Here is a 41415-nt window from a genome sequence, read left to right as displayed (position 1 = left end):
TTCAAGTTAATCCTCATTTACTTCTCTTTCTCTGCTCTTTGTGCAAAAAATCTTTAATTGAATTATTCACAAAGAGGTTAAGAGACGCTGCGCTTTAGAGGAATATAAGCAAATACTGTGCTAATCATGTAAGGATTATTGCGTAGCGCTCCTTATATGTATTTGCCGTAAGCGACCTGCTTAACTGCCTCCTGCTACCCGATTAGCATTCTAGTTGAATGTGACAAAACGAAATTTTTCTTCTGATGTTGTTGAAAAGCCAACATCTTTACGCATTGCTACTACTACATTTTCATATAATTGCTTTGCTGTAACTTGATCTACTTCGCCTGTTTTCTTTGCTAGCAATATTTGTGCATCTAAAAACTTATTTAGCGCTACTAATACTGGATCTGGCGCCCAAAGCCATGCTTTAGAGCAAGCAGCATGAAAGTCATTTTTGTGCTCTTCTGTTGCAGCGTGACCAGAAATAAATATCTTTAGAGATGAAACAATTTCTTCGTAAACTTCACGCCTTTTTTCAAGAACTTTATCTTCATTTGAAATTTGAGATTTGAGATTTGATTTTTTCAATTTCAATAGAGTTAGATTTTTTTACCGATTCTACTAGTGAAGTTATTTCTTTAATATCTTCTTTCGTAGCCTTATTTTTAGATTTTTCTTTTAGGTAATTTGGAAAATAAGACTTACCAAACCAACCTAAAATGGCTAATGTCATAAAACTAAAAATACTTGAAGCAATTGAAAGCCACTCCATGAGGTATACTCCTTTGAATTACTAATTCCTCAATCAGCCGGCGCTTTAGAGGTCGGCTGCATTGGCTTGTTATGGCTTTCTAGCAGTTTCTCTACGTTATACTCAAAACCATTCCTGATGTATTCTTTGGCCTTTACTTCAGAACCCCACATATTGTTCACGTATGCCTTTATTTCACCGAATACAAAATGAGTGTTCTCGAAAACCTTTTGATTGGAGTTAGATGAGCTAGCTATTACAGAAAACAACAAGCTTCCTATTAGAGCTACTGGAAATTGCATTTTCCCATCATGCATCCCAATGTGGTTTTCATTTATAAAAGTTACTTTCTCGGGCATTTCGCCTTCGTGAAGTAGTGAGCATCTCAGCACACTATAGACGATGTCTTCGAAGCTCGTATATCCACTAGGTTTACCTTTTCCTGAGAACTCAAACTTGAAGTCCTTGCATGTTGATGGAGTTCCATTGGTAAGTGACCACATTACAAAGGGCAGATTTTCTTTCAAGAATTTCTTACACCTAAAAGACGTTTTCTTACCCGGATATTCCTTTTTTGCTGTACCATCAATAGCAATAGAAAGCTGAATGAATGCATTGACTGGATCCTTCGATTCAAGCTTATTTATGCACTCTTGTACTCTTTCACCTACAGACAATGTTCATTCACTCCCTTGCCATAACGCCGCAAATAAACGGCTAAAATTAGTTGGCTAAACTTGTGAGGAACGAACAAAGCCAACTGATTTTTGTCCGCACTTTTAATTTGTTTTGTTATATTGCGATTACTCTATACCTATTAAATCTAGGTCTTTTTTAAGTTTCAACGCTTCCCGTTCGTTAACGTCGCTATTCTGAGACAATAGCTCGACTGCTCTTAGAAGCATATTTAGCAATAACTTTTTGCTCTCTTTAGATGATGCGGCAGTGAACTCAGCAAAATCGATTACTAAACGGAAATCCATGTCTCTATCTTCTTTAGAGTAAGATTGTAGCTCTTCCAACTCATTGTCATTTCTTATTATTGCTATGCAATCTAATGAGTCTAACTCTAGCTCATATGACATTGTTTCTAGTCGGTGAGATAAATGGTTTTCTAATTGACTGCGAGCTGCTCTATACTTATCTTCAATAGTTGACTCTATTTCACCGCCTATCCAAATATCCATAATTCCCCATAGTTTGAATTAGCAATATAACGCCCCAAGCAGGGGATTTTATGAGCGTTGTACAGCGAGTAAAATTCCCGCTGACTTGGCTTGTTAGGTTGCTGACTTACAACAAACACTATTGAGCCTCGACTCTGTGATAATCAGCTGATGTTTCATAACAATTGACACACACAACCGACATTTTATTAAAGGCTCGAAACTTTTCAGTCATACCATCTTCTTCATCAAACAAGGCTTCACATTTGTAACACCACGCTTGAAGGTCATTAGGCTCGCTAGAATTTTCAATAAAGCCTACAGGCACACCTTCTGGTTTCAACAAATGGCAACAGACGACAGCTGCAACTCGCTTACCATGTTCACCACAATCAACATACATTGGTTCAATCTCAGTGCTCATATGCAACCTAACAGCTTATTCAAAGGATTTAAACCCGCGAGTTGCAGACAGAAAATCCTTTGAATTTTTCAATTTTTTCAGTCTACCTCTGTATCTAAATGTAAATCAAGGGATTTGTATTTGTCATTTTTTTGTTATTGCAAAATACAAGAAATAACCCCGCGAGTTGTTGAAAAAAACTCAAACACAATTACTTTTATCTATGGCTATGTCGTAGTTAAGTGTGGGTAGGCGAGAATTCATTTTATAACGCTTTTTTAACCATGTTTGATCTGAACATTCCTTGTTATCTTCTATTTTTGCTATAACAACCTATTTGTAGCGCAAGGCTGGCTTGCGCTACAAATGGATATTACTTTACCGAGTGCTCAAATGCGCCCACATCACCAGGGAATACAACCGGTGAATCAATGCCGTCTTTATTCACTGCGGCGACACCAAAGTAATAGTTGTCGATCACAACATTTTTAAGAGTGGCTTGCGTTACATTACCCACATAACGGCTAAACTGCCATTGTGGCTCACTGGTATAACGCCAGTAAATTCTGTAACCAACCGTTGTTTTGTCGCTGTTCTTTTGCCATTTTAAGGTGGTGCTCGGTTGCACTGCACCTGATATTTCAACCCCTGTTGGTGGCGCGGGTGCCCACGCCATAGCTGCAAGGCTCACTGCATTAAGTGAAGTGAGTTTTGCCGTGTAATCAAAATCAACGCCATCTATAGTGTCACCGTAAACAATGCCATCTTCGGTGCGTAAATCTTGGTGCTGATGATTGTAGTTTTCGTTAGTTTCCATCACTCGCACAGCCGCATAGCCCATGTCATTAAATGGGCGATGATGCCCACCTCGGCCAAAACGATCGAGTCGATACACGAGCATAGTATCTAAATTTGGAATGTAGCGATCGGCAATGGTATCAATATAACGGGCTAAATTACGACTGGCAGAATCAACCTCACCACCGGTAAAACGGCGTTTATGGGCTTGCTCTTTGGTTTCAATGACACGTGTGCCCTCTGAGAATATACGTGCGGTGGTGTTATCGGTTACACCATTGATGCCGGTGATATTTCCGATCATGTCATTATTGAGCACACCATGAACTTGCCAGCCTTGCTGCTTTGCATAATCCGCTAAAATCTTACCACCAAACAGGCCTTGCTCTTCACCTGAAAGCGCCGCATAGACAATCGAGCCGTTAAACTGATACTTTGACAAGACGCGGGCTGATTCAATAACGCCAGCCACTCCCGATGCATTATCATTCGCGCCAGGTGAGTCACTGGTAAAATCCATCACATCACTGACCCGAGAATCAATATCGCCCGACATCATTACCATACGATTAGGTTCATCAGTACCACGTTGGATCGCAATGATATTGACCACTTCAACAGGATTTGGAATACGTTTTTCACCTGAAATTGTGTCTTTAACTTCTAAAACCTCTAAACAGCCACCGCACTCGGCAGATATTTTTTCAAATTCTGCTTTGATCCAACGCCGCGCCGCGCCAATTCCCCGCGTTGTTGATTTAGTATCGGATAAAGTATGCCGGGTGCCAAAATCAACTAAAGCTTGAATGTCATTTTCAATCCGCTTAGCCGATACCGACGCGGCAATATCATGAAGTTTGGTTTGATCTTGATGATCTGGTTCGACCGCCAGCGTGCTCGTGGCAATAAACAGTGTACTGATAAGTATTGCAGGTTTACAGGATGCAAGAAGGTGGCTTTGTTGCTCAAACATGGTTGATGCTCTTTTATTGTTGATGAATGAATACCCAAACCACAATACGTGAGTGATTAAATGCTGCAAATAATTTTGAGACTAACAACTGATTAACTCGTTTAATCACCGATTAGTGAAATAATCAGTATAATAATTAGTGCAAGCCCACTGTGATAGTGGGCTAACTGAACTAAGCTTTACGTAAATAATTACACAACGCCCTGCTCTATCATTGCATCGGCAACTCGGCGAAACGCCGCAATATTAGCGCCTAACACTAAATTGCCTGGCTCACCAAACTCAGCAGCGGTATTGCTTGCGGTATCAAAAATATTTTTCATGATCTGTTGCAGCTTAGTATCCACTTCTGCAAACGTCCACGTTTGCATACTGGCATTTTGCGCCATTTCTAATTGGCTTGTTGCAACACCACCGGCATTGGCGGCTTTACCTGGCCCGTAAGCAATATTAGCATCGAGAAACACATCAATAGCCGCTTTTGTGCTTGGCATATTTGCACCTTCACTTACCAAAATACAGCCATTATTAATTAGCGCCTGTGCATCGGACTCGGTCAACTCGTTTTGTGTCGCACAGGGAAAAGCCGCATCAGCGACAAAACGCCACACCGCATGGCCATCATCGGGATAATCTGCAGCAGGAATATATTGCGCATCGCTGTGTTTATCTACATAACGGGCTAAACTTGCCCGCTCACCTTCTTTGAGCTGTTTAACATGTGCCAGATCAATACCCGCTTCATGATAAAGCGTGCCCGTTGAATCGCTACAAGTGATCGGGGTTGCCCCTAACTGATAGAGTTTTTCCATCGCATAAATTGCGACATTGCCAGCGCCAGACACTAAGCAGCGCTTACCTTGCAAACTGCCATCGCGTGCTTGCAGCATATAATTAGCAAAATATACCGCACCATAGCCAGTGGCTTCTTTGCGTACTAGTGAGCCACCCCACAATAAACTTTTACCCGTAAAGGCGCCGTCGTAACGACCGGTTAAACGTTTATACTGACCAAACATATAGCCTATTTCACGCGCCCCCACGCCAATATCACCCGCGGGTACGTCAGTCGTTGGGCCGATATGGCGATACAATTCGTTCATAAATGATTGGCAAAAGCGCATTATTTCAGCATCGGAACGACCTTTAGGATCAAAATTAGCGCCGCCTTTACCGCCACCAATGGCTAAACCCGTTAATGCATTTTTAAAAATTTGTTCAAACCCTAAAAATTTTATGATGCTGGCATTTACACTGGGGTGAAAACGTAAACCGCCTTTGTACGGCCCTAAGCTTGAGTTAAATTCAATCCGATAACCTTTATTAACCTGAATGTTGCCGTTATCATCAAGCCAAGGCACTCTAAACATAATTTGTCGTTCAGGCTCGACTAAGCGTTGAATAATGGCATTTTTTTGGTATTTACTAACGTTTTCGAGTATAGGTTCAAGAGACTCAAGCACTTCTTCAACGGCTTGATAAAATTCGCATTGTGCGGGGCTGGTGTGTTTTAACTGTGCAATAGTATTGTGGATATAATTCATAATTATGCTTCCGTGTTAATTGTTATTGTTTTATCAAATATTGAAATAGACATGATCAAGTTTATGTTTCATACAGTAAGAACCTTAAAGTAATGGCAATTTTCACCACTGTAGCATGCTATTGCAGTCTATTTAACGCCCAACAACGTGAATTATTTTTGAGTTAGCATAAAGCCCACTAAATTATTACCCACTGTAAGTGAATATAAATCTATAAAAAGTAATTAAATTTAGTATTGTGGAGAAAAGTAGCACAGCGCAAAATGAGTCTTGGCGTATTTTAAAAGAGGTTTTATTAAAGGGGATTGATCATATCCGCGCTAAACTCCTGCGAATATGATCTGCTAGATTATTCGCCGCTAATTGTTGGGCGGTTTTGCAACTGAATACCGGTTAAAAAGTTACGTAAGATTTGATCATTACAGACACGGTAATGTTTATTCTCCGCTTTACGTGAGAAAGCACTTAGCTCATGTTTGCTTAAATTAAAATCGGTTAAGGCAAGCACCTCAATCACATCTTCTGTTTTCATATTCAATGCGATACGCAATTTCATTAAAATAATATTATTATTTAGTTTGCTCTCTGGAAGCGGCTGTTCACCCTCGCGTCTACCACGTTTTGTATTGATAAAGCCATTTAGAAAAGTCGCAAATTCAGTATCGCTTGGCTCTACATGCCCTGCTTCACTTTCTTTGGTAAGCCAACCTGTCACTTGCAGTGGTGTGACGACATGATCGGCCGCTGCAAAAATTTCAATCATATTAGTATCAGTTAAATTAAAGGTATAACGCAGACGACGTAAAATATCATTATTAGTCAAAGTAAATTCCAGAGTAAGATAAGACAACCAAGCAAGTATTGCTGGCTTATTAAGAAGCCGCACAGTTTAACAGAGTTAATGAGGCGCCCCTATTGATATTTTACTCAATCCCCAATCCAATCTGCCAGTACCGACATGACACCACTGATGCTTGATTTAACCCAGCTCCCCCATAGCAGTCTATTAGCCAATATACGCAGCCCGTATGGATTATTACGCATCGTGGAAAACGGCCAATATCGCTGGTTTACCCTTGGCGATGATCACGTTATACAAGGCGTTATGGATAAAACCCAGCCAGATTTACTCTGTGCGCCTGTTAATCAGGCAATGTTTATCTGCCTATTGCCTATCACAGCAAACACTCAGTTACTCAATTTAGGTGCTGGCAGTGGTTGCTTTGAACGCGCCTTAAAGGAGTCCGCAATTAAGCTCACCTCAGTTGAAATCAGCGCTGATATTATTGCAGCAGCGCAGAAGTATTTTTTACTCGACGAAACTACGCCAATTATTAATGATTGCGCTGAGCATTTTATTGCCCAGTGCCAGCAGCGTTTTGATGTGATTTTAATCGATATTTTTAGCGCCCAGTCACAACAAGCACTGTTACAAAAGCACGCGTTTTGGCATGCCTGTTTTACTCACCTTACGCCACGTGGGAAAATAGCCATCAATCTCGCCCCAAGCAACGAGCAACAGGTGATCAACTTACTGTTATTACTGCGCTCATTGTTTAACGAGTTTATTGTGATTGAATTTAAGCAGTTTAAAAATATTGTCGTGATCGCCAGTAATGCCAGTTTAGCTGGCATTACAATAGAGAATATAAAACTGTGCGACAATATTAATACGGCAAATCTAGCGGAAAACATCAAACAGTTATTGTATACGAAGAATTAAAAACGCGAGCCGGGTTGGCTTAAAAAAGCGAGCTCAGCAGCCGTTGAAGGTCGCCCTAAAATCTCATTGCGGTGCGGGTAACGGGCAAATTGATCAATAATCTTTTTATGGGCAAGTTCATAGTCTTCGTTTGCTAAACCTTTAAATAAAGCTAGTGCAAGGCTATGAATATATTTTGATTCGCTGTGCATAAACGGCATATAAAAAAACACCCGTTGCGACTCGGGCAGCGATTTATCAAAGCCTTTTTCGATTGCAAACTGGGCAAGGGTAAGTGCTTGCGGATCTTGGCTAAATGCGTGTGGTGTATCGCGGTAAATATTACGTGAGAATTGATCAAGCACTATGATCTCCGCTAATGAACCAAGTGCAGTGGTGCGCCAGCCGGCACACTCACCTTGTATTATTGCCATTAACAGCTCTGCAAATTTTGCCCGTATCGTCGCATCCGTTGCTGCTGATTTTTTATACCAGCCTGATGGACCTAGCTCATCAAACCAATAATCAAGAACTTGCTGATATGCGTACATAGTGCCTCCTTTTATAATATTTACGCTTAGCTATTAAACCAAAAAATGACGGCAAAGATCGTAATAACACGACAAAAACACGCCATTGCATAATTAAAATAATTTATTTGCGTAGCTACGCTTAGTTACCAAGCACCTTAGCAGGATCAACACGGGTTGCTTGCCATGCGGGGTAAATGGTTGCCAGTACCGCAAGCATAAAAGTAACTATCACGGTGATCACAATGTCTTGCCAAACCAGCTTGCTGGGTAAAAACTCAATAAAATAAACCCCTTCGAGCGGATTAGCACCGAGTAATTGACTCACTAAAGTAAATAGCTCACTTATATTCAGCGCTAGCATCACACCAATAAAGCTGCCAAGCACTACACCAATAAAGGCTTGGCTAAGCCCTTGTAAAATGAACGTTGCTAAGATTGTACTGTCTTTTGCGCCCATGGTTTTTAAAATGGCAATGTTGGCCTGTTTTTCTCGCACTTCCATCACCAACGATGAAACAATATTAAAACTCGCCACTGCAATAATTAAAAATACCACAATATAAACAATGGTTCTGACCATTTGTATATCTTGGTACAAGCTGCCTTGGGTTCTAAACCAGCTAGAAATATACACATAGTCATCGATTGTTTGGCCAACCCGTAGCGCAATTTGGTGCGCTTGAAAAACATCGGTTACCGCTAAACGAAGTCCGGTTACTTGCAGCTGTTCATAGCCAAGCACTGATTGCGCTTTACTTAGATGAATAAATGCCGCCGTACTATCGATTGGCCCACCCATCTCAATAATGCCGGCTAAGGTTAAGGTCACTCTTTTTGGCGCTAATATCTCCGTGCTAGTTTGATTTACTTGGGGGATCAATAAGGTAATTAACTCCCCTTGCTCAACCCCTAACTGTTTTACAATTTGTTGGCCTAAAATAATTTCGTCTTCGCTGATCTGGCTGACCAACTTGCCATGGGTAAACTGGTTAACCGCAGAGACCTCACTTTCAAAAGCAGGATCTACACCGCGTACTTCAACCGCTTTCAGTTCACTTTTATACTGCGCCATACCATTTACGCTTATAAACGGTGCAGCACCGGTGACACCGGGCTGTTGTTTGAGCTTTGCCACTTTTTCAGGCCAATTATCAATCGCGCGATTTGGCGCAACATACTCAACTTGTGGCACAACGCTTAATAAACGATGTACTAGTTGCTGTTCAAAACCATTGATCACTGACAACGCCACGATCAGCACGGCAACACCGAGTAAAATACCAATGGTTGACGCTTTGGCAATAAAGCTAACAAAACCATTTTTCTCATCGCTGCTGCCAGAGCTTGCCCTAAAACGTTTACTTAAATAGGCACTAAGCAACATAGCTGGCCTCTTTGACTGCCAACTTACCATCGTCAAGATACGCAATTTTGCCCAGTTTGTCGGCTAATTCTAAATCATGGGTTACTACCACAAAACTGGTATTTAAACTGCTATTAAGCTCTTTGATCAAATCGTAAATTTTAATTGCATTTTGTTTATCTAAATTGCCTGTCGGCTCATCAGCCAATACCAGATCAGGCTCTGTTACTAATGCGCGCGCAATCGCCACCCGTTGCCGTTCGCCACCTGATAACATCGATGGTTTATGACTACTACGATGAGATAAGCCAACTTTTTCAAGCATTGCTAAGGCTTTAACATTGGCCTGTTTAGCGCTGAGACCTTTGATCAATAGAGGCATCGCAACATTTTCTACCGCATTGAATTCCATCAACAAATGATGAAACTGGTAAATAAAGCCTAAATGATCGTTACGAAATTTTGCTTGCTCAGCACGAGATAATTTAGCAACTTGCTGGCCTTTAATTTTTGCCACACCGGCAGTTTGTGAATCCAAGGTGCCTAAAATATGCAACAAGGTGCTTTTGCCAGAGCCAGAACTACCAACAATTGCCAGCATTTCACCTTGTTGTAAGGTTAGATCTATGCCTTTTAATACCTCTACTTGACTAGCACCATCTTGATAAACTTTGCTTAACTGTTCACATTGGATAACTAAATCATTCATAACGCAATACCTCTGCGGGGCTAACATTGGCAGCTTTACGCGCCGGATATAAAGTAGCTAAAAAGCTCATGGTGATGCTACCAACGGCAATGACAAATAAGCTCATTACGTCAAATTTAACTGGTAGAGCAATCCCTGTTAACAGGTTTAAACCTATCCCAGCCAACACTTCGTTAATATATGCACTGAGTAACAGGCCAAGTGCTGCGCCAATACTGGTGCCAATCAAACCATTGTATAAACCTTGGATCATAAATACTTGCTGCACTTGCGCGGGGGTTAAACCAAGGGTTTGTAAGATAGCCACTTCACTTTGTTTTTCACTCACCATCATGGTCAACGCAGAGACAATATTAAATACCGCCACTAACACAATAAGCGCGAGCAACATTGACATAATGCGTTTTTCCATCGCCACCGCGGCAAATAAAGTGCCTTGCGATTGACGCCAATCGGTCACAGAATGCTGACTTAAAATATTATTCGCTGATGCGCTAAAGGTATCTAATTCAAAAGGGTCGTTGAGTGAAATGCTTAAATTAGGCGCGCTAGTTGCTGGTAGCTTTAACACGCGTTGCAACGATTCGCCACTAGTAAAAGCCAAACTCATATCGATTTCGGAGCCGGTTTCATAAATGGCAGCAACCGTGAATAAACGTTGGCTAGGAACTCGACCAAGTGGTGTATAAGTGGATGCATTAGGCATAATCACTCGCACTTTATCGCCTAAACCAATACCAAGTTTTCTGGTTAAGTAACGGCTAACGGCAATGTTATAGCGCGATGCCATAACGGTTTGCCAGTTACCTTGAACAACTTTATCACTAATTTTATACAAAGACGCGTTATCATCGTACAAGCCTTGCAATAACACGCCATGAAGATCACGGTTGGTTTGCAAAATAGCCTCACCATGACGATACAAACTCGCATGTTTGACAAACTTTGACGCCAGGATATCATTTTGCAGTTGCGTCATTTGTGCTTGTGTTTGCCCCTCAGCTGCAATTTCAACATGGGGAATAAGGCCCAGCATGTTAGTTTTAAGGTTATTTTCAAACCCATTCATCACTGAGCTGACAGTAAATAATGCCATTAAACCTATAGCGATACCGGCAATGGAGAAAAACGAAATAAACGAGATAAATGCGTTCCCTTTCGAGGAGCGGCTGTATCTCAGCCCGATAAACAGGCTAACAGGTTGAAACATAATTATTTATGGTTACATTTAATGCCAATTCTGGGCTCATACTAGCATAGATAAAGTGCGATTGGGTATGCGCAAAAATGTAAAAATTAATGACAAATCCACTGCTGTATTAAAATTGAGCCACTTTAATTAAACTTTAGTTTAGAGATTTAATAAGATGATCAAGTAATGCGCGCACGTTGGTTGCCACAAACTGCCGCGGTGGATACACACCCCACACGCCTTCTGGTTTTGGCTGGTTATTGGTTAAAATCGGCACTAAATCTCCCGCAGCTAAGTCTCTTTCAATGTAATAATTCGGCAATTGAATAATACCCAACCCTTTTTTAGCCGCGTCAGCTAACGCCCAGCCACTGTTACACCGCAATCGCCCTGCTATTTTAATATGTTTGTCACGTCCTTGTTCACAAACACGCCAATAACTACTGTTACCGACTAAACATTGATGATATTGCAATTCAGCTAAGGTATGAGGCTCACCATAACGGGCTAAATACGCTGTTGAGCAGCAAATTACAAAGTGACGCTCACTTAAACGCCGTGCTTTTAAGCTAGAGTCTTTTAAATGACCCAGACGAATAGCCAAGTCAAAGCCCCCTTCCAGTAGGTTTTCTTGCTCGTTACTCAATGCCATTTCGACTTCAACATCGCTGTGCTGTTGCATAAAGGTGTGCACCGCAGGCATCACAAAACTCTCACCATACATGACTGGCGCGGTGAGTTTGATTTTACCTTTTGGTGTACTTTGTTGTTGTGCTAGTAACCCAGTAGCGTCGTCTAAAGCATGCTGTAACTGCTTAGTCTGGTGTAAAAATACTTCGCCTTCTTTGGTAAGTACAACTTTACGAGTAGTCCGCGTTAATAATTGAGTATTTAAGCGCTGCTCTAATTGTGTTACGTGGCGGCTAATATGCGCCACCGATACCTCTAGTATGCTTGCTGCGCGGGTAAAACTGCCTTCTTCGCCCACAGCAATAAACTCATCTATACCTAACCAACGGCTCATTATTACTATACTGTAAAAGTGTTTTATAGAAATGAAGATTATCATTGTTTGAGAAACAAATAAAATAACGCTATTGTTTTAACCATCCATGTAATTAATAAAAAGAGAGAGCCCATGTCAGAATTCATAAAATCAAAAGCTGCAATAGCTTGGGGACCTAATCAACCACTATCTGTTGAAGAAGTGGATGTGATGATGCCGAAAAAAGGCGAAGTCATGGTTAAAATCACGGCAACGGGCGTGTGCCATACCGATGCGTTTACTCTATCAGGCGCTGATCCTGAAGGTATCTTCCCTGCTATTTTAGGCCATGAAGGTGCAGGTGTAGTGTATGCTGTTGGTGAAGGTGTAACGAGTGTGGCTGTGGGCGATCATGTGATCCCTTTATACACCGCTGAATGTGGCGTGTGTAAAATGTGTACCTCAGGCAAAACAAACCTATGTTCAGCGGTACGCGAAACCCAAGGTAAAGGTTTAATGCCAGATGGCACCACTCGTTTTTTCAAAGATGGTCAACCAATCTATCACTACATGGGCACTTCAACGTTTTCTGAGTACACAGTCCTGCCAGAGATCTCTTTAGCCAAAGTAAATAAAGCAGCCTCTTTAGAAGAAATTTGCTTACTGGGTTGTGGTGTAACAACCGGTATGGGTGCAGTAACCAATACTGCAAAAGTGCAAGCTGGTGATACGGTAGCTATTTTTGGTTTAGGTGGCATCGGGTTATCAGCCATTATTGGCGCGAAAATGGCCGGAGCGTCACGCATTATCGGCATCGACATTAATACCTCTAAATTCGATCTTGCTACTAAGTTAGGTGCTACCGATTTGATCAACCCAAAAGATTTCGACAAGCCAATCCAAGAAGTGATTGTTGAGATGACCGATGGCGGCGTTGATTTCTCCTTTGAATGTATCGGGAATGTTGATGTTATGCGCTCCGCCCTTGAGTGTTGCCACAAAGGTTGGGGTGAGTCGGTGATCATTGGTGTTGCCGGTGCAGGGCAAGAAATTTCAACTCGCCCGTTCCAGTTAGTCACAGGTCGCGTGTGGCGTGGTAGCGCCTTTGGTGGTGTTAAAGGTCGCTCACAACTACCTGAGATTGTTGAGCGCTACATGGCAGGCGAATTTGCATTAAATGACTTTATTACGCATACCATGGGTCTTGAAGACATTAATGACGCATTTGATCTGATGCATGAAGGTAAAAGTATTCGTACTGTTATCCACTATTAATCAAGGTAGCCACACTGAGTGTGTGGCTAGTTAGCGAGGATACTATGTTAGATAATTTAAGTGCTGCAAAAGTCAGCGGTGGTTGGCACAAACAATATAGCCATACTGCAAGCAGTACTCATTGTTTAATGCGATTTGCGATATTTTTGCCTCCAGGCGCAAGCCAAACCAATAAAGTACCTGTGCTGTATTGGTTATCAGGCTTAACCTGCACGGATGAAAACTTTATGCAAAAAGCCGGTGCTTTCAAAAAAGCAGCTGAATTAGGCATTGCCATTGTTGCCCCAGATACCAGCCCTCGTGGTGACAATGTACCCGATGAAGACAGTTATGACTTTGGCCAAGGTGCGGGGTTTTATGTTAATGCCACGCAAGCGCCCTACAACACCCACTACAATATGTATGAGTATGTGGTAAACGAACTACCCACTTTAATTGAGCAACACTTCCCAGTGACCGACAAAAAGGCAATTAGTGGGCATTCTATGGGGGGCCATGGCGCGTTGATGATTGCCCTGCGCAATCCACAAAATTACACCAGTGCGTCGGCATTTAGTCCTATTGTGAACCCAATAAACTGTCCGTGGGGGCAAAAAGCGTTTAGCCACTATTTAGGCGACGATAAATCGACGTGGGCACACTATGATACCTGCGAGTTAATGAGTCAGGCCTATGAAACTGATCACCTACCAATGCGTATTGATCAAGGTGAAGCTGATAACTTTTTAGTTGAACAACTAAAAACTGAAAACTTATTTAAGCAAGTAAATGACAAAGGCTACCCTGCAGAAATTAATATGCATGCAGGTTATGACCATAGTTACTTTTTCATCAGTAGCTTTATTGACGAACACCTATTATTTCATCAATCGTATTTGCAGGCTCAGTAGTCTGCTTCTGTGTGAGGTTGTCAGGCGTTACTTCCTCACACTCTTTTAGAGTTTTAGTCACTCTTTTACAGATCACCTGCGGCTCTGCTTGCTGTTGTACTAAGCCAACCAAAAACCTATCTACCTCAATACCCAAATCAGTAAATGATAAAGTCTGTTGTTCAGCAACTGGCACAGCTTTTTGCGGCGTAACATGTGCAGGGGAAAGCGCTAAATCTGCATCAGCATTTTCATCTGCTTTTGTATAAATAGTGCTATCAACAAGCACCCCCGCAACCGTGCATGCTGTGAGTAACTGACTTGCTAATAACGTTAAAATTACCTGCTTATACATAATCTAAAATTCCCTGTCGGTTGTTGCTGTATCCCTGATAGTTACTATAACTAAGAAAATAAAAAACACTGTAAAAAACTGTAATAACATGGCAATTAATTCAACATGAAAAACTATGACAAACTAAATAACGCCGAGCTTACTCTTGCAGCTCACTGATAAATTCTTTCACAAAACCAATTAGCTGCAAAATAAAAATAAACAAAAATGGCACTGCACCAATGACCGCCAAACTGCGGTTTAGCAGTTCATTATTTTGTAGTAACAATACCCAGCCACTCAAAGCAAGTACAAAAGACCAAGTGTATAAGCTTAGCCTATGACTGCTTTTTGCTCCCGCTAAGTTGCGGATCACTAATATGGCAGAGTCAACTGAGGTGGCGACAAAAATCAGCAATAACAGCAAGCTTGCCCAAATAAGTACGCCACCTTGCCACCCGAGCTGTTTGAAAAATACAAATAAACCTTGGGTATAATCAATTTTAATGGCGGCCATAATGCCGCTACTATGACCACTGTCCCAGCCAATTGCAGATCCAGAAAAAACACTGAACCATAAGATAGTCACACACGTTGGCACAACGACCACGCCGACTATGTATTGCCATACCGGTCGTCCTTGGCTTATTTTAGCTAAAAATACGCCAACAAATGGTCCCCACGCTAACCACCAAAAATAATAATTATAGGTCCAGCTATTCGCCCAGGCAGGCTCGTTTAATTGACTAGAAAACTGCCAAGTTCCAGTTACTAATAACTGGATATAATACGTACTGCCACTTATAGCAACATCGATGATCGGTTGCAGTGGCACCATCGTCAGCAGCCAAACAAGGACAAAAAATGCTAAAAACACATTGAATTGGCTCAGTGTCTGCACGCCTTTTTTTAACCCTAAACGCGCAGACAAACTATATAGCAGCGCCAGTAACACGATAATAATTAAACTAATCAACCACGGCGAATGAACATTCAGCTTTAATTCAATTCCTTTGCGTAGCAATAAGGTAGAGTTTGCAATCGTGCCAACCACACCAAAAAATATAGCTAAAATGGCTAATAATTGGATCACAAATTTGAGCTTTAATTGAGCTATTCTGCTTAAAAATACCCGTGTTAAGCTCAGTACTGGTGCGCTGATATCCCCAGCTTTACCGCTATTGTGACTTAAACCACCGAGCACTAAACCAAACACCGCATACAAGGCCCATGCATGTGCCCCCCAATTCACTAACGTGATAGCCAAAGCTGCAGCTTGGCGATCAGGATATAAACTTTGCTTTAAAGGCGGTTGTAATACATGCATCGCAGGCTCTGCCACGCCCCAAAACACTAAACCCGATCCCATTCCTGCGGCAAACAACATCGATAACCAACCAAAGGTTGAAAATTCAACCGTTGCTTGCTCACCGCCTATTTTTCGTTGCCCAAGCGGGCTCATTGCCAACACAATGACGCTGATCAATAAAAAATTGACTAATAGAAAAAACGGCCCACCCAATACCGCTAACACATTAATGATCAGTGGCTGGATATTTGCTGTAAGCATGTCAGGGAATAAGAATGCCCACCCTACTGATATAAGGCACAGTATAAGTGCAAATTTTTCAAGATTAGCGGTGAGTTTAAAAAAATGAGGTCGAATTGCCACACTGATACCTTAAAAATTATCAATGCTAAGAGTACGGCGCTTTTAGATTGATATCAAATTAGCATTTATGGAATACCAATTTTATGAAAAACAAGCTGATTTTAACAAGCTAAACAAGCAACTTATTTAATCCACTGAGTACAGTAGACACAAAAAAACCGACCTAAGTCGGTTTTCTCAGCGTGCTAAGTTACTTGGCAGCCAACAGCTTCGCTTGCTCTTGTTGGCTTGCCATAAATTCGTTAAAGGTGCCGTGGAAATTAACCACTTCTTTGTCACGAATATCAATAATACGGGTTGCCAGTGATGACACAAATTCACGATCATGACTAACAAAAATCAATGTTCCTTCAAAGCCTTTTAACGCATTATTAAGCGCTTCAATCGCTTCCATATCCATGTGGTTTGTCGGCTCATCCATTACCAACACATTGACATCTTGCATCATCAACTTGCCAAACAATAGGCGGTTTTTCTCACCACCTGAGCAGTTTTTAGCTTTTTTATTCGCATCATCCGCGGTAAACAATAAACGGCCAAGCATGCCACGTACCATTAAATCGTTATGTTTAGCTGTACGCCACTGTGACATCCAATCAAATAACGTTAAGTCGTTATCAAAATCTTTACTGCTATCTTGTGGGCAATAACCAATAGAAGCATTCTCTGACCACTTAACAACGCCGTGGTTCGCTTCAAGTTCACCCACTAAACAACGAATAAAGGTTGATTTACCAACCCCATTTTCACCAATAATCGCTAGTTTTGAACCGGCTTCTAAAATCAGCTCGCCGCCTTCAAACAATACTTCGCCATCAAAACCATGACCAAAGTTTTCTAAGATCAATGCTTGGCGGTGCATCTTTTTACCTTCATCAAAATACAATGATGGCGCCATACGGCTTGATGATTTCACTTCATCTAAGCTGATTTTATCCATACGTTTAGCACGTGAACTGGCTTGTTTTGCTTTTGATGCATTGGCACCAAAACGGTTAACGAAATCTTGTAACTCTTCTATTTCAGATTGCTTTTTCGCATTACCGGCAAGTAATTGCTCACGAATAAGTGTTGATGCTTCGATGAATTTTTCATAATTACCTGGGTAAATACGTAGCTCACCGTAATCAATATCAGCCATATGAGTGCACACAGCATTAAGGAAATAGCGATCATGAGAAATAATAATCATCGTACATTTACGTTGGTTAAGCTCCTGCTCTAACCAGCTAATAGTGTGAATATCCAAGTTATTGGTCGGCTCATCCAGTAATAAAATATCTGGATTTGCAAACAAGGCTTGGGCAAGCAGCACCCGTAATTTCCAACCTGGCGCCACTTGCGACATTAAGCCAAAATGAAACTCTTCTTCAATACCTGCTTTTAATAAGATATCGCCAGCACGACTTTCTGCACTGTAGCCGTCCATTTCAGCAAACACACTTTCCAGCTCAGCCACTTTCATGCCATCTTCTTCACTCATTTCAGGGAGTGAATAAATGCGTTCACGTTCTTGCTTTATTTTCCATAATTCAACATCGCCCATGATCACCGTATCAACTACCGTGTATTGCTCAAAGGCAAATTGATCTTGGCTCAAGTTACCTACTTTTAAGCCCGGTGCAATAGAGACATTGCCCGAGGTAGGCGCCAGCGAACCATTGAGGATTTTCATAAAGGTTGACTTACCGCAGCCATTGGCGCCAATTAAGCCATAACGATTACCGTTACTAAATTTAGCTGAAATATTTTCGAATAAAGGTTCGGCACCAAACTGCATGGTAATGTTAGCGGTAGATATCAAGATGAGTTTCCTAAGCAAATACTGGCAAGTAAACTGTTCGATGGATAAGGAAAAGTTAATACAGGCAATAACACGGTATAAAGAGGACGCGAATTATACAGGCAGTGCCGCCACTAGTCGAGCTTAGTCTCACGAAATGACGGCCTATATGAGTTCGCCACCGATAAACTCACACAAGCAAGCAATGAATACACAAAAGCGAAGGCACTGCCTTCGCTTTACACTCAAAAAAACAGCTTAAGCAAGCTTGTCTGAGGCGACTTTATAAGTAGGATCTTCAATCACGTTCACTTCAACTAAATCACGGGCTTTATAAAGTAACTGGGTGCAGTCTTGGCTTAGGTGACGAAGATGCAACTGTTTACCTGCTTTAGTGTATTTATCAGCTAATGCGTCAATGGCTTCTATGGCGCTGTGATCAGCCACTCGGCTGTATTTGAATTCGATGATAACGTCTTTAGGGTCGTTTTTAACATCGAATAACTCTGCAAAATTTTTCACTGAACCGAAAAACAATGGTCCGTGTAATTCATAGACTTTAGAGTCTTGTTCATCAATATAGTTTGTTGTAAAAATATGTTTCGCATGTTGCCACGCAAAAACTAACGCAGAGACAATCACACCCACGCATACAGCAATAGCTAAATCAGTGATCACAGTGACTGCTGACACTAGCACAATAACAAAAGCATCTGACTTTGGTACCCGCTTCATCATTTTGAAACTTGCCCATTCAAATGTGCCTAACACCACCATAAACATCACACCAACCAGTGCTGCAAGTGGGATCATCTCAATTAAGCCTGCGGCAAACAAAATAAACGCCAGCAACATCACTGCCGCTGTTATGCCTGATAAACGCGAACGGCCACCTGAGTTAATATTGATCATCGATTGACCAATCATTGCACAGCCCCCCATTGCACCAAAGAAACCACAGGTTACATTTGCTGCACCTTGACCAATACACTCTTTATTACTTTGACCACGGGTTTCTGTAATTTCGTCAATTAGGCTCAAGGTTAATAAAGATTCAATTAAACCAATCGCCGCTAAAATAAGTGCATAAGGGAAAATGATTTTCAGTGTTTCAAAGGTAAATGGCACCATAGGAATATGAAATTCTGGTAAACCACCAGCAATAGTCGCGGCGCTGTCGCCGGTCATGTCTTTTAAGAAATCAAGTACTGTGCGCGCTTCTAAATCAAAGCCCATAACAATCGCAGTTACTGTAACAATGGCCACTAAGGTCGATGGCACCGCCGTAGTTAATTTTGGTAGGAAATGAATAATAGCCATGGTTAATGCCACAAGTGCGAGCATGATCATCATCGGTGTGCCAGTCATCCATTGCAAAGCGCCTTCACTATCAGACACTTTAAATTGGCCAAGTTGAGCAAGGAAGATGACAATCGCGAGTCCATTGACAAAGCCCAGCATGACAGGATGCGGTACCATGCGAATAAACTTACCCAGCTTAAACACCCCAGCCAGTATTTGCAGTAGCCCCATCAGTAGTACAGTCGCAAATAAATATTCAACGCCATGATCTAACACTAAACTTACCATCACAACAGCAAGTGCACCGGTTGCACCAGAGATCATACCTGGGCGGCCGCCAAAAATAGCGGTGATCAAGCCAACAATAAATGCTGCATATAAACCAACTAAAGGCTCTACATTTGCAACAAACGCAAAGGCAACAGCTTCAGGTACGAGCGCAAGTGCAACCGTTATACCTGATAAAATATCGTTTTTAGCAGAGCTTGGCGCCTTGCTTAATAAGTTAAACATTGAATTCCTCTTCGGGGGTGGGATCAAAAAAGCGCTGAATTCTAACAAATTAAGCTAAGGTTAACAATTACAGTAAGAGGAGCAGGCTAAAGTCTATAATTACTCTAACCTGATTAAAGCGATATTAAAGTGGCAACGAGGTACTGCGTTTTACACACGTCATGGTAACATTTGAATGAACTTCTTGGACAAATTCAAGATTCAATAAATTATCACGCACAAACTGCTCATAGCCTTCGATGCCTTTAGAAATAATCCGTAGCATAAAATCCATAGTACCAGCCATGCTGTAACATTCCGTTACTTCGTCATAACTTAAGATCAGTCGTTCAAACTCAGCAAGATTAGTACGGCCATGATTCGATAAGCGAACATGCGCATACACTAACATATCAAAACCGAGCTTTTTCTCATCTAATAAAGCAACTTTACCTTTGATGTAACCATCTTGCTCAAGCTTAGCAATACGACGCCAACAAGGTGACTGAGATAAACCTACTTTATCAGCAATATCTGCGGTCGAAAGACTCGCATCTTGCTGTAACAGTGCCAAAATTTGGCGATCTACGTGATTTAGAGACATTTTATTTCTTAATTATTTTACTAAATTGATTAAATTATACATTGCTTTATTCGTTGAGTCTTGTGTTTTTATGCATTTTTTATGCGTAACTAACCAAATTTACCCCTAACAAATGGATTCGATATGCGCTCTGCAACGACTTTAGTGTCAGGTCCATGTCCTGAGAGTATTCTGGTTTCGTCGGGCAAAGTGAGAATTTGCTGCTTAATTGAGGCGAGTAATTGCTGCGCATCCCCTTTAGGGAAATCAGTACGCCCTATTGAGCCTTTAAAAATAACATCGCCGACAATTACTAACTGCTGCTTGGCTTCATAAAAAACAATATGCCCTGGAGTGTGACCTGGACAATGACGGATCTCAAAGCGCAGTTCACCTAATGGGAAAATATCACCATCATTGAGCCAATGTTGTGGATAAAAAGGCGTAACTGGCGCAAAGCCAAACATTTGTGCTTGCATTGGGAGTGCATCAAACCAAAACAACTCATCTTGTTGTGGCCCAACTATATCAACTGCAAAATGCTCAGCGAGTATTTTTGCCGCGCCAACATGATCAAGATGACCATGGGTGAGCAAAATACATTGCAAATTCAGCGTGTGCTTAGCCAGTTCAGCAATAATTTTTTCAGCGTCACCACCGGGGTCGATCACGGCGGCTTGGCGTGTTTGTTTACAAATAACAATTCGACAGTTTTGTGCAAAAGCAGTTACCGGAATAGTAATGATTTCCATGCGTTAATTCTTCCTTGGCGGTTTAGCTGCAAATGTCATCAACACCGGATACTTTAAATAGGCTTGATCGTAAAAGGGGGTATGTTCATAGAGCCAGTTTAAGCGTGCTTGTGGATCTTTTGCAAAAGCGGCATCCTCACGAATTTTTTTATCAAATTCTAATGCTAACGCGGGTTTATCTTTTAACATATTACGAGCATACGGCGCTAACGCATAGTTTTCCATATACTCAGTGCGTTGAAAAATCGTGTTGAACTCACCCCAAGCAAAAAATGAATCCGGTGCCTTTGGGTGTAAAAGATGCGTTGCTAATTCACCTAAAGGTTGCGCTGTTGCCACTTTAGACCAACCAGTCAAATTGTTATCGGTTACATCAACGAAATCAAAATCAGCACTCACTCTAAAGCGTCCTTCAAACGGCGCTTTATCAAATTCATGCTCTGTCACTAGTGCCACTTTTAAATTAGTTACCAGCTCATCACTGCTCACATTTTCTACAGTAATACCATGCAATTTAAGCTTTTCGACAATCTGTGGATACGCAGGTGGAATATAAAACGCACTGGGTACAGTGAGCACGGTTTTTACGTCTTTTTGCCAATAAATAGGCAACGCATCATAATGCTGTTTTTCACCTAAGTATTTCACTTCCATCTGACCACTTAGCGCACTTTGACTGCGCGCATACTTAATGCCTTCAAATACCACAGTATTTGGCTCTTTAGCATAACCACGTTCCACTATAAGTTGGCTTGGTACAAATGCATGTTCTTTATTAACCGCATCCGCTAATTGTTGATGATGTTGTGCTAATGCTGAAATCGCCCCATCTAAAAACACATAGGTGCCAAGCACTCGTTGCTTATAGGGTTTAAGTGAATGGTTTTCAACTAGAATAGTAGGTAATGAGCGTAAATCGCCCCAGCCATTTGAATAACGAGGTGTGGCAACCCAACCTGCTAAGCCTTTTTTAAATTCACGTTTATCCATGACAAATACCAGCGGCCCAGGAAGGTGTCCTTGTGCGCGTAATTTTTCGTCGATTACCGGTTTAAAATACTGATCCAAGGCATCTGACACACTGGGTGATTCACTAGCAAACACGGGGTTGTAGCCATAGGTAACATCATACTGATAGTCTGCGCCGTCAGTTACATGCACATCAATATATAAGTCAGGGTTAAACTGTTTGATAACGCTTAATACACCGCGCACTTCTGGGGTGTCTAGTTTAGTGTAATCACGATTCAAATTAAGATTATTGGCATTGGTTCGAAAACCCATTTCTACTGGGCCGCGTTGATTAATACGATTGAATTGGCTGCTGCGTTCATGGCCATCAACATTCAAAATTGGAATAAATAAGATATTTACTTGGCTTAAAATATCACGGCGTTTACCGGTTGCGATATCGCGCAGCAACATAAACATGGCATCTTTGCCGTCAATTTCACCCGCGTGGATCCCTGCTTGAATAAAAATAGTCGGCTTGGTATTTTGCATTAACTGCGAAGGTGTAAAGGCACCTTCTTCGCTAGCTACCATCATGTTGATCGCACGGCCGCTGGCGCTATGGGCAATCGTTTGCACTTGGAACTGAGTCGGGTTGGCCGCGACAAGACGATCAACAAAGGCCATAGTTTGTTGATAATTTGGTGATTCGAGGCCTTCGCTTAGTTCGAAATCAGTGGTTAATGGGCCTTTTTGTTGTATCAGTGCCAAGCTTTGACCTTGCCAAGGCAGTAATGGTGGCAAATGGCTATCTAATGTGGCACTAGCACTTAACAATAATAAACTGGCGATCATAGGACTCTCAAACGTTGGCCTCTTTAATAGGGTGAAATTATAACAAGGAAAAGTGACAGATCGCGTAAACTGCGGTGATTCAACAAAAAAATGCAGCCAATGACAATTTGAAAACTTTATAGGACTAATATTCACGCATTAAAAAAGGCGCTATAAAAGCGCCTTGCCAGTCAAGAATAATGTGCTTAAAACATATCTTGATAAGGATTCGTTTTAGTAAATGCAATCGCTTTATCAAAGCCAGGGATCTGCATGTCGGTTTCAGAAATTACAATATCATTTTCATCAATCATGCCATCACCAAAGCGATAAATAAGCTCATACTGACCTAAGTCGGCTTGCTGTTGGTAAGTGGCCTGTGCAGCAGTTACAGTTTGATTAGTTAATGCGTATGCATTCATCACATCGCTGCCATGGCGTTTTGCTAACATTTGCATGGTTACCTTAGGGGATAACACTGTGGCTGTTGCATTATTACCACCAAAACCTTTTGAGTTGATAAAGGCTATATCCATCTCAGCACATTGATAATGTTCAGTACGAATATCTAAGTGTTGGTTATACACATCATCAGCCACTTTATCTATGGTGGTAATTCCCGGCATAATATTGTGAGTAAATACACCCAGAGCCATTGCGAGCTGATCGCCACTAGCAGGGGCAATGGTATGCCCTACATACGCTTTAGGTGCAGCGACTTTCCAGTTATCAATCGCGAAGGTTTCGGCTACGCGATGATAAATGAGCGATTCAGTAACACGGTTTTGTGGCGTACTTGAGCCATGCGCTAAAATAAAACTGCGTTGTTGCACAGCCTCTGCGCCTAAGATATTAGCCGCTAACGCCACAGATTTTGCCATGGTGATGTAGTTACCAGGTCCTGGTGCTGTAATCGATTTTTTCACGCCATCAGCATTAACAAACACATCAGCGACTGAGCCCATAATATCGGCTCCAAGTGTTAATGCGAGTGCATCATCCATTAGAATAACTACTTGTGCGCCTTCACCTATGGTAAAACCACAGTTTTCACCAAATGGACGACTAGTACGACGATGATCAACGGTCTCAGTGCCATCTAAACGCTTTAAGCCTTCTTCGTTAGCAAGCGCTCCCATGTTGCCAAAACCTTCGATAATTTCAGGTGTAATCGCACATTCAGAAGACGCTACGACGGCTACCCGTGTACGTCCCGCTTGAATATCATTCACAGCCGCACGTAAGTTGTATAAAAACGTGGCACATGCACCTGACGTAGTAAATGTAGTACCCACATTACCGGTTACATAAGCATTAATAAAATCAGTAGACATGGTATTTAAACCAAGTGCTAACTGTTTAGTGCTTACCCGTTCGCCTTGTTGGCGCGAACGAATTAAGCCGCCAAACCCTTCATCATTCACCTGCCCCGCCACGGATGCTGAATAAGTACCAATTTGATCTGGCTCAACACTGTTCATAATCTGTTGCCAGTCTAGGCCTGTCGAACGTATAGCATCCGTTGCCGCAAAAATAGTGGCTTGTAAACCGCGCGGTTGATAACGACTATTATACATAGTGGCAGGATCAAAACCGGTAGGTAATTGTCCTGCGGCTTTTACCGGGTTATCTCGGGTGCTGTCGTGCTTTATATCAAGCTCGGCACTAATGGTGACCTTTACTTTTTTGTCGGCTAAATCTTCAATTACCCAACTTGACGGTATTGGCTGTGGTAAATCACGACGACGGGCTTCAAATACAATCGCTTGCTCATCACTGAGTGTTAGCGTCATTTTTTGCTGCCATGGCGTTGCATCGACATCAAAATGATTTTTTTCAATTTTACGGATCAAAGTACCAGCAATAATTTGTTCGCCAAATTGTGCTTCTACATCGCTTTGCTTTACTAAATTACCGTGTTGGTCTTTTAATTCGCCCTCTTGTAATGAAACAAGATTCATTAAAGTCGCTAAACCTAAAAATGTTTCTTGGCGTGCCTCGGCTGCCAAATTGTCTAACACGATACGACGATAACCTTGATGAAATGAGGTACGGCCTGCGGCGTTAATTCCGCCCATGCCGACAATAACGGGTAATGCTGTCATAATTTACCTTGAGAAAACGTGTTATAGGAGAAGTAGCTAGTTTAGATGGATTTTACCGCCAAGATTGTGCTTAAATAGCCAAATAACAAGCCTAACAGGCCAAAACCAACTGGTCGGAGCAATTAAATGGACAACAATCTCGAAGATAGCCCGTTACAGATCAGTATTTTGGTCTATCAGCATTTATTGATCACCAGTGTAACGCTGCCCATCGAAATGCTCAGAGCCGGTGAAGCCTATGCAAAAGGCCATGCAAAAGGCGATGAAATAACCACGCAGTTTCGGCCATTGCTGATCAATTTAATTGCAGAAGATAAGGAGCCAATCCACAACCGCAGCGGCTTGGCGATTTTACCTGAATACAGCTATGCCAACGCTCCGCATAGTGATTTGATCATTGTTCCTGGTATCTGGCGTAACCCTCGTCCGGTTGTTAGAGCAAATCAAGGGTTAGTGCAGTGGCTTACTGATAGTTGGCAACAAGGTAGCTCAATAATTGGCGTGGGTACTGGTAATTGCCTTGTGGCCGAGGCAAAACTTTTAAATGGTCACCCTGCGACTACCCATTGGCATTATGCCGAACAATTTAAGCGTGATTACCCACAAGTGCTACTCAAACCTGACTTTTTCATCACCCAATCAGAACGTTTATACAGCGTAGCAAGTTTGAATGCGTTAGCAGATGTGATCGTGCATATTATTAGCCAATATTACGGACAAGCAGCCGCTCAACACGTTGAGCGTAACTTTTCACACGAAATACGCAAACCTTATGAAGATCAGCGTTACCTTGAAGGTGCCGTGGATAGACACCCTGACGAACTGATCGCGCAAATTCAATTTTGGCTAAAAAATAATTTAACTGCTGAGCAAAGCCTAACTGACGTTGCCCAATTGTTTGGCTTAAGCTATCGCTCATTCACACGGCGATTCAGAGTTGCCACCAACCAAAGCCCGATTGAATATTGGCAGCAACTACGGGTGCAAACAGCGAAGGAATTATTAGCTTCATCGAATTTATCGATTCAAGAAGTCGCGCTAGAGGTGGGCTATAACGATCAAGGGCACTTAACCCGTGTGTTTAAAAAATTGCTATCACAAACCCCTAGTGATTATCGTAACGTGGTTAGGAGAAAGTTATTTGGTTAACGTGATCGATTGTTATTGTTTATCTAACGCGTTGATGGATATGATAAACCGCCACTTAATCGTGGCGCTCGGCTTCTTTTTTATTGCCTCTATAGTAACGTTTTGAGTAAATTTTCACATGCCGATGCACTCCTTTACTCAAGCTTTTAAATTTAGCTTCAAGGACATCTACGCCATATAAAATACCCACCACTAAAATAGAGAGTTTGATCGCCGCCAGTAAATTATTGGTCGCAATCACCACACCAATGGATGCTAATACCCAGATTGTGGCGGCTGATGTGACTCCCACCACTGCGCCATCTTTTGCGAGCATCACCCCTGCACCTAAAAAGCCAATACCTGTAATAATTTGTCCAACTACCCGCGAATGGTCAATCACATCCCCATGCAGCATAAAGGCAGTCGCTAAAAACAAATAAGTACCCAGAATGATCAGCACAGAGGTGCGGATCCCCACAGGTTTGCCGCGCAATTGGCGCTCCATACCAATTAAAGCACCGCAAAAAGCAGCGCTGCCAATTGCCGACCATGAATAAGGGGCGATGTCTAAAAGTTCATACACTGTCACTACAATTCCTACTACAACAGATTATTTTGCTAGCGCCAAAGCGGTACTCAATCGAGAACTACCAAAACTAGCCATTTTAAAAAAATCACTTCTTGCGATTGGTACGTGTTGGCAATCAATCGCCAATTGTTTGTCGTTTTCACAAAACGGATCATGAACATATAAACAATGTTCGTCCAAGTGGGTAACACACACCCAATGAGGCGATTTTTTACCATCAAAGCGATACGTACTGATCAATAACACCACGGCCATTGCTTCAGCAAGCCATCGCTCGATATGCTCAAGCGTTAAATCTTGGTATTTAACATCCAGTTTGTGGTTAATTGCTTCGACTACAAATTGGTTGTGCACAGTGTGTAAAATCGCTTTTTTATTGTCGTTTCTTACTCCATCAACAAACAATGTATCGCGGTTATTAATGATAACTTGCGCTTTAAAACCACGTTTATTCGCCGCCAGTGCCAGCCCTAATGGATGACAGCCTCCATGACCCGAGGTCATGAAGATGGTGGTAGCTTCGCGCCAGATATCAAGTTCACTCACCTGCGTGATAGCTGTTTTTTTTATTGATGACATTGCCATCAATAATGCAGCTGGCCCACAGGTAAATTCAGTTGTTTGCTGATACCACGGTGTTTCCCGTGTAAATTCGAGCTCATTGGTATTACGAATGTTTTTTTGCATTCGTAGCGCATCACTGTGATCGTCGTAATAATCACTGTATTGGCCAAATACCCGATAGCCGAGCTTTTTATATAAGGCAATGGCGGCTAAATTATTTACCGCCACTTCAAGGCGCATAAACACACGACCACGCTCAGCAGTGGCACGTTCAAGCGCCTTTAACAGCTGCTGTGCTAGGCCTTTGCCCTGTGCTTGCTGTGTTACTGCTAACGAATATAAACGGGCTAACCGGGTGCCTTTATGGCACCACACCAAGCCGTAGCCAAGCAACTGGTTATTTGATTCGCCAACCAACAAAATACCGTGTTTAGCAGCAATCCAACGCTTTAAACTGCGCGCACTTAACCTATCTTGGCTAAAACTTTGTTGTTCTATTGCAAGTAGTGCCTTTAAATCAGCCTCTGTGGCAGCTCGCACTGCCACATCATGATCAGACATTAACCTCGACCTCGGGCTTCAAGACGTTGCTTAAATTCATCCATGATGATCATATACAGCTCATCACCGAGATAAGCATCTTCAACCTTATGATCAATGCTTGGGTTATCATTCACTTCTAGCACATAGGCACGACCTTGATGCTCTTTCACATCTACGCCATATAGCCCCTTACCAACTGTTTTACAGGCTTTTAATGCCGCATCGAGCACGGCTTTTGGTAGCTCAAAGGTCGGCAGAGTTTCAAAGCCGCCAGAGAAAAATCGCTTTGCATCATGGTTGTATATTTGCCAATGATTACGTGCCATTAAATAACGGCACGCATAAATAGCACGACCATTTAGCACGCCTACTCGCCAATCATACTCGGTATACATGTATTCTTGGGCTAACACTAAGGCACTAAATTCAAACAATTCACTCAGCTTAGCTACAAGCTCGGGGCGATCCGCTACCTTATACACGCCTTTGGAAAACGACCCTTCTGGCATTTTTAGCACTAATGGGTAGGTAAAGCTATCTTCAAGCTGAGCAATGGTTTCATCACTTTGATCTGCCACCACAAGGGTTTTTAAACTCGGCACTTTTTGATAATTAAACGCATCGTGCAAATACACTTTGTTGCAACAACGTAAAATGGATTCAGCGTCATCAATAACCACTAACCCTAAGCTTTGCGCTTTGCTCGCTAAACGATATGTTGGATGATCTATCGCTGTGGTTTGACGAATAAACAGCGCATCAAACTGGGCTATATTATCTATCTCATCAAAACTCAGCGCCTGCGCATAAATACCATGCTTTGCGGCTGCTTTGATAAATCGTGTAATCGCATCTTTATCGCTCGGCGGCACTTTTTCATTGTGATCAACCAAAATTGCCATATCCCAGCGGTAGCGTTTTTGGGTGCTACTAATACGCCATTGCGTTTGTGTAAACTCGGTTAATTTAGCCACAAAATCTTGTTGCTGTTGGTCATTAAGTGACGTCAAAGAACCTTGTTTTAATAGCCCTTGTTGATCAACAAATAAAATCGGTGCTGGGTATTGTTTAAATACCGCTTTGGCTGCTTTATTTTGTAATTCATTAACCGCATGACCAAAGTACAAGGCATCAGTAAGCACCCCAATATTCAGCATTAAGGCTTGGCCACTGCGTAACGCATTGATGGTTTTAACACTTGGCAAAACTTGGTGTTTACGTGCCTCAGCAAGCAATGAGCAATAATAGCCTTTACTCAAGTACTGGCTTGAGTCGCATAAATTAATAATGCGCGTTTTTGGCTCATTATGCTTTGGATAATCTCGTAAGTAGGTATTGAAGGTAATTACGTTTTCGAATGAGTGAGCAAGTGACTGCTCGTTGTTATCAACCACAATCAAGGTTTTAAACACGACTTTTCCTAAAATAAGTCAAAATAAAATATATAACAATGAATATAAATAGAAACACCCATACTGCTAAGTAATAGTTGTGCATAACACATGTACTTAACAGGATGGGTGCTTTAGATCCAGCGACTGCTTAATCTACAGGTGATTTATAAAGGGTTTTTAACGGCCTTACCAACGAGTAATTTTTAGCGTTAGGATAAGTAAATTTAATCAATGACGTTACAATTAGAACATCTAAAAAAACAGCCTTTTAGAAAGTATCAACTTTTAACCTAAGCAATTGAATATATTTAAATTTACAAAAGTATTGTAGTCGTAATTGATGGTTTAATTTTTCGCAGTAACGAACTTCGCAAGGCGGGCAACTCTGCAACCGGAGACTGGCGGGAATAACAAGGCAAATTAACGCGTCAGACGCTTTCCTATTGCAAATAAATGCAACACAGTTAGTGTTAAAAGTAGCCGCTGGAGATGAATTTATTATCCAGCGCTCAGGTTCATTACTAAAGTAGGTTAATAATACTCAATCGTTGGCTTTTCCCGGCAATGCTCAATGTCACCTCATCATCGCATTGCTTATTTAATAGTGCTTTACCTAATGGCGCATGGGGAGTCAGTACTTGAACCTGATATTGTTTATGTTCGACAATTAATCCTCCCGCATTTGGACCAACATAAAACCATGCCTGTGCCCCCGTTTCATACTCAACACAGACCAACGCACCCACTATAACTTTGTCGCTGATGACTTCTTTAAAGCTTTGTTCAAACTGTTGTATACTCTGATAACATTCATTCACGCGCTGTGCCTGACCTTGTGCCAAGTAGGCGGCCTCCAACCCTAACGTGTCGTATTTATTTTCTGCTATATTCTCTTCATGGGTTGCTGTGTCATGTGCTGTTTTAGCCGCTGATTTTGCGGTTTCTAACTGAGCAGCTAAAGCAAAGCGTAAATGCTCTATGAAATGGATTTTATTGATCATGTTATCTATTCGTCATCAGTAATAAGGGCAAAGGAATTAGGCGCCGCTATTGTTATTGCAGTAGATATTGGCTCTGCCAATTCAAGGTTAAGTATGCCCTTTTAAAATAACGCTATTAACGCTTATTTAGCAATCCACGGCGTTACTTTTATCAGTGGTACAGAGATAGCAAATGCGGTTTTATCATTTTCCCACTGCTCGTCAATACTCACACGACAAATCGACTCTTGGCAGTCAAAAGCAGCATCAGCAATGGTTACCGGCGAAGCAAATGTCAGTACCAGTCCTTTTTGCTCAGGTAATAAAAAGCTCATTAGCTTACTAATAAAGAAACCAGACAAGTCCGAAAGTAACTCATCAAACTCTTGGTCAAGCTGATACAATTGCTGCTTATTGAGATGGCTATTATTAAATTCGCGAGCTTCAATTTGCAGTTTTAGCTGACAATCGTGGTTTTCATTTTCTGGCTCTATCACAACCACGGCTTTATTTGTATCAAGCTGTTTGTCATACGGCAATAATAACTGGGCATGCTCAGTGTAATTGAGTGGGAATTCTTCTCGCTCAGTAATAATGCGGCCATTTTTAATTAAACATTCGTCATTTGTTGCTATATCAGTGATATAGAAATTAACCTGGGCAAATTGAAAATCCCCTTTATTAACCACTTTTAAACGGTCATAAAAACCATCGTAAGAGACTACAAACTCTTTTGCTTGGACACTAAAACTTGCTATCAATACAACGGCAACTGCCATCATATAGCTAACACAACGCACTGGATTATTCATCAAAGTAAGCTCTATTTTGGTTGATCATCTGATTTAATTCTTCAATATACGCTTCACCGCGTTCAGAGTATGAAGTTAATCCGTAGCTCAATTTAGTTGCCGAAATTGGCTGCTGTTGCTCACGTAAATCAGCGCGAATACTGCGCAGCTGTTTATAAGCAGCATGAGTATTAATGTTTTTGAAATACGAATTAACCGCTGCACGTACAGATTTAAATGCTGCCACTTCATGATCCGCACCACTATTACGGCGATTCGGCACCATACCGCAACCTTTGCTATAACACCATTGACCAAAAAAATTCAAACCAATGCGGGCAAACCGCGAGGTGCCCCATGCTGATTCGTTGGCCGCTTGCATCAATGCCAATTCTTTGGGAATGATATCAACTCGACGCAGAGCTTGCTTTAACGCCAAGCTGTCTATGGTTGCTGGTAATTTATAGCTGTTCAAAATTGTTTTAACTTGCTTAGTTTGTGCGCTACTTAATGGCTCATCATATTGCACCATCATCAAAGCAATTTCTAACGTAGCACGTTGTTGCAAAATTTTCTTATTTTCAGCTTCAATATGTGGGCGAATAAAGTCGAAAAACGCATGTTTTTTTTCTTTTACATCTGTAAAACGATCAAAATCGGGAAGTTTTACAGTGTGTAATGGCTTTTCTTGCTTTTTAATCGGTGGTTTAGTTGCAATTGTTTCACTGTCAATTAATGAAGTCGATTTTTCTATGAATGGGTAACTCAACGCCCAGATAAAAAATAGGCTAACAATTAAACGAAAAAGGAACTTAAGCATGTATTCTCTCAAAAAAACTAACATATATGCATGGTATATCCACATGCATGTGCCTAGGCATTATACCTAACCCCTCAAATAAAGGCGAATATCCCCACCTGAATGATTTATAATCTAAAAAAATCGGCTACAATTAAGCTCATATAAACCTTGAAGAAGTTTTGGATGTGCATTTAATGGAATTAGATTGGCAAAGTCGTATTATTGATCAAAAGAAACACCGCCCTAATGATAACCGCTCACCTTGGCAGGTCGATCGTTCTCGTATAATCCATGCAGCTGCATTTCGTCGTTTACAAGCGAAGACTCAAATAATGGGCATTGGCCTAAATGATTTTCATCGTACACGGTTAACCCATTCTTTAGAGGTGTCGCAAATTGGCAGTGGCTTACTTCGCCATCTAGAAAAACAACACCCAGATTTTACCCATTTCCCCGATCCCAGCTTACTTGAAACACTGTGCTTAGCGCATGATATAGGCCACCCGCCTTATGGTCACGGTGGTGAAATCGCGCTTAACTATATGATGCGAGAGCATGGTGGCTTTGAGGGTAACGCACAAACATTACGTATTGTATCAAGACTAGAGCCATACAGTGATGGCCACGGTATGAACTTAACGCGACGTACTCTGCTTGGGTTTATTAAATACCCTGCTTTTATCAATGATTTATGGCACACCATCCCCCATCACGATCCACTGCGCGCCTATATCAAAGCGGATGACTGGCGACCGGCAAAAGGTCTATACCATGATGACAAAGAGACATTTGACTGGATTGTAGCGCCATTATCTTCAGCTGATAAACAACGTTTAGGCCACTTTAAGGCAATTGATGAGTTTCGCTCTAAAACCAGTTTTAAATCTCTTGATGCTGCCATCATGGAACTTGCTGATGATATAGCCTATGCGGTACATGATCTTGAAGATGCCATTGCAACAGAGCAAATTACCTTAAAAGAATGGCAAAATCATGCTCTGCCTGCACTTGCGCAAGTAGACTGTGAATGGCTAATGCACAGCCAATTAACTGAGCGATTATTTTTAGGCAGTGAAGCACAACGAAAAGATGTGATTGGTGAGTTAGTAAACCTGTTTATTACTCAATCTTCGATTACACACACAGAGTTTGCATTTGATAACCCGATTCTAAATTATACCGTGGTACTGCCAGATAGTTATCAGCAACTACTCGATGCACTAAAGTCATTCATTTATCAACGACTCATACGTGCATCACATATGCAGCAAATTGAGTTTAAAGGGCAAAAATTAATCATTGAATTATTTGAAGTATTTGCCTGCGAGCCATTACGGCTTTTGCCTGAGACCACAGCGAATATATTTCGTCAAGTACAGCAACAAAACGGCAATACGCAACGGGTTATTTGTGATTACTTAAGTGGCATGACTGACGAATATGCGTTTAAAACGCATCAACGCTTGTTTTCAAGTAATAATTAAAAAGGACATACCATGACAACAACATTGCAAGCCTGTTTAATAGCTCTGTCAGTGGTTTTAGTAACCCCTAGTTATGCTAAAACGCCTCCTTCAGAGTCGCAATTTGAACAAGTGCTCAGTACTGCACATGCTTTATATAAAGATGTACAAGAAGGCGCAAATGCAGATTACATTCCAGCTTTAGCCAAGGTTGATGCAAACCTGTTTGGCATTGCCTTAGTAACGGCAAAAGGCAAAGTGTATAGCAAAGGTGATGTTGATACGGAGTTTTCAATTCAATCAATTTCTAAAGTATTTACGCTCTCATTAGCAATGGAGCAACAAGGCGCGGATGCTATCCAAGAAAAAATTGGCGTAAATGCAACGGGCCTGCCATTTAATTCAGTGACGGCCATCGAGCTTAATCAAGCGCGTGCCGTAAACCCGCTGGTTAACGCAGGAGCCATGACAACCGTCAGCTTACTCGACGGCGATACCGATAAACAAAAATGGGGCTCAATTGCGCATTGGTATAATGATTTTGCAAACCGAAAATTAACGGTGCTTGATGATATTTATCAATCAGAATCAGCAACCAACGGCCACAACCGTGCCATTGCTGAATTATTAAAATCTTATGATCGCTTTTATGGTGACGTGGATTTAGCGCTGGATGTATACACCCGCCAGTGCTCTGTTGGGGTGACCACAAAAGATTTAGCGATGATGGCCTCCGTGCTGGCAAATGCAGGCGTACATCCTGTCACGGGTAAAAAACTGATGGAGCCAGAAAACGTCTCGCGCGTATTAGCGGTAATGACCACCGCGGGATTATATGAAACCAGTGGTGACTGGGCTTACCAAGTCGGTCTGCCTGCAAAAAGCGGGGTGGGCGGCGGGATCATTGCCGTGGTACCGGGTAAATTCGCCATTGCGGTATTTTCACCAAAATTAGATAAAGCAGGTAACAGTGTACGCGCACAACTTGCTATTGATTACATTGCTGAAAAAGCGGATGTAAGAATATTTTAAACGATTAACAAGAAAAAATGCCGCAGCAATTGCTGCGGCATTTTTATTTGTATTACTCAATTACAGTGATTTAATACCCATGTTGTAAAGCGTAAAGCCATAGATATCTGCATATTGATCAATAATTTTGCTGGTTGGTGTACCGGCACCGTGACCTGCGTTAGTTTCAATGCGGATAAGATACGGATTGTCGCCTGCCCCTTTCGCTTGCAGCTCAGCGGCAAACTTATATGAGTGCGCTGGTACCACCCGATCATCATGATCGCCCGTAGTGACCAAAGTCGCAGGGTATTTAACCCCCGTTTTCACATTGTGAACTGGTGAATAGCCTTTCAAATAAGCAAACATTTGTTTACTTTGTTCACTGGTACCATAGTCATAAGCCCAGCCAGCTCCGGCGGTAAATGTATGATAACGCAGCATATCAAGTACCCCAACCGCAGGTAATGCGACTTTAAATAGTTCTGGGCGTTGAGTCATTACTGCGCCCACTAATAAGCCACCGTTTGAGCCACCTCGCACCGCTAAGTAATCACTCGACGTGTATTTTTCAGCGTTTAAGTACTCTGCAGCGGCAATAAAGTCATCAAATACATTTTGTTTGTTAAGCTGTGTACCGGCATCGTGCCACTGTTTTCCATACTCACCGCCACCACGAATATTCGCCACTGCATAAACGCCACCTTGTTCAAGCCACGCTGCAATGGTTGGGCTAAAGCCTGGTGTCATACTGGCATTAAAGCCGCCATAGCCATATAAAATGGTTGGGTTTGTGCCATCTCGTTTTAAATCTTTTTTGTAGGAGATGATCATTGGCACTTTTGTGCCATCTTTAGAGCTATAAAATACTTGCTCAGAGGTGTATGCCTCGGTAGCAAATTGCGCGCCAGACTTGCGGTAAACTTCAGAGTTACCCGTATTTACATCAAACGCATAGGTATTGCCTGGGGTGGTGTAATTAGCAAATGAATAATAAAGTGTAGTGCTTTCTTTTTTACCACTAAAGCCACCCGCAGTGCCCACTCCGGGTAAGCCAATTTCACGTACTAACTTACCTGCTTTGTCATATTGTTGCACTTTAGAAATTGCATCAACCATATACTTAGCAAAAAAGAAGCCGCCACCCTTAGACATGCTTAATACATTGTCTGTTTCTGGGATCAGATCCTGCCACTGCTCAGAGGTTGGGTTTGTCGCATCAACCGTCACCACTTTTTTATTCGGTGCATTTAAGTTGGTGACTAAAAATAACGTGCTGCCATCGTTATCCAACAGGTAAGTGTCTGAATTGGTATCGCCAACAATCGTCACTAATTCACTATCAGGCTTGGTTAGGTCTTTAATAAACAGTTTGTTACCTGAGGTAGACACGCTGGCTGATATTAATAAATAACGATTATCACGGGTTACCGAGGCACCAATGTAACGGTGTTTTTGTTCATCCGTACCGCCGTAGATAAGTTCATCACTGATTTGCGCTGTACCTAATTTATGGTAATACACTTTGTGTTGATCAGTCTTTGCAGACAGCTCACTGCCTTTAGGTTTATCGTAGCTTGAGTAGTAAAAACCATCGTTACCAACCCACGACAAACCACTGAATTTAACATCAATTAATGCTGTCTCAAGTTGCTCTTTAGTGTCTGTATTGATGATGATCACTTTACGCCAATCACTACCACCTTCAGAAATCTGATAAGCTGCCAATGAGCCATCTTCTGAGAACGTAAGACCTGACATTGAGGTGGTACCATCTGCACTAAATTTATTCGGATCGAGGAATACCTCAGCTTCGCCTTCACCTTTAGTACGATAAAGTACATATTGGTTTTGTAAGCCATCATTTTTATAGAAATAGGTGTAATCACCTTCAGTAAATGGTGCGGTGACTTTTTCATAATTCATTAGCTTTTCAAGGCTAGCTTTTAACTTGTCGCGGTATGGAATATTTTCAAGGTAGGAAAAAGTCAGGTTATTTTGTGTTTTAACCCAATCAGCAGTGTCACTGCTCATATCGTCTTCTAACCAGCGATAAGGGTCTGCAACCTGTTCATCAAAGTATTGATCAACCACTGTGCCTTGTTTTGTTTCAGGATAAGTAATAGATTGAGTAACGGTCATGGCTGGTTTTACATCTTTTTCTATGGGCGTTGATACTGATGTAGATTCAGAGCAGCCCGAAAGCACAACTAAAACGGCGCAGGTAATGGCTTTTTTTAATATTGTTATGATCTTTTCGTTTATTTGTTAGAGCTAGCACGTTATAAATTTAGCCTAAGCTTGTCTAGTAGTATGAGATCAAAGCGCCTATTATCTGTAAAGAAATGTAAAACGCTATATTTTTAACCATTAAGAACATAAAAGATAAGTAATATGAAAAGCACACCTGAATTTACTAGCTTTAAACGCTTTTACCCCTACTACTTAAAAGAGCATAAAAATATAACCTGTCGTCGTCTGCATTTTGCTGGCAGCTCCTTAGTACTCATAATCATTTTATACGCACTGTTTAGCCAACAATTTATGTTATTGTGGTTGCTGCCCATTATTGGCTATGGCTTTGCCTGGGTTGGCCATTTCTTTTTCGAAAAAAACCGCCCTGCTACATTCAAATACCCGTTTTATAGCTTATGGGGAGACTGGGTGATGTTTAAAGACATGTTGACAGGCAAAATAAAATGGTAGTAAATAATGTTGCCTTGTAACAACTATCGCCACAAAAAGATCATTATCTAAACCTGTTATTGTCGCTTTTCAGTGATATAGTTAACGCCATTTTCGCTATTCAAGATATTAAAATGTATCGATTATTTGAACGGATGACTAAGCCGTTTCCAGAGCAGCAGCCCACCCAGCCTCCGTCAACTTTATTTGCGTTTTGCCGCCATTACACCAAAGGTATGGAAGTCTCGCTGTTCTTTATGTCGCTTAGTGCGGCATTACTGGCTATTTTAGAGGTTTCTTTATTTAGTTATATGGGCCAACTTGTTGATTGGCTCAGTACCTCTACACCTGAAACATTATTTATTGAACAAAAATCTGAACTCATAAAAATGGCGGTCGTACTGCTTGTCGTATTGCCGACCGTGGTGTTTTTTCATTCTGCAATACTGCATCAAGCCTTGTTGGGTAATTACCCCATGTCAATTCGCTGGCTAGCGCATCGTTATCTGCTGCGTCAAAGTGTCAGCTTTTACCAAAACGAATTTGCAGGACGTATCGCCACCAAAGTCATGCAAACCTCCCTTGCGGTACGTGAAACAGTGATGAAATTACTCGATGTACTTATGTATATCGTGGTTTATTTTGGCGCGATGGTATTTTTAGTTGCAGAAGCTGACTGGCGGTTAATGCTCCCATTACTGGTGTGGTTAGCTTTGTATATTTTGATTCAAATGTACTACGTGCCTAAGCTCAAAAAAGTAGCCAGTTCACAAGCTGATGCCCGCTCTGAGATGACCGGGCGCATAGTGGACAGCTACACCAATATTTCGACTATCAAATTATTTTCCTACACCCAACGTGAAGAGCAATACGCAAAAGACAGTATGGATGTATTTTTACAACCTGTTTATAAGCAAATGCGCTTAGTGACCAGTTTAAACTTTGCCATTCAAACCCTTAACTACTTCTTGGTGTTTAGCGTTGCCGCACTGTCATTGTATTTATGGACTTTAAGCGCCATTAGCGCCGGCGCCATTGCTATTGCGGTTAGCTTAGCACTGCGTTTAAATGGTATGGCACAATGGATCATGTGGGAAATTAGCGGTTTGTTTGAAAACATCGGCACTGTCGCTGATGGCATGAAAACCTTATCAAACCCGATTGAAATTGATGATCAACCCAATGCCAACACCTTACAAGTCAGCGCAGGTGCAATTGACTTTAATCAAGTGCATTTCAATTATGGTAAAGCCGCCAATGAAACTAACCGTGGAGCGGTGATCAACAGCTTAAACTTAAACATTAAAGCCGGTGAAAAAATAGGTTTAGTGGGTCGCTCTGGCGCGGGTAAATCAACGCTGGTTAATTTATTACTGCGTTTTTACGATGTGGATAGCGGCAGTATTAACATTGATGGTCAAGATATCTCAACAGTGAGCCAAGAAAGCTTACGTAAGTATATTGCGATGGTCACCCAAGATACCTCTTTACTGCATCGTACAGTGAAAGAAAATATCTTATATGGCCGACCCGACGCCAGCGATGAAGAAATGTTGCATGCGGCCAAACAAGCCAAAGCCCTGGAATTTATCGACGACCTTGAAGACAGTAAAGGCAATAAAGGCTTCGCCGCCCAAGTTGGTGAACGTGGTGTAAAACTCTCAGGCGGACAACGCCAACGTATCGCCATTGCCCGCGTACTACTTAAAAATGCCCCGATACTGATTTTAGATGAAGCAACCAGCGCACTTGACTCTGAAGTTGAAGCGGCCATTCAAGCGAGTCTTGATGATTTAATGACAGGCAAAACCGTGATCGCCATTGCTCATCGCCTATCAACCATCGCGCAAATGGATAGGCTTATAGTACTTGATGACGGCGGTATTGTAGAGCAAGGCAGTCATGACGAACTGCTGGCGAAAAATGGCATTTATGCCGCTTTATGGGCACATCAAACCGGCGGTTTTATTGGTGTAGAGTAGCGATTAGTTGCAGCCGACTAGAAATTTAAGTTTCAAGACACAGCTTTGGTGCCTTGAAACTTATACCGCTATTATTTAGCGAGCTCTTATTTAACTCGCTAAAATGAACCTGTTTTTAATTTAACAGCCCCTTCATTTAGCAATCTCGTTGTTCCTTACAAAACTCATATTTTGGGTGGCTTGGGCGTCTATATACATGCTATAATCGCGGCCTTTCATAGCCGGCGTAATTTGTCAGAGTGTCTTTTCTTTAGCTCTGTAATACGTGTAAACGCTAGTAGTTTAATGACAGCAACCTGTATAAGCGAAATTATCCATGAGCGAAAATAGTCACATTAAAGTCATCGTTGGCATGTCCGGCGGTGTTGATTCTTCTGTATCAGCTTATCTATTAAAACAACAAGGCTATCAAGTTGAAGGCTTGTTTATGAAGAACTGGGAAGAAGACGATAATGATGAATATTGCGCTGCGGCAGATGATTTAAAAGATGCCCAAGCCGTCTGTGACAAACTGGGTATTGAGCTGCATACAGTTAATTTTGCCGCAGAATATTGGGATAACGTGTTTGAGTATTTCCTTGCTGAATATAAAGCAGGTCGTACACCGAATCCAGACATTATGTGTAATAAAGAAATCAAATTCAAAGCCTTTTTAGAATTTGCAGCCACCGCCCTTGGTGCTGACTTTATTGCCACCGGTCATTATGTGCGTCGTGAATTACGTGATGACAAATACGTTATGTGTCGTGGCCTTGATGATAATAAAGATCAAAGCTACTTCTTATATACATTAAGCCATGAGCATATAGCACAAACGCTATTCCCGGTTGGTGATATAGCCAAACCTGAAGTGCGTCGCATTGCAGAAGAGCAAGATTTAATTACTCACGATAAAAAAGACAGCACTGGTATTTGTTTTATCGGCGAGCGTAAATTTAAAGACTTTTTACAAAAGTTCTTACCTGCGCAACCGGGGGTTATCGAAGACACCGATGGCAATAATGTTGGTGAGCATGAAGGCTTGATGTATCACACATTAGGGCAACGTAAAGGTTTACTAATTGGTGGCATGAAAGAAGGCTCAGGCGAACCTTGGTACGTGGTCGATAAAGATCTAGAACGCAATGTGCTGGTTGTAGGCCAAGGTAAAGATCACGCGCGCCTTTACAGCAATGGCTTAAATGCTAACCAATTACACTGGGTTGACCGTGTTGGGCCAAAAGGCACCACTCGCTGCACAGTAAAAACCCGTTATCGCCAAGAAGATATAAACTGTACATTACTGGTTGGTGAGGATGGTTTAGCAAGAGTGTTATTCGATGAGCCACAAAAAGCCGTTACCCCAGGTCAATCAGCGGTATTTTATGCCAATGAAGTCTGCTTAGGTGGTGGTGTTATTGATTCGGTGATCAAATAATGAATGAACACCAAGTCATGGCACTTGCAGCCATGTGCCAAGTAGCAAAGCAAGTACAAAAAATTGCCCAGTACGGCAGTAGTAACGATTACGAGTTAGAAAAACTGTTAAACAGTATTGTAGAAACATCGCCAGAATCACCCAGCGATGTGTATCAAGGCACTGAAAATCTGCGTGATGGTTATAAATGTTTACTTAATCAACTCAGTGCTGGTGAAAAGAAAGATGTAGAAATCGTCAAATACGTTGGCGGTTTAATGCAACTTGAACGCGCTTTAAGCGCCAAAGCAAGTAGCTTAGCAGAGCTTGGGAAAAGCATAGAAGATGTTAAACGACGTCTTGATCACTTTGCCATTACCGATGACACTGTGATAGCTGCCCTTGCTGATATTTATTCAAAGGTGCTTAGCCCCCTTGGGCACCGAATTCAGGTTTATGGCAAACCTGATTTATTAAAACAGCAATTAATACAACACAAAATACGTGCATTGTTATTAGCAGGTATTCGCAGTGCAGTATTATGGCGACAAATGGGCGGTAAACGCCGTCACTTTTTCTTTGCAAAAAGAAAAATCATTGCCATTGCTAAAAACCATATTTAATTATCGTTCAAAACTAAAATTTAGGAGTTATTATGGAGCTTTCAGCGTTAACAGCTATCTCTCCGGTAGATGGTCGCTACGGCAGCAAAACCACTGAACTACGCAGTATTTTCAGCGAATTTGGCTTGATAAAATACCGTGTAACAGTCGAAGTTCGTTGGTTACAAGCCCTTGCAGCTGCGGATGCTATCCAAGAAGTACCGGCATTTAGCGACGAAGCCAATGCTTTACTTAACGCGATTGTTGATAACTTCAGCGAAGCCGATGCGCAGCGTGTAAAAGATATCGAACGTACCACTAACCACGATGTAAAAGCGGTTGAGTACTTATTAAAACAAAAAGTAGCGAATAACGCCGAGCTACATGCAATCAATGAGTTTATTCACTTTGCGTGTACATCAGAAG

40 protein-coding genes are annotated in these 41415 nt (G+C 41.7%); 12 read left to right on the top strand and 28 right to left on the bottom strand.

The genetic code is table 11. The annotated features are described in order from the left end of the window. Positions 1-210: 210 nt before the first annotated feature. The 8 genes from ENH88_RS20185 to ENH88_RS20150 all read right to left on the bottom strand — a co-directional run bounded on the left by ENH88_RS20185 (position 211) and on the right by ENH88_RS20150 (position 6443). Positions 211-573 carry a hypothetical protein gene (locus tag ENH88_RS20185; RefSeq protein WP_304185074.1) on the bottom strand — a complete coding sequence of 121 codons (363 nt, stop codon included), beginning with the start codon at positions 571-573 and terminating at the stop codon, positions 211-213. Continuing rightward, positions 536-757 (bottom strand): hypothetical protein, encoded by a 222-nt coding sequence (locus tag ENH88_RS20180; RefSeq protein WP_304185073.1) that lies wholly within the window; start codon positions 755-757, stop codon positions 536-538. Before ENH88_RS20180 ends, ENH88_RS20185 begins: the two co-directional genes overlap by 38 nt. Before the next feature lie 29 nt (positions 758-786). Continuing rightward, the gene (locus tag ENH88_RS20175) at positions 787-1413 is read right to left on the bottom strand and encodes a hypothetical protein (protein WP_304185072.1); all 627 of its coding nucleotides are present in this window, start codon (positions 1411-1413) and stop codon (positions 787-789) included. A 126-nt stretch (positions 1414-1539) separates the two neighbouring features. Continuing rightward, on the bottom strand, positions 1540-1923 hold the full coding sequence (locus ENH88_RS20170) for an Imm44 family immunity protein (RefSeq protein ID WP_304185070.1): 384 nt from the start codon (positions 1921-1923) through the stop codon (positions 1540-1542). 118 nt (positions 1924-2041) lie between these two features. Next, positions 2042-2326, bottom strand: a complete 285-nt coding sequence (locus ENH88_RS20165) for a hypothetical protein (protein ID WP_304185068.1) — start codon at positions 2324-2326, stop codon at positions 2042-2044. Positions 2327-2678: 352 nt separating this feature from the next. Beyond that, positions 2679-4076 (bottom strand): M28 family metallopeptidase, encoded by a 1398-nt coding sequence (locus ENH88_RS20160; protein WP_304185067.1) that lies wholly within the window; start codon positions 4074-4076, stop codon positions 2679-2681. 191 nt (positions 4077-4267) lie between these two features. Further along, entirely contained in the window at positions 4268-5620 is a 1353-nt protein-coding gene (gene gdhA / locus ENH88_RS20155; RefSeq protein ID WP_304185066.1) for an NADP-specific glutamate dehydrogenase, read from the bottom strand. A gap of 349 nt (positions 5621-5969) precedes the next feature. Next, positions 5970-6443 (bottom strand): DUF1456 family protein, encoded by a 474-nt coding sequence (locus ENH88_RS20150; RefSeq protein WP_304185065.1) that lies wholly within the window; start codon positions 6441-6443, stop codon positions 5970-5972. A gap of 135 nt (positions 6444-6578) precedes the next feature. Here ENH88_RS20150 and ENH88_RS20145 point away from each other — a divergent pair, with 135 nt between their 5' ends. Further along, positions 6579-7343 carry a spermidine synthase gene (locus tag ENH88_RS20145; RefSeq protein WP_304185064.1) on the top strand — a complete coding sequence of 255 codons (765 nt, stop codon included), beginning with the start codon at positions 6579-6581 and terminating at the stop codon, positions 7341-7343. Here the strand turns inward: ENH88_RS20145 and ENH88_RS20140 are convergent. From ENH88_RS20140 to ENH88_RS20120, 5 genes are all read right to left on the bottom strand, one after another. Further along, a complete protein-coding gene (locus tag ENH88_RS20140; protein WP_304185062.1) occupies positions 7340-7873 on the bottom strand; it encodes a DUF924 family protein in 534 nt (177 codons plus the stop codon). The genes ENH88_RS20145 and ENH88_RS20140 overlap by 4 nt on opposite strands. A gap of 121 nt (positions 7874-7994) precedes the next feature. Beyond that, the gene (locus ENH88_RS20135) at positions 7995-9239 is read right to left on the bottom strand and encodes a lipoprotein-releasing ABC transporter permease subunit (RefSeq protein WP_304185059.1); all 1245 of its coding nucleotides are present in this window, start codon (positions 9237-9239) and stop codon (positions 7995-7997) included. Next, on the bottom strand, positions 9229-9927 hold the full coding sequence (lolD, locus tag ENH88_RS20130; RefSeq protein WP_304185058.1) for a lipoprotein-releasing ABC transporter ATP-binding protein LolD: 699 nt from the start codon (positions 9925-9927) through the stop codon (positions 9229-9231). Before lolD ends, ENH88_RS20135 begins: the two co-directional genes overlap by 11 nt. Further along, positions 9920-11137 (bottom strand): lipoprotein-releasing ABC transporter permease subunit, encoded by a 1218-nt coding sequence (locus tag ENH88_RS20125; protein ID WP_304185057.1) that lies wholly within the window; start codon positions 11135-11137, stop codon positions 9920-9922. The genes lolD and ENH88_RS20125 overlap by 8 nt, the downstream gene beginning before the upstream one ends. Positions 11138-11273: 136 nt before the next feature. After that, positions 11274-12143, bottom strand: a complete 870-nt coding sequence (locus ENH88_RS20120) for a LysR family transcriptional regulator (protein WP_304185055.1) — start codon at positions 12141-12143, stop codon at positions 11274-11276. 114 nt (positions 12144-12257) lie between these two features. Here ENH88_RS20120 and ENH88_RS20115 point away from each other — a divergent pair, with 114 nt between their 5' ends. After that, positions 12258-13379 (top strand): S-(hydroxymethyl)glutathione dehydrogenase/class III alcohol dehydrogenase, encoded by a 1122-nt coding sequence (locus ENH88_RS20115; RefSeq protein ID WP_304185054.1) that lies wholly within the window; start codon positions 12258-12260, stop codon positions 13377-13379. Between the two features lie 44 nt (positions 13380-13423). Next, on the top strand, positions 13424-14269 hold the full coding sequence (fghA, locus tag ENH88_RS20110; protein WP_304185052.1) for an S-formylglutathione hydrolase: 846 nt from the start codon (positions 13424-13426) through the stop codon (positions 14267-14269). Here fghA and ENH88_RS20105 read toward each other — a convergent pair. The 8 genes from ENH88_RS20105 to ENH88_RS20070 form a co-directional block, all read right to left on the bottom strand. Further along, positions 14220-14603, bottom strand: coding sequence for a hypothetical protein (locus tag ENH88_RS20105; RefSeq protein WP_304185050.1), 384 nt, complete (start codon positions 14601-14603; stop codon positions 14220-14222). The two genes, fghA and ENH88_RS20105, sit on opposite strands and share 50 nt — an antisense overlap. 139 nt (positions 14604-14742) lie before the next feature. Continuing rightward, positions 14743-16254: a BCCT family transporter gene (locus ENH88_RS20100; RefSeq protein ID WP_304185049.1), complete on the bottom strand. Its 1512-nt coding sequence runs from the start codon at positions 16252-16254 to the stop codon at positions 14743-14745. Positions 16255-16444: 190 nt separating this feature from the next. Beyond that, positions 16445-18058, bottom strand: a complete 1614-nt coding sequence (locus ENH88_RS20095) for an ABC-F family ATPase (RefSeq protein WP_304185048.1) — start codon at positions 18056-18058, stop codon at positions 16445-16447. A gap of 237 nt (positions 18059-18295) precedes the next feature. Then, positions 18296-19852: a SulP family inorganic anion transporter gene (locus ENH88_RS20090; protein ID WP_304185046.1), complete on the bottom strand. Its 1557-nt coding sequence runs from the start codon at positions 19850-19852 to the stop codon at positions 18296-18298. A 124-nt stretch (positions 19853-19976) separates the two neighbouring features. Then, positions 19977-20435 carry an Lrp/AsnC family transcriptional regulator gene (locus ENH88_RS20085; protein ID WP_016707271.1) on the bottom strand — a complete coding sequence of 153 codons (459 nt, stop codon included), beginning with the start codon at positions 20433-20435 and terminating at the stop codon, positions 19977-19979. A gap of 89 nt (positions 20436-20524) precedes the next feature. Then, positions 20525-21166: an MBL fold metallo-hydrolase gene (locus tag ENH88_RS20080; protein ID WP_304185045.1), complete on the bottom strand. Its 642-nt coding sequence runs from the start codon at positions 21164-21166 to the stop codon at positions 20525-20527. A 3-nt stretch (positions 21167-21169) separates the two neighbouring features. Then, entirely contained in the window at positions 21170-22972 is a 1803-nt protein-coding gene (locus ENH88_RS20075) for a M14 family metallopeptidase (protein ID WP_304185043.1), read from the bottom strand. Between the two features lie 185 nt (positions 22973-23157). Further along, the gene (locus ENH88_RS20070) at positions 23158-25056 is read right to left on the bottom strand and encodes a beta-ketoacyl synthase (RefSeq protein WP_304185040.1); all 1899 of its coding nucleotides are present in this window, start codon (positions 25054-25056) and stop codon (positions 23158-23160) included. 126 nt (positions 25057-25182) lie between these two features. Here ENH88_RS20070 and ENH88_RS20065 point away from each other — a divergent pair, with 126 nt between their 5' ends. Then, the gene (locus ENH88_RS20065) at positions 25183-26205 is read left to right on the top strand and encodes a GlxA family transcriptional regulator (RefSeq protein WP_304185037.1); all 1023 of its coding nucleotides are present in this window, start codon (positions 25183-25185) and stop codon (positions 26203-26205) included. Between the two features lie 55 nt (positions 26206-26260). Here ENH88_RS20065 and ENH88_RS20060 read toward each other — a convergent pair whose 3' ends face one another. The 6 genes from ENH88_RS20060 to ENH88_RS20035 all read right to left on the bottom strand — a co-directional run bounded on the left by ENH88_RS20060 (position 26261) and on the right by ENH88_RS20035 (position 31868). Next, complete coding sequence (locus ENH88_RS20060; protein WP_304185035.1) at positions 26261-26776, bottom strand: MgtC/SapB family protein; 516 nt, start codon at positions 26774-26776, stop codon at positions 26261-26263. A 21-nt stretch (positions 26777-26797) separates the two neighbouring features. Then, positions 26798-27901, bottom strand: coding sequence for a GNAT family N-acetyltransferase/peptidase C39 family protein (locus ENH88_RS20055; RefSeq protein ID WP_304185033.1), 1104 nt, complete (start codon positions 27899-27901; stop codon positions 26798-26800). Next, positions 27901-29295 carry a RimK family protein gene (locus tag ENH88_RS20050; protein WP_304185030.1) on the bottom strand — a complete coding sequence of 465 codons (1395 nt, stop codon included), beginning with the start codon at positions 29293-29295 and terminating at the stop codon, positions 27901-27903. The genes ENH88_RS20055 and ENH88_RS20050 overlap by 1 nt, the downstream gene beginning before the upstream one ends. Positions 29296-29798: 503 nt before the next feature. Then, positions 29799-30275 carry a transcription elongation factor GreAB gene (locus ENH88_RS20045; RefSeq protein ID WP_304185076.1) on the bottom strand — a complete coding sequence of 159 codons (477 nt, stop codon included), beginning with the start codon at positions 30273-30275 and terminating at the stop codon, positions 29799-29801. 125 nt (positions 30276-30400) lie between these two features. Beyond that, the gene (locus ENH88_RS20040; RefSeq protein ID WP_304185028.1) at positions 30401-31069 is read right to left on the bottom strand and encodes a DUF2987 domain-containing protein; all 669 of its coding nucleotides are present in this window, start codon (positions 31067-31069) and stop codon (positions 30401-30403) included. Next, complete coding sequence (locus ENH88_RS20035; RefSeq protein WP_304185026.1) at positions 31062-31868, bottom strand: glucosaminidase domain-containing protein; 807 nt, start codon at positions 31866-31868, stop codon at positions 31062-31064. The genes ENH88_RS20040 and ENH88_RS20035 overlap by 8 nt, the downstream gene beginning before the upstream one ends. A gap of 176 nt (positions 31869-32044) precedes the next feature. Between ENH88_RS20035 and ENH88_RS20030 the strand changes: the two genes are divergently transcribed. Beyond that, positions 32045-33334, top strand: a complete 1290-nt coding sequence (locus ENH88_RS20030; RefSeq protein ID WP_304185024.1) for an anti-phage deoxyguanosine triphosphatase — start codon at positions 32045-32047, stop codon at positions 33332-33334. A gap of 12 nt (positions 33335-33346) precedes the next feature. After that, positions 33347-34345 (top strand): glutaminase A, encoded by a 999-nt coding sequence (gene glsA, locus ENH88_RS20025; protein ID WP_304185023.1) that lies wholly within the window; start codon positions 33347-33349, stop codon positions 34343-34345. 60 nt (positions 34346-34405) lie between these two features. Here glsA and ENH88_RS20020 read toward each other — a convergent pair whose 3' ends face one another. Next, positions 34406-36466 (bottom strand): prolyl oligopeptidase family serine peptidase, encoded by a 2061-nt coding sequence (locus ENH88_RS20020; protein ID WP_304185022.1) that lies wholly within the window; start codon positions 36464-36466, stop codon positions 34406-34408. Between ENH88_RS20020 and ENH88_RS20015 the strand changes: the two genes are divergently transcribed. From ENH88_RS20015 to ENH88_RS19990, 6 genes are all read left to right on the top strand, one after another. Then, complete coding sequence (locus ENH88_RS20015) at positions 36465-36596, top strand: hypothetical protein (protein ID WP_304185021.1); 132 nt, start codon at positions 36465-36467, stop codon at positions 36594-36596. The two genes, ENH88_RS20020 and ENH88_RS20015, sit on opposite strands and share 2 nt — an antisense overlap. 122 nt (positions 36597-36718) lie before the next feature. Next, the gene (locus ENH88_RS20010) at positions 36719-37030 is read left to right on the top strand and encodes a DUF962 domain-containing protein (RefSeq protein ID WP_304185020.1); all 312 of its coding nucleotides are present in this window, start codon (positions 36719-36721) and stop codon (positions 37028-37030) included. A gap of 113 nt (positions 37031-37143) precedes the next feature. Next, on the top strand, positions 37144-38991 hold the full coding sequence (locus tag ENH88_RS20005; protein ID WP_304185019.1) for an ABC transporter ATP-binding protein: 1848 nt from the start codon (positions 37144-37146) through the stop codon (positions 38989-38991). A gap of 316 nt (positions 38992-39307) precedes the next feature. Beyond that, a complete protein-coding gene (gene mnmA, locus ENH88_RS20000) occupies positions 39308-40408 on the top strand; it encodes a tRNA 2-thiouridine(34) synthase MnmA (protein ID WP_304185018.1) in 1101 nt (366 codons plus the stop codon). After that, positions 40408-41010 (top strand): high frequency lysogenization protein HflD, encoded by a 603-nt coding sequence (gene hflD, locus ENH88_RS19995; RefSeq protein WP_304185017.1) that lies wholly within the window; start codon positions 40408-40410, stop codon positions 41008-41010. Before mnmA ends, hflD begins: the two co-directional genes overlap by 1 nt. A gap of 32 nt (positions 41011-41042) precedes the next feature. Continuing rightward, positions 41043-41415 (top strand): lyase family protein (locus ENH88_RS19990; RefSeq protein WP_304185016.1); only part of this gene is annotated, 373 nt, incomplete at its 3' end.

Source organism: Pseudoalteromonas prydzensis (assembly GCF_011050055.1).
Taxonomy (GTDB): domain Bacteria; phylum Pseudomonadota; class Gammaproteobacteria; order Enterobacterales; family Alteromonadaceae; genus Pseudoalteromonas; species Pseudoalteromonas prydzensis_A.
The sequence above is the reverse complement of the archived record's forward strand: the minus strand, read 5'-3'. Positions and strand labels throughout refer to the sequence as shown.

What these genes read in the sequence shown, in the direction of transcription:
- ENH88_RS20015 (WP_304185021.1), top strand. Translation starts at nt 36,465, where the DNA reads ATGGCTGGTTTTACATCTTTTTCTATGGGCGTTGATACTGATGTAGAT.
- ENH88_RS20055 (WP_304185033.1), bottom strand. Translation starts at nt 27,901, where the DNA reads ATGTCTGATCATGATGTGGCAGTGCGAGCTGCCACAGAGGCTGATTTA.
- ENH88_RS20040 (WP_304185028.1), bottom strand. Translation starts at nt 31,069, where the DNA reads ATGAATAATCCAGTGCGTTGTGTTAGCTATATGATGGCAGTTGCCGTT.
- ENH88_RS20065 (WP_304185037.1), top strand. Translation starts at nt 25,183, where the DNA reads ATGGACAACAATCTCGAAGATAGCCCGTTACAGATCAGTATTTTGGTC.
- lolD (WP_304185058.1), bottom strand. Translation starts at nt 9,927, where the DNA reads ATGAATGATTTAGTTATCCAATGTGAACAGTTAAGCAAAGTTTATCAA.
- ENH88_RS20035 (WP_304185026.1), bottom strand. Translation starts at nt 31,868, where the DNA reads ATGCTTAAGTTCCTTTTTCGTTTAATTGTTAGCCTATTTTTTATCTGG.
- fghA (WP_304185052.1), top strand. Translation starts at nt 13,424, where the DNA reads ATGTTAGATAATTTAAGTGCTGCAAAAGTCAGCGGTGGTTGGCACAAA.
- ENH88_RS20140 (WP_304185062.1), bottom strand. Translation starts at nt 7,873, where the DNA reads ATGTACGCATATCAGCAAGTTCTTGATTATTGGTTTGATGAGCTAGGT.
- ENH88_RS20115 (WP_304185054.1), top strand. Translation starts at nt 12,258, where the DNA reads ATGTCAGAATTCATAAAATCAAAAGCTGCAATAGCTTGGGGACCTAAT.
- ENH88_RS20125 (WP_304185057.1), bottom strand. Translation starts at nt 11,137, where the DNA reads ATGTTTCAACCTGTTAGCCTGTTTATCGGGCTGAGATACAGCCGCTCC.
- mnmA (WP_304185018.1), top strand. Translation starts at nt 39,308, where the DNA reads ATGAGCGAAAATAGTCACATTAAAGTCATCGTTGGCATGTCCGGCGGT.
- gdhA (WP_304185066.1), bottom strand. Translation starts at nt 5,620, where the DNA reads ATGAATTATATCCACAATACTATTGCACAGTTAAAACACACCAGCCCC.
- ENH88_RS20180 (WP_304185073.1), bottom strand. Translation starts at nt 757, where the DNA reads ATGGAGTGGCTTTCAATTGCTTCAAGTATTTTTAGTTTTATGACATTA.
- ENH88_RS20135 (WP_304185059.1), bottom strand. Translation starts at nt 9,239, where the DNA reads ATGTTGCTTAGTGCCTATTTAAGTAAACGTTTTAGGGCAAGCTCTGGC.
- ENH88_RS20005 (WP_304185019.1), top strand. Translation starts at nt 37,144, where the DNA reads ATGTATCGATTATTTGAACGGATGACTAAGCCGTTTCCAGAGCAGCAG.
- ENH88_RS20090 (WP_304185046.1), bottom strand. Translation starts at nt 19,852, where the DNA reads ATGTTTAACTTATTAAGCAAGGCGCCAAGCTCTGCTAAAAACGATATT.
- ENH88_RS20070 (WP_304185040.1), bottom strand. Translation starts at nt 25,056, where the DNA reads ATGACAGCATTACCCGTTATTGTCGGCATGGGCGGAATTAACGCCGCA.
- ENH88_RS20145 (WP_304185064.1), top strand. Translation starts at nt 6,579, where the DNA reads ATGACACCACTGATGCTTGATTTAACCCAGCTCCCCCATAGCAGTCTA.
- ENH88_RS20170 (WP_304185070.1), bottom strand. Translation starts at nt 1,923, where the DNA reads ATGGATATTTGGATAGGCGGTGAAATAGAGTCAACTATTGAAGATAAG.
- ENH88_RS20105 (WP_304185050.1), bottom strand. Translation starts at nt 14,603, where the DNA reads ATGTATAAGCAGGTAATTTTAACGTTATTAGCAAGTCAGTTACTCACA.
- ENH88_RS20165 (WP_304185068.1), bottom strand. Translation starts at nt 2,326, where the DNA reads ATGAGCACTGAGATTGAACCAATGTATGTTGATTGTGGTGAACATGGT.
- ENH88_RS20120 (WP_304185055.1), bottom strand. Translation starts at nt 12,143, where the DNA reads ATGAGCCGTTGGTTAGGTATAGATGAGTTTATTGCTGTGGGCGAAGAA.
- hflD (WP_304185017.1), top strand. Translation starts at nt 40,408, where the DNA reads ATGAATGAACACCAAGTCATGGCACTTGCAGCCATGTGCCAAGTAGCA.
- ENH88_RS20075 (WP_304185043.1), bottom strand. Translation starts at nt 22,972, where the DNA reads ATGATCGCCAGTTTATTATTGTTAAGTGCTAGTGCCACATTAGATAGC.
- ENH88_RS20160 (WP_304185067.1), bottom strand. Translation starts at nt 4,076, where the DNA reads ATGTTTGAGCAACAAAGCCACCTTCTTGCATCCTGTAAACCTGCAATA.
- ENH88_RS20030 (WP_304185024.1), top strand. Translation starts at nt 32,045, where the DNA reads ATGGAATTAGATTGGCAAAGTCGTATTATTGATCAAAAGAAACACCGC.
- glsA (WP_304185023.1), top strand. Translation starts at nt 33,347, where the DNA reads ATGACAACAACATTGCAAGCCTGTTTAATAGCTCTGTCAGTGGTTTTA.
- ENH88_RS20080 (WP_304185045.1), bottom strand. Translation starts at nt 21,166, where the DNA reads ATGGAAATCATTACTATTCCGGTAACTGCTTTTGCACAAAACTGTCGA.
- ENH88_RS20010 (WP_304185020.1), top strand. Translation starts at nt 36,719, where the DNA reads ATGAAAAGCACACCTGAATTTACTAGCTTTAAACGCTTTTACCCCTAC.
- ENH88_RS20020 (WP_304185022.1), bottom strand. Translation starts at nt 36,466, where the DNA reads ATGACCGTTACTCAATCTATTACTTATCCTGAAACAAAACAAGGCACA.
- ENH88_RS20085 (WP_016707271.1), bottom strand. Translation starts at nt 20,435, where the DNA reads ATGTCTCTAAATCACGTAGATCGCCAAATTTTGGCACTGTTACAGCAA.